We start from the raw sequence: 57,671 nt of genomic DNA, 5'->3' as shown, positions 1-57,671 counted from the left end.
AAGGTGGCATTACAGTAGATAATCTGCAAATTCCCACCTTTTGCAATTTGGTTTTACAAAAGTTTTTGTTTGTCAGCAAAAAGCGATACCTACGGTATCGCTTTTGGTTATATTCTGCTATTAAATTTTGGTGCGATCGGTCAAAATTTCATAACCAGTTTCTGTCACTAAGACTGTATGCTCAAACTGTGCTGATAAGGAATTATCTACAGTTACAGCCGTCCATCTATCTGATAAAGTGCGTGTATGTTTAGAACCTGCGTTTAAAATGGGTTCAATGGCCAAAGTCATACCAGCACGCAGTTTCACATTCGGCATTTCTCTTGTACGGTAGTTAAATACAGACGGTTCTTCATGTAAGTTACGTCCGACACCGTGTCCGGTGAATTCTTCCACCACAGTGTAACCATGTGCTTTCACATGATCTTCAATGGCACCGGCTAAATCTAATAAGTATGCACCTGCTTTGACTTGTTCAATACCTTTATAAAGTGCTTCTTCCGCAACGCGAATTAATCTAGCAGCTTCTGGGGTGACTTCCTCCACAGCGATAGTAATGCAAGAATCACCATGAAATCCTTGATAGTAAGCACCTGTATCTACTTTTAAGACATCCCCAGCCCGAATGACTTTTTTCGGATTAGGGATACCATGCACTACTTCATGATTAATGCTGGCACAGATAGAACCTTTAAAGCCGTGATATCCCTTAAAACTAGGTGTTGCACCCATTTCACGGATACGTTTTTCTGCGTAAGCATCTAAATCGGCTGTAGTCATACCTGGCTTGACTAACTCCGAAATTTCCTTGAGGACAGTAGCAACAATTTTTGCTGATTGCCGCATAATATCAATTTCACGCGGCGATTTAATTTCAATTCCTCGGCGTTGTTTAGGTGTTACGGGTTTAGGTACTTGAGAAAGTAAATTGGTGAGGATGTTCATGGGAAACTAATGATTACTTGCGCCTTAGAGCTAATTTTGCTGTGTTTTACTAAAAGTTTAGTTGAGAAATACTATCTATTTTTAAGTTAGCTTATTTTTTGTGGCGAAATAGTCAATAGTCAATAGTCAATAGTCAATAGTCAATAGTCATTAGTCATTAGTCATTAGTCATTAGTCATTAGTCATTAGTGGTTGACACTCTTTTTCCTTGCCTACCTTGTCTACCTTGTCTCCCAATGCCCAATGCCCCATGCCCCATGCCCCATGCCCCATGCCCACTATCTGTGAGCCAAGATAGGAGGGCCAGCAGTCACTACAACCAGATTATCAGGATGTAGTAATTCACGGGCGGCTTGATTCACTTCTGTCAGGGTAACTTGTTGAATTTTTTGAGTGTAGGTGTGTAATTCTGTTTTGTCTAAACCATACACCTGATTCATCAGGATGTTACTAGTTAATTCTTCTGGATCTGCTAAAGAAACGTGATAACTACCAGTCAGACTACGTTTAGCCATTTCTAATTCTGTGGCTGTAACACCTTGTTGATGGACGTTTTGTAGTAATTTACGGGTGCTAGCGATCGCTTGATTAGCATCTTCTGGACTGGTTTGCATTTCAATCCAAAATGTGCCAAAGTCTTTTTCCGCTTGGAAGTGACTGTAAATTCCGTAGGTGAGTCCTTGGCGATCGCGGATTTCTGCACCCAGGCGACTAGATAATGTATCGCCGCCTAATATTTGATTCAATACTAAAGCACTGTAAAATCTAGGGTCTTGGCGTTTGATTCCTGTATAACCCATGTAGGTGATAGCTTGGGCTTTACCTGGAATTACTGGGTTAACTCGTACTAAATTACTGGGGTTGGATACTTGGGGATATTCGACTTTGGGGGGTGAACCACTAGCACGCCAATCACCAAACTCTTGTTGAATTAGCGATCGCACTTCTTCTGTGTCAAAATCTCCCACCAGTGCTAACACCATACTATCTGGACGATAGTATTTGTTTTGGAAAGCAATCACATCTTTTCTCTTAATACTTTGCAGACTCTCGGCTGTGGGGAACTTATGTAGAGGATGTTTTTTGGGGTAAATCGATTGCAAAAATATTTTGCGCGCCACTGCGGCTGGATCATCTAGTTCTACTTTCAAGTCTGTTAAGGCTTGCTGACGATTTAATTCCAACTCTTTCTGCGGAAATGTACTATTTTTTAGGGCATCTGCTAAGGTTTTAATTAATACTGGTAAGTCTTCCGCCAGACTATTACCCTCTATTTGTACGCCATTCCGATAAGCTTCAAAATCTAAAGTCGCGCCTCTGTCTTCCAAGGCTTTCGCTAGGGTAACAGCATTTTTGGTTTTGGTTCCACTCATCAAGCTATCTGCTACTAGTGCAGCTAATCCTACTTGTTCTCCTGGGTCAAATTCTGTACCTGCTTGGATATGACCACTTAAAGTAATGGTGGGTGTCGAGCGATCGCTTAATAATAATACCTGTAAACCATTAGCTAGGGTAAACTGCTGTGGTACTTGCAATGTCTTATTGTTAACCTGTTCATCATGTTCAATGACTGGTAAGTAGCGCAGCATCTCAGCTGGCAAAGTGGGTAAATTACCAGACAAATTTTCCTTAGTTTGTGGAGGTGGCTGTTTTGAGGCGATTTCTTTATTTTGATTGGTAATTGGTTGAAAAATTCCCACTTTCCGTGCAGATGGGCGCAGATATTTCTTTAATACAGCTTTAACATCTGCGGAGGTAACTTGATGCACAGCCGCTAAATAATGGTCTGTAAAGCGATAATCACCCGTAGTTGTCTCATCATTGCCTAACTGCATGGCTTGATCAGTAATACTACGGTTACTCAAAATAGTCGCAGATTCTAACTGTCTTTTAGCTCTAGCTAACTCGGCGGCGGTGACTCCTGTTTTAGTCAGTTTTGCGATCGCCTGGTTCACCACAGGTGTCAGCTTACTCACATCTTCATCAGGATCAGCCGTGACTAGCAACTCATACCACCCACCTTGCTGTAAACTCACCACTGCACCTGAAATATCAGTGGCTAAACCCGATTCCACCAAAGCTTGATATAGTCGGGAATTTCTACCCTCTGTCAAAATATAATCTGCCACTTCTAGAGCCGGCATATCTGGATGATTTGCAGATGGTAAGGGATACAAAGCCTGCAATAATGAAGCTGAACCCTGTTCTCGTAACAAGATTGGCGACTTAGCACCATTGACTACTGACTGTTGACCATTGACTACTGACTGTTGACCATTGACTACTGACTGTTGACCCTTGGGAATATTACCAAAGATTTCCTTGACTGTAGCTAGAGTTTTTTGAGCTTGGCAATCGCCGACAATGATTAAAACGGCATTTTCAGGATGATAAAACTGACGATAGTATTGGCGGACTTGCTCAATCTGGAATTTTTCGACATCAGCCTTAGTACCACCTACAGGTAAACCGTAACCATTGGGAAATACTGACCGTAAAATAGCACGACTGAGTCGATATTCTGGGCTATTTTCGTAACCTTGTAACTCCGAAATGACTACCCGCTTCTCGCTAGCTAAGTGTTCACTATCCATGAGAGCATTCTGCATTCTATCGGCTTCTAGAACTAGCAATGCTTTGAGCTTGTCTCGTTCGACTGTGCCGTAATATGCTGTTTGGTCATAGCTTGTAAAAGCATTCGAGTCACTACCCAAAGCACTAAACAACCAGCCAAATTGAGTCGGACGGTTGGTTGTACCTTTGAACATCATATGTTCTAGTTGATGGGCAATACCGTTGACTCCTGGTGCTTCTTGGCGTGAACCAAACTTGTACCATACTTGCACACTCACTACAGGAGCTGTATGAACTTCTTTAATGAGAACAGTTAGTCCATTTTCTAAAACAGTTCTGTGGACATTTTCCGTTAATTTTAAATCTTGGGAATTTTTGGTCACTAATGTTAATTGGTTTCTCTCACGATTTAGGGTACTTATATCTTGACTCTTAGCAGGCGCATTGCCAAGAAATAATAAGGTCATTAATGAAACAACAAACAGCAATAGATGAAAACGATATCTATAGGCAGCTGATAATATAGACATTTGCTGTGGTAGATGTATTAAATAAAATCATTCTCTATAGTTATTGCCGAGAATATTCTCATTCTCTTGAATAAATATGTTACCTTGACGATAGCAATAAATGTATATAAAAAGACAAAATAAAAACGAGAAACTAATGTTGTTTGCTTAAAAATCGGATGAACTCTAAAGGTAAGCCATCCGTATCGGCAATAAAGGCTACTTCTAAAATGCGATCGCCTATTTGCTGTTGAGTCGGTTCTAAAAGAATTTTTAAAGGTGGTAATTCTACTGATAATGCTACTCGTTTTTGTAAATTTGTCAACCACCCTGGTAAATCTTCAGTAATTTCCGTTAAATCAAACGATAGGTGATAGTAACCCACATAATGCTCATCACCAAACGCATCCGGTGCGGGTTTGGGTTGGGGTATTTGAATTAATTCAATTCTTCCGCCTAATCCTTCCATCCAGCAAGCGAGGGTGTAGCCTGTGGTGAAGCGTTCACAGACTGTAAAACCTAGAATTTCATAAAAAGCGATCGCGTGATGGATATTCGCAGTCCGAATAGAGGCGTGGTGCATTTTGGAGATTGGGGATTAGGGATTGGGGACTGGGGATTGGGAAGGGGGAATCAGATAATCAATTCGACCCCTACACCCTCACACCCTTACACCCTTATACCCATAAACTTGATGAAATCAAGTTTATTCAAACAATCTGAAATAAGGGTAGCGCACCGGCACACCCGGTTCTTTATCTAAATCGAAATTAATCACTTCCCAGCAAGGATCTTCGGCTGGATCAGGACTAAATTCTACAGGTAAGCCGTATAGCCTTGCAGATGATGCTTCTTGCTGTCCAGAACGCCAAGGTGTACTGCGTTCTAAATAGCCACTCATCAACTCCTGATAACGTCTGGCGATGATCACTCGTGTCGCTCGATAGCCTTGGGTGTATAGTTTGTCTAAGGCTTCGTGGATTTCAAACCGAATGCCATCAGGATGAGTATGCTGTCTATACCACTCATTGTTCCACCGTCGCCAATGTCGCCCAGACTGTAGATGAACTAACTCTCCAGTTTTGGGATTAGCTTCAAACGCGCCATGACGAGGGCATAAATAAGTATCAGTTAGTGTCAGTGCCGGAATAGTTTGCCGACAATGGGGACACTGTATATCAGCTCCGAATATAGGGTACTGCAAGCCTGGATTCATCATGAAGTGCGTACAAACGTATTTTCGTATTCACCAGCACCAGTGGGTTGGATTTTACACTCCGGCTCTATCACCAGGGAGAAATCATTCTCGACTGCACATCAAAAACATGAAGCGAGAACAACTTTTACGGATTGTCTTCCTCCGCGAAGAGGAATGACACTGTGATATTCTGGTTTTGCAACCAGTCTCCAAGGATGGAGCCTCTCCAGTGTTCCTGGGTACCTTATTCCTATTCTATCGTGTCTACCGTTTCTTACTGGCCTTCTCCCGATTTTTCTCAAGCCGCTTTCATTGCAGCCAACGCCGTTGTCATGGGTTCAGTCAACATAGCAGCCGGAGTCAGCATTTGGTATGGTGCAGTTGTGCGAGCAGATGTAGAACGCATTGACATTGGCGAATGCACAAATATTCAAGACGGGGCTATTTTGCATGGTGATCCTGGGTTGCCCACAATTTTAGAAGACCATGTGACAGTAGGACATCGTGCTGTTGTACATTCAGCCCATATTGAGCGCGGCTGTCTAATTGGTATCGGCGCAGTAGTTTTAGATGGAGTCAGAGTAGGAGCAGGTAGCATCATCGGTGCTGGTGCAGTAGTAACCAAGAATATACCCCCCTTATCCCTAGTTGTAGGCATTCCCGGCAAAATTCTTCGCCAAGTTACACAAGAAGAAGCCGCCAACCTCATAGAACACGCCGAACGTTACAAAAAGTTAGCTTTAGTCCACGCCGACAAGGGAACGGATTTGGGGTTTGCTTAGAAATTTGGGCATTGGGAATAGGGCATAGGGCATAGGGCATAGGGCATTAAAATCTACCTTGTCTACCTTGTCCCCCAGTCCCCAATCCCCAGTCCCCAGTCCCCAGTCCCCAGTCCCCAATCCCCAATCCCCAATCCCCAATCCCTAATGACTATCAACCAACTATTTAATGTTTCTTTACAAAACCCCCTAGCAAAATTGCCCACTTCAGCTAAAAATAAAAATGAGAGTAGTTGATAAAACTTTAATTTCTACTTTGATAGAGGGGTACTAGAAATGGATGGTATTGATTTTCGCGTAGCGATCGTTTTAGCTCCCATCGCTGTTGCTGGTGGCTGGGCTTTGTTCAACATCGGTGCTGCGGCTCTCAGACAAGTTCAAAGCTTTTTGAACAGAGAAGCCTAAACTCTAATTTAAGATTACCAAATTGATTACCGGCTGTTATTTTCACTGTAACAGTCGGTTTTGTTAATTTTGGGGACTGGGATTACTCGTTGTACTGAATACTGGATTAGCTGTACCAATTCAGTGATACAATTTAGAAAAATGCCAAAACCTTGCTTATGGTAGCCCAAATCACCACACTAGATATTTGTTGGCAACCATTGCCCGAAGATTTTAAGCTAGGGGATAAACCGGCGGAAAATACTGGTCAGCCAATCCTGGCTGGTGCTTTGTGTGAAAGCTTAGAAATTATTGGGTTCATCCAAGAGCAAATGTTAATCGCCTCGAATTTTGCGATTTGTGCCACTGTGAATGGGCAATTTATCGCTAAAGCACCAGATTGGTTATATATTCCCCGTGTAAATGAAATTGTAGGCGATCGCACCAGCTACACTCCTCACTTAGAAGGAGAAATTCCTGCCATAGTCATGGAATTTTTATCCCAGACAGAAGGGGAAGAGTATTCATCAAAGCGCACCTACCCGCCAGGGAAGTGGTTTTTCTACGAACAAATTTTACAAATCCCCATTTACATCATTTTTGACCCAGATGGTGGATTATTGGAGTTTCATCAACTAGAAAATGGACGCTATGAGTTAAAGCAACCAGATGAAAATGGTCGCCATTGGATAGCGACTATAGGATTATATTTAGGAACTTGGCGCGGGACGAAAGAGGGGAGAACTGGTTATTGGTTGCGATGGTGGGATGAATCGGGTAATTTGTTACCCTGGGCTGTAGAGATGGTGCAACAAGAACGCCAACGGGCTGAACAGGAAAAACAACGCGCTGAACAGGAACGCCAACGGGCTGAACAGGAAAAACAACGCGCTGAACAGGAACGTCAACAAAAAGAACGCCTAATAGCCTACTTACAATCTCAAGGCATTGATCCCAATAGTTTGCTCACAGATGAAACAGAAGGTTAGGCTGTTGTTAACTATGTCAAGGTAGTTTCAGCCAATACCTGATCGTGAATATAGATTCTCTACTCCAATCATTTCAACATTTTGGCGTTAACCTCGGACTTTCACGGATTAACGCACTGTTAGCAAACCTGGGAAACCCCCATCACCAAGTCAGTGTGATTCATGTGGCTGGCACAAACGGCAAAGGTTCGGTTTGTGCTTATTTGTCATCTGTTCTGACTCAAGCAGGCTATCGTACAGGACGTTACACTTCTCCTCATTTGGTGAGTTGGACAGAACGCATTTGTCTGAATGAACAGCCAATTTCTGCTGCGGAACTTTACGAATTATTAACAGAAGTAAAGAATGCTGTTAGCTCTGAGCAGTCCCCTACTCAATTTGAAATTATTACCGCCGCAGCTTGGTTGTATTTTGCTAGGCAGCAAGTTGATGTAGCTGTGGTAGAGGTAGGCTTAGGGGGACGGTTGGATGCTACTAATGTGATATCTCAGCCACTGGTGACGGTAATTACTTCCATTAGCAGGGAACATTGGCAGCAGTTAGGCCCTACTGTGGCTGATATCGCTGGAGAAAAAGCTGGGATTTTAAAGCCTGGGTGTCCGGCTGTGGTGGGAGTATTACCACCGGATGCTCAAGCAGTTGTGCGATCGCGCGCTCAAGAATTACAATGTCCCGTGATCACGCCCCAACCTGGACGAGAAATCCAATCAGGATGGGCAGAATATCAGTCTATTTTCGATGCCAATTTCATTCAATATCCTCTACCTTTACAGGGACAAATACAATTACATAATTCTGCTTTAGCTTTAGCTACTTTAGAAATTCTTCAACAGCAAGGCTGGAATATTTCTGCCACAGCAATTACTAATGGTATGGCTAAAACTAAGTGGCCAGGGCGAATGCAATGGATTAATTGGAAAAATCATCAACTCTTAATTGATGGCGCACATAATCCAGCCGCCGCTAGAGTCCTACGTGATTATGTAGATAGTCTCAACCCTCAAAATATAACTTGGGTCATGGGGATGTTATCTACTAAAGATCATGCTGATATTTTTCAAGTTTTACTAAAACCAAATGACCGATTATATTTAGTCCCAGTACCAGATAACGCTTCAGCTAATCCTACAGAATTAGCCAAGTTAGCCTGTGATATTTGTCCAGATTTGTACTCTTGTCAAACTTATGCTGATGAAATATCGGCGATAGATGCAGCATTGACTCCTGGTGATGGTTTAGTCGTTGTGTGCGGTTCTCTTTATTTAATAGGAAATTTATTCAGTAAAATTTAATTTTTGTCAAAGAAATGGAAGAACAACTTTAATAAAAATTTGTATTGATTTATGTTCATCTACTATCTTTACTGGGAAAACTAAATTTAGTTAATTCTAGTTTAGAGGCATCTTATATTCTCTATCTTCATATCTCAACCCAAAGAGAAAACCGTATTTAATAGATAATATACGGTTGTTTTTATATACATTATAATGAGTTTTTACTAATGGGAGTTTGAATTAGAAAAACTAGCATAATTATGCTGCAAAATTTTAAATTAGCTTTAATTATTGAAATTACTTAAGAGGTAAATATGCTGAAAGTTGTTGTTGGACATAGTGATGATCCTGATAGTCAAGCCGCTATTGAAGAAGTTTTAGCAAAATGCGTCCATGATTTAAGTGATTTAACAGATATTCCACCGCAGGCTGCTATGTTATTTGCAGCTATTGATTTTGATCATGCTTTAATCTTGCAAAAAATCTCCGCAGTATTTCCTGAAATAGACTTGATTGGTTGTACTACGGATGGCGAAATGTCGTCAATTTTAGGGTTTCAACAAGATTCTTTAACACTGATGCTGTTTTGTTCTGATACTGTAGAAATTCATGCGGGTTTGGGATATGGAGTGAAAGCCAATCCTTTAAATGCTGCTCAGGAAGCAGTTCAAAAAGCCAAAGAAAAATCCGATAAACCTGCTCAGTTATGTATACCGCTACCGGCTAGCTATCTAGCAGATGGTTCTACTACTAACGGGGGATTAATTTTAGAGGGTTTAAAGTCGGCTTTGGGTTCTGATATACCCATTGTAGGTGGTGCGGCTGGCGATCAATTTAGATTTCAGACTACCTATCAATTTTTTCAAACCGAAGTATTGACTGACTCCTTACCTATTCTAATTTTTGCTGGAGATATTCTATTTTCCTACGGAACTGCTTGTGGTTGGGAACCGATGGGACGCAGGAGTGTTATAACCAAATCTCAAGGAACAGTTTTGTACGAAATTGATGGAGTATCAGCATTGGAATTTTATCAGCGATATTTAGGCGATCGCACACCAACCGCAGAAAATCCCTTAGCAGTGTATGAGGGAGATAGCGATCGCTATTATATGCGCGTTCCCAATACTTTTGATCCGCAAACTGGTAGCATCAACTTCTTAGGGGATGTTCCAGAACAAGCCATTGTGCAAATGACAGATTTTAATCGGGAAGAAATTCTTTGTTCTGTGAAAAGTTCACTTCAGACTGCGCTTGCACGTTATCCTGGTACAGAACCCGATGCCATTTTACTCTTTTCCTGCTGTTGTCGTCGTTGGCTTTTAGGGACAAAAGCTAAAGAAGAATATCAAATGATCAAAAGCGAACTTGCAAAAGACATACCTATTTGTGGGTTCTACACCTATGGTGAATTTGCTCCCTTAGAATCACAGGGTTCAACTTACTATCATCAAGAAACCTTTGTCACCCTACTGCTAGGTACAAAATGAAGGTTTATGGAATCTATAGACAACGAAAGCAAAATTAAAGAACTCGAAAAAACAGTTCGGATTTTGCAAAAAAAACTACAACGTTCAGAAGCTGATCGTGAACAGCTAGAAAATGCTAGTGAAGTCAGAGAAGCAGTGCTTAAAAATGTGATTCGGGAGTTAGAAACTTCACAAATAGCTCTAGAAAGCCGCACTCAAGAACTAGAAACTACTTTAGTCAATCTCAAAACTCTACAACTGAAACTAGTAGAATCTGAAAAAATGTCAGCTCTCGGAGTTTTAGTTGCAGGTATTGCCCATGAAATTAATAATCCTGTCAGTTTTATTTATGGAAACTTGAATTATGCTAATAATTATATTCAAGATTTACTAGATTTAGTCGAACTTTATCAGCAATTCTATACTGAACCTGTAGCCATAATTAAAAACAAAATTCAAGCAATTGAATTAGAATTTATCAAAACAGATTCAGCTAAATTATTCCAATCAATGATGGTAGGTGCAGAGCGTATCTGTGAGATAGTGAAATCTCTCAGAACATTTTCCCGTCTAGATCAAGCTGATTTTAAAACTGTTGATATTCACGAAGGTATTGATAGCACTTTAGTAATTTTAAACAACCGTATTAAGCCATCACCTCATAATTTACATGGCGTTAAAGTGATCCGTCATTATGGAAAATTACCGTTAATCGAATGTTATCCTGGACAGCTTAATCAAGTATTTATGAATATTATTGCTAATGCTATTGATGCGTTAGAAGAGAAAGTAATTAAAAATATAAAAAGTGATGGGCAGTGTATACAAACTCCTCAAATTGAGGTTTTTACACAAGTCATTGATGATAATTGGGCGGAAATTATTATTGCTGATAATGGAGGAGGAATTGATGAGCAAGTGAAAGCTAAATTATTTGACCCATTCTTCACCACTAAAGATGTCGGTAAAGGTACAGGCTTAGGTTTATCAATTAGCTACAGAATTATTATTGAATTACATGGGGGTAAATTGGAATGTTGCTCTACACCAGGAATAGGGGCAAAATTTATCATTCAAATTCCTATTCGACAATCTAGACAATAAGGTAAAAGGCAAACTGTAAAAGGTAAAAGGTGAAGTTTACTTTATTTACATAGCAGTTATATCTGATTTGTGAGAACTTGCAGTGTCTAGATACCAGACTTCTCGAAGAAGTCCAGTATCTTGGTTTTCACGGTTTTATACCAATTCTCCAAAATTAAGCAACAGATGCAAAGCTTGAAACACAATACAGTTCAGTTAAGAAAACAGTTTGTAGTGTACCCCTCCGGGGAAGCAAGCTACGCGCAGCGTCTCGTAGAGAGGACTTTAGTCCTTAGATGAGGACTGAAGTCCTTACTACGAACTTTTTCTTACTTCACAAACACCAAATGTTAGGTTTAATTGAAGTGTATTGGCTTGAAACCGACTTTCTTAATTGCGTCAGCGTAGCGGGGCGTTAGTCCATTGCGAATTGCGAATTGCGAATTGCGAATTGGTATTACTGCTACCGATTATCCCATTCCTTAGCTGCATCTGCAACTGCTTGATCTACATTTTTTTCTCCTAACATTGCTGCTTGTAGGTTTTCATAAATTGCCTTTTGCAGCTTTTTAATATCTTTTAATGGAGGAGTTAAAACTTCTGCTTGTTGTAGTTGTTGCGCGCTGACAACTCTAGCTTTTTCGACTGTAGAAGCATTAGCAGGAACATCTTTAAAGTAACTATCAGCTAAAGCTTGAGTTGTGGATGGAAGAACATTTGCGGCTTTGGCAAAGGCTAGCTGATTCTCATTATTGGTGACAAATAAAGCAAATTTTACCGCCGCATCAGGTTGTTTTGTTTCACGGGGAATGACGATATTCATCACTGCTACATTTTTCTTACCTGTATCACCGGTCAATTGGGGTGCGATCGCAGAAGCTTGAGCAATTTTTGGCGCATTGGTAGCGATATTTTGGAGAGACTCCGGCCCCGAAGCTAAGAATGCTGTTTCACCAGATTGGTATAAATCAATCGCGTGGCGATGTCCTTGAGTTAGTGCTTCTTTCGGTAATAACCCTTTTCTATACAGGTCTACCCAATACTGAAACGCTGCTTTACCTTGAGGCGTATTAAAAGCGGCTTTACCTTCTGCATCCACTAAAGTCACTCCCATCTGCACCAATGATTGCAGCACCTCTGCGGAATCCTGGGGAACAAAAGTCGCAAAAAAGGCGTATTTACCTGTTTTGTCTTTAATTTGTTGTGCTTGTTGTGCTAGTTGTGCGTAAGTGTTGGGAGGTTGATTAATACCTGCCTGCTTTAAGAGATCAGTGTTATAAATAGTCAGCTTTGTGGTGAGATACCAAGGAAGACCGAAGCTTTTGCCGTTGAGTGTACCAGCTTTCCAAATATTCGGTAGATAGGCGGAACGGTCTGCTGTTGGAACTTTTGTGTCTAAATCTAACCAAGCATTTCGACCCGCTAATTGAGAGGCAAAATCTGGATTGAGGTTAACAACATCAGGTGGCGTTTTTGCGGAGACAGCTGTTAAAATTTTGTTCTCCATCGCTGTCCAAGGCACATCAACCCAGTTTACCTTTATACCAGGATTTTGTGACTCAAAGTTGGCAATTAAGCTTTGGAAGTAGTCTGTAAATTTCGGTTGGAGTTGCATTGTCCAAAACTCAATCTTGGCTGTTCCAGAAGCAGCTGGTTGATTATTGGTATTAACTTTGCCATCGCTGCAACTGACAATCCAACTAGTCAGTAAACCTAACATGATGAAAGCGACTAGCTTTGGGAATTTTCGTAATTGCATCATTTTACCAGTATTTTCACGCTTGATGAAGTTAAAAAGCTTATGCAGAATTGTCGAGATTATAGGCTAAAAAGATTAGGTGTCAAAAGTCCAAATTCAACAGTCAATAGCCTAATTTACTAGTGACTAATGACTGATGACGAAATGACTACTTAAGTAACATTTAAATTTTTAATTTTGCAGTTTGGCGGGCATTACTGTGGTAAAAAGTTTCAGTAGTCTGTTTGGCAAATCTCATAGAGGGGTAGGTGTGGAAATCGCACCAGAACGAGTCAATGTAGTGCAACTACGCAAGCAGCGTCAAGGCTTGAAACTCGAATCTTTAACATCAGTACCAGTTCCAGAAGGGATTGTCACTGATGGTCAAATTACTGATCCCCCAGCTATGGCGCAACTTATTCAGCAAGCTTTAGCTGAAAGTAAAATCAAGACTTCTCGTGTATCCACCGGCGTACCAGGACGAGATTCGGTTGTACGGATTATTCCTGTACCGGCAGAGTTAGACGATAAAGAACTCCGAGATATGGTGTTAAACCATGAAGCAGCCTTGTATTTACCCTATCCTCGTGAGGAAGCTGATGTAGATTATCAAAAACTTGGGTACTTTGTAGATGAAGATGGCATCGAAAAAGTACAAGTGCTGCTAGTTGCTACCCGCAAGGAGGTGACAGATACATATATTAGTACCTTTGAGCAAGCAGGATTGCAAATTAATGTTTTAGAGATTAACAGTTTTGCACTCATTCGGACAATCCGCGATCGCCATTTACGAGAACTCAGCCCCCAAGAAGCAGCTGTCTTAGTTGATATCGAATTTGACAGCACGGAAATAGCCATTATCGTCAACGGTATCCCCCAATTTTCTCGGACTGTACCCATAGGTACCTACCAAATGCAAATGGCTTTAGCTAGAGCCATGAGTCTACCAACATCACGGGATATGGAACTTTTGTATGAAATGGCGATTCCTGTCACACCCGTAGATGCTGATAAAACCGGAGTTACAGAAACTAATCCGGGAATGGCTGGCGTATTGCGAATCTTAGGAGAACTTACAGATGAGCTACGCCGTTCCATAGATTTCTACCTCAATCAAAGTGAAAACATAGAGGTAGCACAAATCTTCTTAGCAGGGCCTGGGGGCGGACTCCAACACATAGATGAATTCTTTACCCAAAGACTCAGCATACCTACTACCCAAGTAGATCCAATTGGCTCTTTGTCCTTACAAGTCGATGAACAAAAATATCCTGCTCAACAGCGTTCGGGTTTAGGAATTGTCCTGGGTTTAGGAATGCGGGAGGTGTAATTGAATGTACAGTTTAGATATTAACTTTCTCAAAGACCGACCAGCCTACCAACCCAAAGCTGATAAAAGTCCGGGAGTAAAATTACCATCAGGGAATCTCACCCCGGTATATCTAGGGGTAACGGTGGGCGTAGGTTTACCAGTATTGGTGGGAATTGGGTTATGGCTCGTGCAAGGTAAAACCAGTGAAATAGAGCAGTCAATTGCTCAACTGGAAGAACAAAGCAAAAAATTAGACGCAGAAATCACCAATATTAACCAAATTAAAACACAAGCAGCTGCCGTCAAAGCAGAAACCCAAAGCTTAGTGACAGTATTTGACCAAATTCGTCCTTGGTCAGCCATGTTAGAAGATGTGCGCGATCGCATTCCTCCAACAGTACAAATTGAAAATATCAAGCAAATTCCACCTCTAGCCCCAGTAGAAGGACAACCACCACCTAACCCCGCCGGAGGCATAGAAATTACCGGAATAGCTCGTTCTTTCGATAATGTCAACGACTTTTTATTAAGTCTGCAACAGTCGCGGTTCTTAAAATCTTCCGAAAGCAGAATTACCACCGCCACTTTAGTAGATGCACCAGTTACAGCCACCACTACTAGAAGTGGTGTAGTCATCAAACCACCCCAAGTAGTTAGATATACAATTCAATCTCGTCTTAGTGATGTTCCTGCTTCAGAATTGATTCGGGAACTAGAGCAGAAAGGCACGGTGGGACTCGTCTCCCGCATTCGTAGTATGCAAAAAACAGGAGTCATTACACGATGACGCTGAGTGAAGATTTAAATTTTGCCGAAAACGCCGCAGATTTAGAATCAGGCGCACCATCCTATCCTGTGGTTTTTGGTATTGCATTTACACCCAAAATCATCGGTATTTTAGTGGCAGTCGTAGGTTTAGCTGGAGCTATCTATATGCTGCTGAATATACTTATGCCTGCTTGGGAAGCCTATCAGCAAAAGCAAGCACAAAGCAACGACCTCCAAGGGCAAATTCAGCAAAAGCAAGCCACTGTCAAACAAATTGGCAAAATCAAAGAAGAGTTAGACCAAGCAAAAAAACAAAAGCAACAGGTTTTAGCTTTATTCTCCGACGAAAAAACCCTGGATACCCTACTATTGGATCTCAATCGTTTAGTAGAATCTGGTAGCTCTGCAAATTCCTTAAATACCGTCAAAGCCAAACTCCAAAAGTTTGTCCCAGCCACAGAAAAACCCGAAATTGTCAAGGATGGCTCATTAGGAGTTGCAGTTGACGGCAAACTCAAACGCAGTAGCGTCAACATCGAAATTATCGGCACATACGAACAAACACAATCAATCATTCGGAATATCGAACGTCTACAACCATTACTAATAGTTAAAGACTATCAATCAGCATTAGCCAATATCCAAGCTACAGATAAATTCGGTAAACCTGTGCGGAGGATAGGGCCTGCACCAATTACGACATCTTTTCAATTACAAGCATTAATGCCCCTAAGTCCAGAAGAACTTACTGCGGAGGCGGCTAAAGCTGCACCTAAGAAGTAATTCCAGGGGAAAAACCTTAACGACTAACAACTAATGACTTTATTAGGTGAGGAATGAACTGTGAAACAGTTTCACGGTAATAATTTTATTTTGGGTGCTGCTACTTTATTATTTCTGGCGGCACAACCAGTATCAGCACAGATTACACAAGTTAATGAAGTCAAATTAGCTCCCGTTAATGGCGGAGTAAGCGTGACTTTAAAAACCTCTGCTGGCTCTCGTCCCCAAGTTTTTACGACGAAAAGAGGTAATACCTTAGTTTCCGATATCATCAACACCCAGTTGCGTTTAAAGCAGGGCAATAATTTTCGCCAAGAAAAACCAGCTCCTGGAATTGCCTCTGTTGAAGTTGTCCAACTTGATGCTAATAGTATTCGGGTAATAGTCACTGGTGATAATGATGCACCTAGTGGTCAACCTGTAGTCAGAAAATCTGACAGTATTACCCTCAGCTACAGCCCATCAACTGGGACTACAGCATCAGTGCCAATTACCCCAACACCACCAGCATCTACACCAACCCCTGGAGCTACGGCGGCTCAACCAGGCGCAGTCCCCAATGTGCTTGTCCCTAACCCGGAAATCACTATTGACGGTAGACCGGCACAACCAGCAGGTGTGGGTCAACCTGTTAGCCAAGCACCACCATTATTACCCAGAGCCGTTCCCCCGCCAGTGGGAGACATTGCTGTTGCCGTTACAGATGCTTCTCCTAGCACTATAGATTTAGGCACACAGGAACGAGTGCCGCGTTTAGTGTTGCGGGATGCGCCAGTGCGTGAAGTTTTATCATTGCTGGCGCGCGCGGCTAATCTCAACTTGGCTTATATCGGTGGTGAAGGTAGTAAAGATGGGCAAGCAATTCAGCAAACCATCTCTCTAGACATAGAAAATGAACCTGTGCAGGATGTATTTAACTACGTCTTGCGCCTGAGTGGTTTAGAAGCTAACCGCAGCAACAGGACAATTTTTGTAGGGCCAAAACTGCCTAACTCCACACGCGACGTAGTTATGCGGAGCTTGCGACTTAATCAAGTCAGTGTGGGAGTGGCTTTAAATTTTCTGGTCGGCTTAGGTGCAGAAACAGCTGTGAGCCGGGAACGTCAAGTTACTAATGTTAGTGCCGTACCTGTAGGAACTGGCGTTGCACCCGTAACCCAAACCCAGACTACTACAGAAACTAGAGTAGAAACTCAACGAATTAACTATACAGATTCGACTCCACTACTGCGGGGTTTACAGGCTTTAGGGGATGAGCGTACCAATGCTTTGACATTAATTGGCCCTCCGAAGTTAGTTGAGATGGCGATGACTCAATTAACTCAACTTGATATTCGCCGTCGTCAGGCGGTCGTTAATGTCAAAATTATCGATGTTAACCTCACAGGCAACCAAGACTACAGCGCGAGTTTTTCCTTTGGTATTGGGAATAACTACTTCTCTGTGGATGGTGGGGCAGCCACCTTTAACTTTGGCGGCTCTCGGCCGGCTACTGGTACAGAAGTTGCCAATAGTGTTACTAGTACACCAACAACCAGTAACCCTCTCAGTAGTGCCAATATTTTCTTAGATCCTAACAATCCCAATACAGGAACACCAAGTGCAGGTGTCAGCAGTAATCCTACACAACCAGGACTAAGTAGCTACACAGAAGGCACAGCCGGTACAGTGACTGCTGTACCAGTAGAATTTGATCCTGTAACTGGTGAACCAACTAGATATGCTAGCCAGATTACTGGTGCTACTCCTAGTACCTATACCTATAGCTTACCCACCATATACCAGTTTCCCAAACGTCTTCTTGCTAGTTTGCAGGCTCAAGTGACAAATGGTAATGCCAAGATTTTGACTGATCCGACTTTAATTGTGCAGGAAGGTCAAACTGCTAATGTCAAACTCACTCAAGAAGTGGTAGGAAACATTAAGAGTGAAACAACTCGCGGTGATGGAACTTCCACCCAAACAGTAACAGCCGAAAAAACTGATGTAGGTTTAACTCTAGCTGTCAAACTTGATAGGATTGATGATAATGGTTTTCTGTCCTTATCAGTTGCTCCAGTTGTCAAAGCACCCCAATCTTCAGCTGTACTCAATGTTTCTGGTAATAGCCAAACAATTTTCTTGGTATCGGAACGTTCTTTGAATTCTGGTTTGATTCGCCTGCGAGATGGTCAAACACTAATTTTGTCAGGTATTATTCAAGACCAAGACCGGACAAGTGTGTCTAAAATCCCTATCTTGGGGGACATTCCTCTGATTGGTTCACTCTTTAGAAGTACAAACAGAACCAATGAACGTCGAGAAGTGATTGTACTTCTCACACCGCAAATTATGGATGATTCGGAAAACTCAGCTTACGGCTATAACTACACACCCAGTCCACAGGTGCGCCAAGTTCTGGAACGTCGGGGTTTAGGTACACCCAAGCGATAATTGAGAAATTGGTTTTCAACTTTAAATGGAATAAATTTAGATAAGCCACAAGCTGTCCAGCTTTGTGGTGTCTTTTTTTGCTCAGGATATTTAGTTGGGTAGAGTGCGTCAGTATAAATAATTTCTGACTATAGTTAGCTTCTCTTGAACTGACGCACCCTACACCCTGAGTCAATTTGAGTGAAAGTCTCAATGGCTGTCGTTCACCAAACCAACTATTGCAAAATATGGCAAACTCTTGGTATCAGCCAATATCCTGGGGAGAAATCAACTATGGTGGCGATAACACACCCAGCAGAAACTAGAAGTTTACTTCACAACATCAGCTGGCAAACTTTTAAAACTATGCTTCTGGAGATGGGTACAGAGCGCAGTTCCCGACTGGCTTACGACAATGGAATATTAGAAATTATGTCTCCACTGATGCCACACGAAAACTCAAACCGTTTAATAGAAGGTTTTGTGTTTGCGCTCTGTGAAGAATTTGGTTTAGAAATTAAACGTTCTGGTTCTTTGACTTTAACGCGGGATGATTTAGAACGGGGAGCAGAGCCAGATAGTAGCTACTATATCCAAAATGAAGCTTTAGTGAGAAATAAAGAAAATATTGACCTAGCCACTGACCCACCGCCTGATTTGGTGCTAGAGGTGGAATATTCTCGCTCTGCAATAGACAAATTGAAGCTGTATGCAGCGATGGGAGTTCCTGAGTTTTGGCGTTATAACGGCACTACATTAAGAATTTATCAACTTACAGACGGACAATATTCAGAAGTGCCAATGAGTATGACTTTTGCACCTGTCCCAGTGAGGGAGATTCCCCAATTTATTTCAGCAGCTAAACAAAATGGGGAAGTTTCTACTACTCGTGCTTTTCGTGCTTGGGTTAAGGAGAAACTTGCATCCCAGTCTTAGTTGGCAGGGTGTTGCATTGCCAATTCTGGGCTTCTCATCTTTAGATACCTAAAGAAAGTTAAGATTCTATTAGGTGATAATAAAAGTTTTTTAAATTTTGTTACGCCGATCGCAGAGAACACACCAAGCAATAATTGCTTTACATTTTGAATTTTTAATTTTGCATTTTGAATTGTTATGTACGATGTCCTCGATTCCCAATCTGTTTTAGAAGTGTTGCGGCCAGTACAAGACCCTGAACTACGTAAGAGTCTTGTAGAACTCAACATGATTCGCAACGTCAAAATTGAAGGTGGTAAAGTCAGCTTTACTTTGGTTTTAACAACTCCCGCTTGTCCCTTAAGGGAATTTATCGTGGAAGACTGTGAAAAAGCTGTGAAAAAGCTACCTGGGGTAACGGATGTCAGTGTCGAGGTCACAGCAGAAACACCACAACAAAAAAGCTTACCTGACCGCAATGGTGTTCCAGGGGTGAAAAATATTATTGCTGTTTCTAGTGGTAAGGGTGGTGTCGGTAAAAGCACGGTGGCGGTGAATGTCGCTGTCGCATTAGCTCAAACAGGGGCGAAAGTCGGCTTATTAGACGCGGATATATACGGGCCAAATGATCCCACCATGTTAGGACTAGCGGACGCTCAAATTGTGGTGCGTTCTACAGACAAAGGTGAAGTTTTAGAACCAGCATTTAATCATGGTGTCAAATTAGTTTCAATGGGTTTTCTCATTGACCGAGATCAGCCAGTCATTTGGCGTGGGCCTATGCTCAATGGTGTGATTCGCCAGTTTCTCTATCAAGTGGAATGGGGACAACTAGACTATTTAATTGTGGATATGCCACCAGGAACTGGTGATGCTCAGTTAACCCTAACTCAGTCTGTACCGATGTCTGGGGCTGTGATTGTCACAACACCACAAACTGTAGCACTGTTAGATTCTCGTAAAGGTTTGCGGATGTTCCAGCAAATGAACGTGCCGGTATTGGGAATGATAGAAAACATGAGCTATTTCATTCCTCCCGATATGCCAGATAAACAATACGATATATTCGGTTCTGGTGGTGGTTCTAAAACCGCAGCCGAATTAGGAGTTCCCTTATTAGGCTGTGTTCCCCTAGAGATTTCCACTAGAATTGGTGGTGATAATGGCGTACCGATAGTTGTCGCTGATCCAGATTCAGCCTCAGCCAAAGCTTTAAAAGCGATCGCCTTAAATATCGCCGGTAAAGTTTCTGTCGCTGCTCTCACATAGTAAATCTTAATTTTTGTCTAATTCCTGAGTGAAAGCTTGGGAATTCAGAGTTATTAATAATCATGGGGCATAGGGTATGGGGCATGGGGCATAGGTCATAGGGCATGGGGCATAGGGCATGGGGCATAGGTAATTAAGTATTAGGATAAAATTTGTCTACCTTGTCTTTCTCGTCCCCAATCCCCAATCCCCAGTCCCCAGCGAAGCACTGAGCTTGTCGAAGTGTCCCCAGTCCCCAATCCCCAATCCCCAATCCCTAATCAACAATCAAAATGTTATTGAAACGTTCGCTTCCTAAAATTCGTTGGCAGTATTGGGTTAAACCTTGGCAGCAGATAGATTGGCTCTTATTTATTCTGCCTGTGGGAGTCAGCTTCTTTGGCGGACTCATGATTCTTAGCACTGAACTGAAGCAACCTGTAACAGATTGGTGGTGGCATTGGTTAGTTGCTGGTATAGGTACTTTAATTGCGTTATTTATTTGTCGCTTTCGTTACGAGAATTTACTGCAATGGCATTGGGTAACATACGCAATTACTAACTTCAGTCTAATTGCGGTGATGATTGCTGGGACTAGTGCTAAAGGCGCACAGCGATGGATTAATATTGCGGGTTTTAACGTCCAACCCTCAGAATTCGCCAAAGTGGGAGTAATCATCACGTTAGCGGCTCTATTACACAAAAATACGGCAGCTACTCTACCTAATTTTTGCCGAGCTTTAGCTTTTACAGCCCTACCTTGGTTATTGGTATTTGTGCAACCTGATTTGGCAACATCTCTAGTGTTTGGATCAATAGTATTAGGAATGTTGTATTGGGCAAATGCTAATCCAGGTTGGTTAATTTTGTTAGTATCTCCCGTGATTGCAGCCATTTTATTTGGTACATCTTGGCCGTTATCAGAACCATTAGTAGTTTTTCATGAAATCGCACTAGGGCCTTTAGGCATTCTTTGGTCGATAGCTATGGGCATTTTGGCTTGGTTCACTCTGCCTTGGCGACGGTTTGGTATGGCTGGAATTGGTGCTGGAGCTATTAATATGATAGGTGGTGAACTAGGAATTTTCGCCTGGAATCATATTTTGAGGGATTATCAAAAAGCCCGACTGACAACCTTTCTACGTCCTGATCAGGATATATTAGGAGCTGGTTATCACCAACATCAATCACGCATTGCTATCGGTGCAGGTGAAATGTGGGGTTGGGGTTTGTTTAAAGGGCCGATGACACAACTGAATTTCGTTCCTGAACAACATACAGACTTTATATTTTCGGCTGTAGGGGAAGAATTTGGTTTCGTTGGATGTTTAGTTGTTTTATTTATTTTCTGTTTGATCTGCTGGCGGTTGCTACACGTTGCTCAAACAGCCAAAGATAATTTTGGTTCGTTATTGGCGATCGGTGTTTTGTCGATGATTGTGTTTCAATTGATTGTTAATGTTGGTATGACTGTAGGTTTAGCACCTGTAGCGGGGATACCGTTACCTTGGATGAGTTACGGACGATCGGCAATGTTGACGAATTTCATGGCACTAGGAATAGTAGAATCGGTAGCCAATTTTCGCCAACGGCAGAAGTATTATTGATTTTGGAGTAATGAGTGCTGAGTAATGAGTGCTGAGTGCTGAGTAATGAGTGCTGAGTGCGGCTTCAGTCAATAGTTACTATTGGGAAAAGTGAAACTATGAACTATGGACTATAGACCAATCAAAGATATTAAGCTATTAGAAGGAATAACTAAGGAAAGAAGTCATGATTCTACCTGGAGCAACTGTTCGTGTTAAGAATCCCGCAGATACTTACTATCGCTATGAAGGACTAGTACAACGCGTCAGTGATGGCAAAGTAGCTGTGTTGTTTGAAGGCGGAAACTGGGATAAAATCATTACCTTTCGCCTATCGGAACTAGAACCTGTAGAAATCGCTACTGGCAAGAAAAAAGGAAAATAAGTCTTAGTCATTAGTCCATAGTCAATAGTCATTAGTAAAAGAATAGTGACTATTGACTTATCACTCATCACCGGCTAAACGCCGCGCTACCGCTAACAGCACTCAGCACTCTCATGCGTCTTCCTCTACCACAGTTTAATACGAGCGATCGCCACCCTAACCACATTGCGGAGGTGATCGAAACTACCTCTACTGAATTTTTGGCACAGTGTCTAGAACCGGAAGATTTAAGCTTTCCATCTATGCCGCCTTTTGGTAGTTGGGTGCTAGCTGTAGATGAGGAATCGGGTAATCAAGTTTTTGCAGTAGTATATTATGCTACTACAATGCCCGTTGATTCTGTACACCGAGCCGTGGCTTTGGGGTTATCATTGCAAGAATTACGCGAGGAACAGCCGCAAATTTTTGCCATGCTCAAAACTGAATTTCGGGCGGCGATCGTCGGTTTTGCCCCACCATTAACAATTACAGGTGCTAACCAAAGAGTTTATCAATATTTACCACCACGTCCCCCCCAAATTCATCAAGCTGTTTATCGGTGTGAACCAGATTTAATAGTTAAATTTACCGAAGAGTTAGATTTTTTGCGGACACTGCTAGCCATTAACGGCGCGCCGGTAGAAGCGTTAACTGCGGCGGCGATTCGGGAAGTTTACCAATTACGCAAAGCTGACAGGGAATGGCTGATTAAGGCTGGACGCACTCTTAGTGTCCTCCTCAAAGACGACTACGATCGCCTACGATTTATTTTGAGCCAGATTCACCCATAAATAGTTAATTCCCAGATAATTGTTAATTTTTAAGAGTGGCTTTCCAGATACTTAGGTGTAAGTTAGAAACACCAGAGGGTGTTCTAAATTGTGAATTCTCCCGAAGGCGATAGACGATTGCAGAAAATTATTAAAAGGAATCATAGAATCATAGCTTCACCATCGCTCCTGCAACTCCTAACCTATGGAACGAATATTACAAGTTCTTGCACTAGAACCAACTACCCAAGTTCTGGGACAAGAACCAATTGTTCCCTTTGCTATTTTGCTGGTAGTTATTTTAGTTGTACCTATTTTATTTGAACGGCTGAAATTACCTGGATTAGTTGGCTTGGTTTTATCTGGATTAGTGCTTGGCCCATCAGGCTGGGATCTATTTCAGAACAAATCAAGCATCATCAACTTGCTAGCAGACATTGGTCTAGTTTATTTAATGTTTGTCGCAGGTTTGGAGGTGGAAATCGCGCAGTGGCGACGACAAAAACAACGTGCTTTAGGTTTTGCCTGCTTGAGTTTTGGTATATCGTTTTTACTAGGAATTTTAGTTGGCAGAATTTTTCATCTCAATTTGCAGCATTCTATATTATTAGGCTCATTATTTGCTTCCCATACTCTTTTAGCTTATCCTTTGCTGAGTCGTTTGGGAGTAGTTAGTAATGAAGCTGTCACAACTACAATTGCAGCTACGGCTTTTACTGATATAGGCGCGCTGATAGTCTTGGTGGGATGCGTGGCGATATCTCAGATCAAGATTTTTAGCTTAACTACACTACTTGCCTTACTGGGGGAATTAATTATTTACTCTGTTGTGATTGTGGTGGGTTTAGACTGGCTAGGCAAAGAATTTTTTCGCCGCTCAGGAGATGATGAAGGGAATAAGTTTTTATTTGTAGTGCTGACTCTATTTTTAGCTGTGATGGGAGCGCAACTAATTGGAGTAGAAAAGATTTTTGGTGCGTTTCTAGCAGGTTTAGCCGTCAATGATGTCGTCGGCGAAGGGCCAGTTAAAGAAAAAATAGTATTTATTGGTAGTGTTTTATTTATCCCCATTTTCTTTGTGAACTTGGGTTTATTGATTGATTTACCAACTTTATTCAACAATCTTTTAATTTTTAGGTTAACTTCTTTAATTTTGATCAGTTTGATTGCCAGTAAATTTATTGCTGCTTGGTTAGCAAAATTCATTTATCGCTATAGCTGGCAAGAAATGCTGACAATGTGGTCACTCTCAATACCGCAAGTCGGTACAACTTTAGCCGCAACTTTTGTAGGCTATCGAGCCGGACTATTATCACCGGAGTTATTGAGTAGCTTTATCATTTTGATGTTAGTTACATCAATTTTGGGGCCATTGATTACTAGCCGCACAGCTGTCACCTTAACTCCGCAAGCAATCACAACTACAGCCACCACCGATTTACCACAGCAACAGTCAGAAGCACCGCGCACACAGACTTTTACGATAGTTGTACCAATTTATAATCCCCACACTCAGCAGCATTTAGTGGAAATGGCGGCTTTATTAGCACGTCAGACAAAGGGTAAGATTATTCCACTAGCGATCGCACCGGCTGCATCTCAGATGGATGCACCACAGTTAGAATTATCGGTACAGAGAAGTGAGCGTTTGTTAACCAAGGCTATTTATCACAGTCAAGCCTTTGGGATAGAAGCAGAGCCATTATTGAGAATAGATGATGCTTTTGCGTCAGGAATTAGCCGAGCCGCCCGTGAGCAAAAAGCTGATTTAATTGTCATGGGTTGGGGTAAACGCACTGGCTTAAGAGCGCGACTATTCGGCAATGTCATTGATGGTGTATTATGGGCAGCTCATTGTCCGGTAGCAGTTACACGCCTAGTAGATTCGCCCCAAAAAATTCAACGGATTTTAGTCCCTTTAGAAAATCTCATCACCCCATCACTACAGCCAGTGCAATTTGCCCAGATGCTAGCAGAAGCGAATCAAGCCCAGGTAACGGTTTTAAATGTATGCGATCGCCGCACCAGTTCTAGTAAAATCGCCGCTAGGCGATCGCACCTTTCCCAGTTGGTAGGGAAATTATCTACAGCCAATCCACCAGAAATTCAAATTCTTGCCCATGAGAATACAGCCCAAGCAATTTTGCAAGCAACAAGATTATATGACTTGGTAGTTTTACCCTTTATTCGTAATCACACTAATCCTGGCGGATTAGCCATTAGCGATTTGACAACTCAACTAGCCAGACAAATCACTTGTTCCATCATTGTGTTTGGAGAACCTCAAAACACTCCGCCAAATATCACTACACAAATATCTAGTTCACAGTACCCATCTCTAGAGGATGCTGGCTGGAAAAAGGGCGTTGGGAGTCGGGAATAGGGGTTGGGGATTGGGGATTGGGCATTGGGCATTGGGCATTGGGCATTGGGCATTGGGCATTGGAGATTGGATTAAAATCTACCTCATCTACCTCGTTAACCTTGTCTACTTCTCCCCGTTCCCTAATGACTAATGACTAATGACTATTAACTAATAACCAAAAAATATGGGATGCAAATAAAGCATCCCCCATCTGTCGCAATATTTATTGATGATACTTAACCGAATCTACCACTGACGTAATCTCTAGTGTCTTCTTGCTTGGGATTGTTGAAAATGACTTCTGTGGCATCATATTCTACTAAGTAGCCGATACGACCTCCGGTTTCTGTGGAACGGACGTTGAAAAAGGCTGTCATGTCGGAGACTCGTGCAGCTTGCTGCATATTGTGAGTCACAATCACAATAGTATATTGCTCTTTCAATTCATGAATCAGTTCTTCTACCCGCAGGGTAGAGATGGGGTCTAACGCTGAACAAGGTTCATCCATCAGGATGATTTCGGGTTGCACTGCTACCGCTCGTGCAATACATAATCTTTGCTGTTGTCCACCAGATAAAGATGAGCCACTTTGTCTGAGTTTATCTTTGACTTCATCCCATAAGGCGGCTTGGCGTAAGCTTCTTTCTACCAACTCATCCATATTACCTTTGTAGCCGTTGATTTTAGCTCCAAAAGCAATGTTGTCATAAATTGATTTGGGGAATGGGTTTGGTCTTTGAAACACCATCCCAATGCGACGACGTACTTCTACGGGGTCGATATCGGGTGCGTATAAGTTTTTGTCATAATAGAAAATCTTCCCTTCTGCGCGGAATGATTCAATTAGGTCATTGAGACGGTTATAGCATCGCAGTAAGGTACTTTTACCGCAACCAGAAGGGCCAATGAAAGCTGTAACTTTATTTTTGGGAATGTCTAACCAAATATTCTGTAAAGCCAGAAATTTACCATAGTAGACATTCAAGTTCTCCGTTTTTAAAACGGTCTCTGTACTATTCACTGTGCTAATGTTAGTAGCCATATATTGTTTTGGTGTGCGTTAAAAAGAAAGCAAAGCAATCTTGCCAAAGCTAGAAAAAATTTGTCTCTAAGCTTTCTGGCGGGTTGCCCAACGAGCGATGATACTAGTGACTAACACCATCAAGACCAAAATCAAAGAAGCAGCCCAAGCTAAGGCTTGCCAGTTCTTATAGGGAGAAATAGCGAAGTTAAACACCAAAACAGCCAGGGATGCTGTCGGTTTAAATAAGCTATCTGGCCAAAATGATGAAAATAAGGCGGTAAACAATAAAGGTGCAGTTTCTCCGGCTGCACGGGCGATCGCTAATGTAGTTCCTGTAACAATGGCTGGTAAGGCCGCAGGTAAGACAACTTGTATGACAGTCTGAAAATTAGTAGCCCCTAAACCTACTGAAGCTTGGCGTAAATCTTGCGATACTAGCTGCAAGGCTTCATCGGTGGTTCTCACAATAATGGGTAGCATCAATATTGAGAGTGCAAACCCCCCACCCAGTGCTGAATATGAGCCGAGATTGAATTTTACTAAGGTTAAAACCACAACCCCATAAGCAAATACCCCCGCAATAATGGAAGGAACTCCGCTTAATACGTTGGTAGCAAAACGTATCCATCTAGCCAGTTTACCAGAACTAAATTCTGTTAAATAGATGGCAGCAATTACACCTACAGGAATACTAATTGATGCACCGATACCTACCATTAATAGCGTTCCCAAAATAGCGTTACCAAAACCACCTTGTCCCCTTAAAGGGGCTGGCGGTAGTTCTGTAAAGATACGGAAATTGAGGCTGCTAAAACCTTGAATTAAGACATAGGACAGTACCGCAAATAAAGGCAATAGTGCCAATAACCCACAAGCAAATGCTACTCCCGTCATCGCGGTGTTAAACATGGTGCGGGGAGATGTGGTAACGCGAGTTAAAGCCCTTTCAGGAAAATGAGCAGTCATAAATATTCATCCACAACAAAGCTATATGCGTTTGACTCGCAGCACGACAAATTCAGCTAAAATATTGACCACAAGGGTCAAAACAAATAACACTAAAGCTGCATACATCAAAGCCGCAACTTGTAAACCATTGGCTTCGGCAAATTGGTTAGCTAGTAGGGATGAAATGGTATTGGCTGGTGCTAACAATGAGATGTTGACATTGTTAGAATTACCAATCAACATAGTCACAGCCATTGTTTCTCCCATTGCTCGACCAAGTGCCAACATCACAGCACTGACAATACCAGAGAATGCTGAGGGAATGAGAACTTGAAGAATTGTTTCCCACCGTGTCGCGCCTAGTCCTAAAGAGGCTTGTCTTAAACTGGGCGGTACGGAAATGAGTGCATCACGAGAAATAGCTGTGATGATCGGTAAGGTCATGATGGCGAGAATCACGCCCGCAGGTAACATTCCTGGCCCAGTAGGGGGGGTGCTGAAAATGGGCAACCAGCCAAAACTGCCATTTAGCCATTTCCCCAAGTTAGTTAAAATTGGTACTAGTACAAAAATTCCCCAGACACCGTACACTACACTGGGAATAGCTGCTAGTAATTCTACCAGAAACACTAAGACGGTGCGTACTTTACCTGGCAGAAAGTCTTCACTTAATAGTACAGCCGTACCTACACCGATAGGTACGGCTAATAGTAACCCAATAAAAGCACTGACGAGGGTTCCATAGATTTGAGGTAGCACCCCGTAGGTTTCATTGACAGGGTTCCAGGTGCTTTGGGCAAGGAAGCCAAGACCAAACTTTTGGATGGCTGGCCAAGCATCAACCATGACCTGGAGGGTAATCCATAATAGAGTACCTGCGATCGCGATCGCAAAAATTCGAGTCAGCCAAATAAAACCTCGGTCTAATGATCGCTCTACATCGGAGCGATTTTTAATAGCTGCCGGCAGATTCTGAGAATTTGTAGCCATGACGACTGACTGTAAAAATTAAATCAGAGATAAATGTGAGAAGCAACCAGATTACTAAGTGATTGTCGCTGCCGTGTTCAAAACCATAAGAACCCAGAATGATTAAGTTTTTATGCGTTCATCAACCCACAACGCGACACATGAAATGAGATTAACTAGTACAACACGGCATCAATCCATTCATGCACAATCAACTCTGTTACCTGTTCGTAATAGTTCCAGACAAATCACTATTTGCTAGCACTTGTACTGCTACCAACAGCAATTTTATAATCTGGGCTGATTTGGTCAGCAGCAGTAGCAACTTTTTGAACGACGTTTTGAGGTAAAGGCACATATCCTAATTCAGCAGCTACTTTTTGTCCTTCAGTTAAGCCATACTCAATCATGGCTTCGATGGCTTTAGCCTTAGCTGCGTCAGGATATTTCTTGTAAACCATAATCCATGAATATGTGACTACAGGATAAGAGTCAGCACCTTCAGGATCAGTAATAAAAGCTCTTAAGTTTTCTGGTAGAGTTACAGACTCTAAGGTTTTAGCGGCTGAATCTTCAGTCGGAACTACGAATTTTCCACCTTTGTTTTCTAAAGCAGCAAACTTTAAGTTATTTTGTTTAGCGTAGCCGTATTCAACATAACCAATCGAACCTTGTGTTTGCTGAATTTGTGCGGTTACACCTTCATTACCTTTAGCACCCACCCCAGTAGGCCAATTAACGGTTTTACCATCGCCTACTTTGCTTTTCCAGTCTGGACTAATAGCACTGAGGTGTTTGGTAAATACACCTGTAGTACCGCTACCATCAGAGCGATAAATTACTGTAATCGGTTGGTCAGGTAACTTGGCTTCTGGGTTGGCAGCTGCTATTTTGGGGTCGTTCCATTTTTTAATGTTACCCAGTAGGATGTCAACATAAACAGCCCGTGGTAATTTGAGTTCGCCAACATCAGGCAAGTTGTAAGCTAAAACAATACTACCTGCTGTCATGGGTAGTAGTATTACACCTTTATCTGCTGGCACTTTTTGGATTTCTTCATCCTTCATTGCCACGTCGCTGGCTCCAAAGTCTACAGTCCCTTTGGTAAATTGCTCGACACCAGCACCGCTACCTACTGACTGGTAGTTGATTTGCAAATTAGGATACTTTTTGTTTACGTCTGTGAACCAACTTTGATATAAAGGTGCAGGAAAAGATGCACCTGCTCCTGTCAAAGAGACATTACCACCTAAATCTAATTTTGCAGGATTAGAAGCTGTAGCATCCTTAGTGGTACCAGAGGAAGCATCATTAGTAGTATTACCATTGTCTGCTGCTTGCTGTCCACCACAAGCAGCTAAACCTGCTGCTAGTGCTAATACGGAGATTAAGACCGGAACACGGTTAATTTTTTTTGTCTGTAGACGTGAAAGCATAGATTGTCAATTGTGAGTGAATTTCCACATAGGCGTTTCTAAACTACCTCCTATGAGTGGTATTTAAAGTTAAGGAAAGGTTAACAAAAAAGAAAGAATATATTTTTTTTAGATTAGGATACTGACTTATTTAGGAAACTAACTAGATAAATTTTATACCCATTAATCATTATTTGTTGTTCACCGAACATTTCACAATCTATAATGTGTATTCACAAAAATCTATTAATTTCTATTCAGAAGCCTTAGTCAATGAAGAAGTTATCACCAGAAAAACCACTCTTGACCACTAGATTTATTTTTACATGAAGCAAAAATAAATCTGTATTTATACTGAAAAATTTTTCATTTTCACTTACAAAATAATTGTAATGCCAAGAGAAGTTAGAAAGCTTAGGTAAGACCTCGTAATTATGGCACGAAATCTAGTTTATAAAACTCTTGGAGATGTGAGCGATCGCCTAGTTAGCACGCATAAACACCAACAATACTGTCAATTATTTTACCACAATATCTAAGGCAATCCCATAAGGCAACAATTAAATCAAAATGCAAAAAAATGAACTGTTACCACAAACTAGAAATGCAAATCTCCACTACTTGAGGGTATCAGCAAGAGTCCCAGTTACATAGATTAATGCCTATACTGGTTGCTGTTAGTTTTCCTTTGGCCTCATAATCAATGTTTGCCGCTTCCAATCAATTGCTCTGGTCTATGATTGGCTTACTCTTGACAATAGGTGGTACTTTTCTCGAAGCCCACAGTATCAGCTTACCCTGGAGTTGGAGTCAACATGGAATTAAAACTGTTTCTTTAGGTGTCTCTTATCAAATTGGTGCGGTGCTATTAATAGGCTGCCTGGGAGGACAAAATGCTGGCGCGCTGTCACAAATTGCTTATTTAGTAATGGGGTTAGCTCTACACCCTGTATTTGTTGATGGCGGCGGTGTTGGCTACGTTAGATTATCTCAATTTGGCTACTTATTAGGATTTATTCCTGGTGCATGGATTTGTGGCTTTGTGGCTTTTCAAACCAGGCCGAAGTTAGAAACGCTAACATTTAGCTGTATTTGCGGCTTGTTAACAATCCATCTGTGTGGAATTATTTATTTAATTGTTAGTCATGCTTTTCAAGGGCAAGGTTTGGATAATCCTCTATTAACACAAACTATTCTCAATTATTCTTGGTTTGCTATACCTAGTCAGCTAGCTATAGTTTGTGCAGTCACCGTAGTAGCATATGTGTTGCGACACTTAATGTTTTATTAGTTGTAGGGTTAGAAGCTAGTATTTTTTAGTACCTGCGCTCCAATTCTTAGTCCTGATCCTCTACCCCCTAGTTTCATGCGTTTCAAAAATCCTCTTTTTCTAAGTCTTGCTTTTGTCATCGTCATTTTAGACCAATTAACAAAATACTGGGTGGTAGAAGTAGTTGCGTCTTGGCCGTTGGAAACTGTCACTAATCCGAAAACCGGCTTGACCTACGATAGACACACCCTACCACTCTTACAAGGTATCTTTCATTTGACCTACGCAGAAAATCCTGGTGCAGCCTTTAGCATACTAAGCGGACAAATAGATTTATTACGCTGGCTATCCTTAGTAGTCAGTTTAGTGTTAATAGCATGGGCTTTGTTTGGGCCAGTTTTAAATCGTTGGGAGCAGATAGGATATGGCTTTATCTTAGGTGGTGCCATAGGTAATGGTATTGATCGATTTGCTTTAGGCTATGTAGTTGATTTTTTTGATTTTCGACTGATTAATTTTGCTATATTTAACGTGGCAGATTCATTTATTAGTATAGGTATTGTTTGTTTATTAATTGCTTCCCTGCAAAAAACACCTAGTTCCAATCGCAGAGTGCATTAACAGAGTTGTCAATTCATGAAAAAAAAGGAACAAGCTGGAAAAACTTGTTCCTTAAAAAGTCTTAATTTCAGATACTTGGTTGTTTCAGGAAGAGAGAGGTGAGAAATCACCTTCTCTACAGAAAATTGATTCCTTAACAGAGTCGCAGCACTTTTACTTTCCAGTAGCAGGAGTTGAAGGTAAATCAGAGCCGGGAAGTTGGTTTGGAGATGCACTTTCCGGTGCGGGAGTGGTGCTTCCAGGAGTAGTAGATTCTGGTGCTGTGATATTTCCTGGTGCGGGAGTGGTGCTTTCAGGAGTGGTAGATTCTGGTGCTGTGATATTTCCTGGTGCGGGAGTGGTGCTTTCAGGAGTAGTAGATTCTGGTGTTGTGATATTTCCTGGTGCGGGAGTGGTGCTTTCAGGAGTAGTAGATTCTGGTGCTGTGGTATTTCCTGGTGCGGGAGTGGTGCTTTCAGGAGTAGTAGATTCTGGTGCTGTTGTGCTTCCAGGAGTAGTAGATTCTGGTGCTGTGGTATTTCCTGGTGCGGGAGTGGTGCTTTCGCTGGGTTGGGTTTCTACTTCAGTGCTACCAGGCGCGCTGGGTGCGGTAGGTGTAGTAGACTGATTACCTGCACAACGAGAGTTGAGTGGAAAACGTTCACACAGAATTTTAAATCCTTCTGGGGACAATTTGATTTCCGTTGGTGAACTTGTAGATGAGCTACTAGATTGAGCAATAGGGGATTTACTAGATTGAGCCAAAGCCATGTTAGCTGTGATTGCCAAAGTCAGGGCTGTACCAATCAGGGTCAGAGATTTTCCCATAATTCTGAACTTAACCTTAACGGAAACGGAACACTCGCACCATTAAAACAGACAATAGATTTTTTGAAAATATTCCTAAATGGGGATGTTTGCTTTTGTTGTAATGTTATGTGGATGTGCAGGGTAATAGAACTTCAAAGATTAGTTTGTGGTTCAAAGTTGTAATAAATACTAAAAAGGGTAAGTAATATATGATGCGATTGGATAACTAAAAATCAGGTTAAATAACCATTTTGCCGGATAATTCAAGATTTTAATTGGTATTAATGAGTAACGAAATAATCAAGTAAATTTACTTGAGATACAATCTCTTGATGTAAGATTGAATCGGCAATAATTCCGTATAGCCAATTAATGTTTTGGCTTATGAGTAAAATGGTGTAAGACCAATCAGAGAAACTGCCATTAACCCGATTCTTCACTCTTCACTGTGATGTAAGTAGCCGATGAACTCTCCCCAACCTCCCCAAAAGCCACAAACGTTACTTGGTCAACTGACTCAAGCAGTACATACGATTCAAGCTAGGGTTGACTTTTCTAAATTGGCACTCAAGCCTAATGCCAAGGTACCAGAACTCTGGGTGCAGGATGCCGGAGCAGATAAGGCAGAGATATATCCATTGTTGGGCGATCGCTATCTTCTAGGGCGCAGTTCCAAATCCTGTGATATAGTCATCCGCAACCCCGTTGTCAGCCAAATTCATCTGTCCTTATCGCGGGATTCTTCACACCGTAAACCCGTGTTTGTGATTAAGGATGAAAACTCGACGAATGGCATTTATCGCGGTAAGCGACGCGTTAATAATTTAGAACTACGTCATGGCGATATTCTCACCCTCGGCCCGCCAGAATTAGCGGCCTCAGTGCGTTTACAATATGTCGATCCGCCACCGTGGTACGTCAAAGCCGCAACTTGGACTGGTTATGGTGTAGCTGGTGTGAGTGCCTTGCTAGGGTTGGTAATTGGGGTGGAATCTTTAAAATTTCGCGTCCGTCCTCTACCCACAGCGACCCGTGCGCCTGTGGTAGTATACGCCCGTGATGGTAGTACCCCTTTACGTGAACCCAGGACAGTGGCTCACGTAGATATGAAGCGGTTAGAAGATTTTGGGCCTTATTTGCCGTCGGCGGTGATTGCTTCGGAAGATAGCCGCTATTATTGGCACATCGGGGTTGACCCCTTGGGTGTTTTACGGGCTGTGTTGATTAATACCCGGAGTGGAGATGTCCAGCAGGGAGCTAGTACCATCACCCAGCAGGTGTCTAGAAGTTTATTTCGGGAATATGTGGGCGCGCAAGACTCCATTGGGCGCAAAGTCAGAGAAGCCATTGTTTCTTTGAAATTAGAAGCCTTTTACAGCAAAGATGAAATTTTGCTGACTTATTTAAATCGGGTATTTTTAGGGGCGGATACCTCTGGATTTGAAGATGCTGCTAAATATTACTTTGATAAATCAGCCAAGGATTTAAATCTAGCAGAAGCCGCGACTTTAGTGGGTATTTTACCAGCTCCCAATGCGTTTAACTTTTGTGGAGATGGGCCAAGGAAACTGGATGCAGCCGACTATCGCAACCGTGTAATTAAACGGATGCTAGAAATGGGCAAAATTAGCCAAGAAGAGGCTAACCGCGCCAGAAGATCCACAGTACAAGTCAGTCCCAAAGTTTGTGAGCAGCAAGCTAAGACCATTGCACCTTATTTTTATGATTATGTATTTGTGGAATTAGAAAACATTCTGGGTGAAGGTGCAGCCAGGGAAGGAAATTACATCATTGAAACTCAGCTAGATCCGAGAATTCAAGCTCAAGCAGAAGCATCTCTGCAAAATTCTGTCAGAACAGCAGGTTCAACCTTTCGCTTTTCTCAAGGGGGAATGGTCACTTTAGATACTAGAACTGGTGGTATTTTGGCTATGGTGGGAGGCACAGACTACCGCCAAAGTCAGTTTAATCGGGCTGTACAAGCGAAACGTCAACCAGGTTCTACATTTAAAATTTTTGCCTATACCCAAGCCCTCGTCCAAGGTATACCAGCATCTAGGACATATTCCTGTTCTCCTTTAACTTGGCAAGGCTTTACTTATCGGCCTTGTCGTTCAGGAGCAGATATAAGTTTAGATATTGCTACTGGCTTGGCACTTTCAGAAAACCCTATTGCTTTGCGAGTGGGTAGGGAAGTGGGTTTAGATAAAGTGGTGTCAATGGCACAGCGTTTAGGGGTAAAGTCATCTCTTGACCCGGTACCGGGTTTGATATTGGGTCAAAGTGTAGTCAATGTTTTAGAAATGACTGGCGCATTTGGTGCCATTGGCAATCAGGGCGTATGGAATCCTCCCCATGCTATTAGTAGGATTTTAGACAGCAGTGATTGCCGCGATCGCAATGATTTTAAAACCTGTCGTGTCATTTACTCCTTCGACCAAGACCGAGAAGCCAACAAAAGAGTTTTACCCACTGCTGTCGCTGACGAGATGACTAATTTAATGCAAGGGGTAGTAACAAGAGGGACTGGACGTAGCGCAGCCCTTGGACTTGGGGAAGCTGGTAAGACTGGTACAACCGATAAAAACGTTGACTTATGGTTTATTGGTTTTATCCCCAGCCGCCGACTAGTTACAGGCGTGTGGTTAGGTAACGACAACAATTCACCCACTAACGGCAGTAGCGCACAAGCTGCTCAGTTATGGGGCAATTATATGCGGAGAATTACAAGGTAAATTGACAATGGGGCATGGGGAATTGGGCATGGGGCATTGGGCATTGGGCATTAAAAATATAGTTTCCCTTATCTACCTTGTCTCCCGATTCCCGATTCCCGATTCCCCATTACCCAATCATTGATACCCCTGCCAAGGAGTAACTTCTAATTGACCACTAGGTTTAAAGATGACTTGAAAGTGTGCTAAAGCTTGTTTATTATCAGGGGCGGTGGAATTAGAGCCGTAGACAGCTTGCATAATTTGGGGTAAAGGTGTTTCCCGAAAATAGTCAAAAGCTACTTGGTTTAGAGGTTCATAATCAGCAATTACGCCGTCTTTACTAATAGCAACACGATACTTCAAATCTTTGTTGAAGGTGGGAGTACCACTCCATTTTTGCCGGACTGTATCGTAAAGTGTTTTATTTAAAGTTTTGATTGTGTTGGAGTCAGTGATTTTTGCCCCTATGACTTCTGGTGTTCTGGCATATCCCCGCCAAGGACTAACCTCTAATATGCCTTTGCTGGTAAAAACAACCTTAAATTGGGCAATGGGTTCATTAGGAATGGGAGGACGTTTCGCCAGACTATAAATGAGGTTGGGTAAGGGAGTTAATTCTATACCTTGGTTGGCTTCTTTGTTGACGGCTTTGTAACCGACGATGGAACCATCCGCCGCGACTCCCACACGATAAACTAAATCCTGTTTAACTTCTGTGCGACTTTTCCAAGAGGGTTCGATTTGATTCCAAACTTGACGATTTAAAGCTTTGAGTTGGGAGGGATCTGTAATTTCATTAACGTTACTCAAAAGTGCTTCTAAATCTTTGATAGCAGGTGGAGTCGTGGCTGCTGTGGGTGCGGGTGTAGAAGTTGCAGCGACAGTTGTGGCTGCTGTGGGTGCGGGCGTTGCAGCGACAGTTGCGGCTGCTGTGGGTGTGGACTCAGCAATAGGTGTGGTTGTAGTGGTAGTGCTGGGAGTCTGAGTAGGAGTATTAGTTGAGGTATTAGAACTTTGTTCCTGTGGTTTAGTTTCTGGTGGACGAACTTCTGGGGCAGGAATTAAACTGAAGGCGATCGCTGCCACTGCTAAACTAGAAACACCAATAGTTGCGGGTACGGCTTGTTTGATAATGGCTTGACTCGCACCACCGTAACGTCTGGTGACTGGTTGCAGTTCTAAAGATAACTCCGGTAAAGTTTGGGTGTCTGCAAAAAATTGATCTACAGCTTCCACCAAATCAAACAACTGCACCGTATTTAAATCAATTTGAATGGGTTGTTGATGACGATTCGCACCAGAATTAAATTCATCTGGCGCGTTTTCAGCATGAACTATCAACCTGTGGCGGTTAGCGTCAATTTTCTGTAATTCCACCAATTCGGAATCTTGGTTATGTGCTTGGGGATTGGGTACATTACTTAAAAATTCTTGAGCATAGCCGCTTACAGCCCTCACCAAGCTTTCAAAAAATTCTCTCCCTCCTACAAGGGGTTGATTGTGATTGGAGATATAGCATTCTGCATTGACTAATATTGACAGTTCTGGACGCAATTCTTGGAACTGCGCGCCGCGTGTAGCATCACTTAATCCCTCTAGAAGCAATGTACAATTAGGTAAACTGTACTTACGTTGAATATTCATTCCACTTCACCGTCAAAAAGACTAATCCAGAAACGCTGCATTCCAGCCGTACCAGTACAAAATAGCAATTGTCCTAGTAGATTTATCGCTAAGTCGTTCAATTTTTCATCGGAATTTACAGCCAACGCACCAAAACGACGAGCATTCATTCTGCTTTTGAAGTGCGCTCTAAATCTTTCCAAATAATTAGATAGGCGCAAATTCTGTTCTAGGGGGATTTGTTTGTCGTTCATCTGCTGACAAATCATCAGCATTTGCCGAATGACAACTGTTAACCGTCGAGCGATGTAACAGGCAATCACTACTAAAGCTTTTGCTTCCATAATGCTTAAAGGGCGGCGGATATGCGCTCTTCTGATGGGGTTAGAACTCCGCATCCGCCACAAATTTACCCTATCTTTGACAATGCCCTTCAAATCCAACTCTTCAGCAAAAGTCAGTATAGCTTCAGAACCACCTAATTCTAAAGCTTCTATCGCCAATAAGATGAGATCAATTTGCAACCTAGTTCTAGCGGGACATCCCTGTCCGGCGATCGCTGGATCTGGTAAAGTGTCCAAAATCATCGGCAATGATGGGGGGGTTGGACTATTGAACGGCGTTAAGCTTGCTGAGACATTCATTCTATAAAATACCTTATGCGGTTCTAATAGACTAGATAAAACTAGTAAAACTAATTTAAGATCAACAGCTAATAATCAAGATTAAACTTGTAGCCATAACAAGTCTAATGGATATATACATTACTTAGTGCTTCTACTCCTGGAGTGACTTTACGTAAATTTAAGTTTTTAAAGCATAATTTTACTCTTTTGTCCTGTGAGTATTAATCTATCTTCAGCTTGGTGTAGATTCGCGATATCGTCAATGGATAACAGCACGGATACTATCATCCCAAGCGTATGACATTATAGTGTACGATTTTTCAGGTAACTGGGGGGAAGAGGCAGGGGGGCAGGGAGCAGGGGGAGCAAAGAAGATTCTACCCCAATCCCCAGTCCCTAATCCCCAGTCCCCAGTCCCAATCCCCAATCCCCAATCCCCAATCCCCAACAACTATGGATCTAAAATCTCTCATTCGCGACATTCCAGATTTTCCTAAGCCCGGCATTATGTTTCGGGATATCACTACTTTACTGCGCGATCGCGAAGGATTGCGCTATACTATTGACTTTTTGACAGAAAAATGCAATGAGTCTGGTTTTGAGGTTGATTATGTTGCGGGTATGGAGTCACGGGGGTTCATTTTTGGTACGCCATTGGCTTATAGATTAGGTGCTGGTTTTATCCCTGTCCGCAAAAAAGGCAAGTTGCCAGCAGCAGTCCATTCAGTGGAATATCAACTAGAGTACGGTACTGACTGTTTAGAAGTGCATCAAGATGCTTTACACCCAGGTAGCAGAGTCCTGATTGTAGATGATTTGATTGCCACTGGAGGAACAGCTAGTGCCACGGCTCAGTTAGTCCAGCAAATAGGCTGTGAATTAGTGGGATTTGGGTTTATTATCGAGCTACGAGATTTACAAGGACGCAAAAATTTACCAGATGTGCCAATCATTTCTTTAGTTGAATATTAGTCATTAGTCGGTAGGGGCGGGTTCTGTGAGAGACTCACGTTAAAACAGATATTTTGGTTAAACCCGCCCGTACATTAGTCCACAGTGTTCTGTTTAACTTATGAACCAAAACTAACTTAGTAGATACTTCTCATGTTGATTGAGGGGAAATTGTTAATTTGAAATTCGGAGCAAGGTAACGTGACTTCTACACGCATTTCTGGTGATACGTTTTGGAACTGGTTGATCAGATTTATTACCAGCGAAACCTTTATTTATGTAGTGAAACGGATATTGCAGTCGCTGTTAACTATTTTGTTAGCGTCGGCGTTGACGTTTTTCATTATGAATTGTCTCCAGGGAATTATGTAGACACGCTGCGGTCAAATCCAAAAATTTCCCCAGAAAGAGTAGCAGAATTAATCAAGCAATTTGGTTTAGATAAGCCTGGACAGAACAATATAGGCTATGGCTGTGGCGCATTATCACTAAGGGTGACTTTGGTACAAGCTTTGTATACCAGCGTTCAGTTGCATCGCTGTTGTGGGAGAGAGTACCAGCTACTTTACTTTTAGCGATCGCTTCTTTAATTTTCACATGGGCGATCGCTATTCCTCTAGGGATTGTGGCTGCTGTCAAACAAAATAAAGCCGCAGACCGGATTTTGCAGGTGATTAGCTACACCGGTCAAGGATTTCCCAGTTTCATTACCGTGCTGTGTCTTTTAATCTTCGCCCAATACACAACACCGTTATTTCCAGTCGGTGGAATGACGAGCATTAACCATACAGATTTATCTTGGTTCGGTAAAATCTTAGATGTAGGCTGGCACATGATTTTACCTACCATAGCCTTGAGTATCACCAGCTTTGCCGGCTTACAACGCATCATGCGCGGTGAATTACTAGACGTACTCCGACAAGACTACATCCAAACAGCACGCGCCAAAGGACTTCCAGAAAATCGCGTGATTTATGTTCACGCATTGCGTAACGCCATTAACCCGTTGATTACTTTGTTAGGTTTTGAGTTAGCTGGTTTATTAGGTGGCGCATTTATCGCGGAACAGTTCTTTAACTGGCCAGGTTTAGGTAGATTAACCTTGCAAGCCGTAATTGCCAAAGACCAATATTTAGTCATGGCGAGTCTAGTCATGAGTGCTGTATTGCTCAATATCGGCAACCTAATGGCAGACTTATTACTCAAAGTAGCAGATCCTCGCATTCGTCTAGATTCATAGTTCTTAGTCATTAGTCACTAGTATTTCTCACCCTGCTACCTTGTCCCCAATCCCCAATCCCCAATCCCCAATCCCCAATCTCCAATCCCCAATCTCCAATCCCCAATCCCCAATCCCCAATCCCCAATCCCCAATCCCCAATCCCCAGTCCCAATCCCCAATCCCCAATCCCCATGCTCTCCGAAGCCTACTATATACTGCGCTCTAAAGCTGATGGACGCTACCTCACGGCTCGTCCTAGTGAAGAAACATCAGGTTATTTATTACTCTTTCGGGAAAATTTTGATGCTTTAAGTTATCTCAACACTCACGCACCAGAAGTTGCAAACCGCTTTGCTGTCGAGTCGCTTCCAGGTACACAGTTGAGTAGTTTGCTCAAACGTTGGGGTTTTATAGGTGTGGGAATTGTCACTGACCCATTGTTGCCGAAAGTAGATTTTTTAAAGCACAGCTAAAATATAGAATTCAAACTACTGGACTGTCTAGACTAAAATAGTGCATTAGATGTTGGATAAAATTAAGAGAAATCAATGCTTTATACCTTTTTCTAATGCAACATTTAAGGCTGGTCACGCCACTACTCTAACCGCCAAATCTTGATAGTCTTGTCATCACTCCCACTGACCAAAGTCTGACCATCGGGGCTGATAGCTAGGGAACTAACCCATTCAGAATGACCAGTGAGGGTAGTTTTAAATTCTCCTGTGGCTAAGTTCCATATTTTGATAGTCCTACCATCAGCCACAACCAAAGTCTGAGCATCTGGGCTGATGACTATAGAATTAGACTCATCATTAGTAGATTTGGTCAGGGTAGATTTCAATTTTCCTGTGTCTAAGTTCCTAATTTGGATAGTGTTGCTAATACTCACAGGGATTAAAGTCTGACCATCGGGGATGATGGCTAGCGACTTAACCGAGTAAGGACCACTCAGGGTAGATTTCAATCGTCCTGTGGCTAAGTTCCAAATTTTGATAGTGGGTTCAATAATGCTCCCATTGATACCCCCACTGACCAAAGTCTGACCATCGGGGCTGATGGCTAGGGAAAGAACTGAGTTAGAATTATCAGTCAGGGTAGTTTTCAATTTTCCTGTGGCTAAGTTCCAAATTTTGATAGTCTTGTCACCACTCCCACTGACCAAAGTTTGACCATCGGGGCTGATGGCTATGGAATGAACACCGAGAGAATGACCAGTCAGAGTAGATTTCAATTCTCCTGTGGCTAAGTTCCAAATTTTGATAGTCTTGTCACCACTCCCACTGACCAAAGTCTGACCATCGGGGCTAATGGCTAGGGAACTAACACCGAGAGAATGACCAGTCAGGGTAGATTTCAATTCTCCTGTGGCTAAGTTCCAAATTTTGATAGTCTTGTCCCAACTCCCACTGACCAAAGTCTGACCATCAGGGCTAATGGCTAGGGAACTAACACCGTCAGAATGACCAGTCAGGGTAGTTTTCAGTAATAATTGAGTACGCAGAAAGGTTATTATAAACAACTGACTAAATTGATTAAATGGATATAGGTGATAAAACAAATTTCCACGCCATTCAGTTCCGATTAATAAAATGAATCCACCTACAATTATGATGGTTTTCAGATTACGCTTAGGAATGAATTTAAGTTTATTTATGAATAAACCTAAAAACTTGAATAGAAATAGTTGAGGTTTGACATGAGGAGGATTATTTGCTGGTGGTGCTGGCTGACCTGGATGAACTACTGTAGATGGGATAGCAGGTGGTTGCGTTGGTGTGACTATCGGTTGTAGATTTTGCTTTGGCGGTGCGGATGGCGTAACTTTTGGTGGGACAACTGTTGATGCTGGCGTGATTATCGGTTGCACATTTTGCTTTGGTGATGCGGGTGGCGGAGGTGCTTGTAAAGCTTGTAAAACTTCCTCGGCTGACTGATAACGATTTTGATATTCTAATTCTAATAATTTGTCTAAAATATTTCCTAACTCTAAACTCACAGATTGTTGTAAATGGTTACGCCATTCTTTTACCCAACTGTAACCTTGTCTATTCCACAAATGCCCAGGATAAACCCTAGTCATTAAATGAAAACAACTTGCACCCAAACTAAATAAATCACTAGCAGGATAAACTTCTCTATCTTCCATTTGTTCCAGAGACGCATAACCAAAAGTACCGATTTTTGTCCCTGGTCGCATTGTTCCCTGCACTTCCTTTGATGCACCAAAATCAATCAAGAATAACTTGCCATCACTCCGGCGACGCATGATATTCTCTGGTTTAATATCTCGGTGAATAATTTTTTGAGTATGAATTACTTTGAGAACTGGTAATAAATCCTGTAATAGTGCGCGGATTTTTTTCTCGTCGAAGATTCCTTGGTTTGCTAATTCTTCTAATAAATTCTCCCCGTCGATAAATTCCTGAATCAAATATAGACAATCATCTTCATCAAAATAAGCCTGTAGTTGTGGAATTTGGGGATGTTTAAGGTCTTTTAGTTGTATAGCTTCTTGTGCAAATAATTCTTTGGCTTTTTTTAAAGCGTAGGTATTTTGAGTTTGCGGCGCAAATTGTTTAATAACGCACTTTTCATTTAATTTATCAATATCTTCGGCTAAATACGTTTTCCCAAAACCTCCACCACCCAATGATTTCACAGGACGATAGCGGTTTCTGAGAATCACCAAAGGAACACCACAGTTAGGACAAAATTTTGTGGTGTCTGTGACAGGTGGATTATGACAGTCAGGGTTTAGACAACATATCTGAAACATGGGTGTATTTTGGTAGATACGTTGAGAGTTTTAGTATATAGTGTCACTTTTACTCCCATGATACCCGCCGTGAAGTTTAATTCCCAGATATTTGAGGACTAAAGTCCTCTCTACGAGACGCTGCGCGAACACTACGAACACATTAAAAAAGTAAGCTAGGTTTTCCCAGCTTACTTTTTTAGTCTCCAGTTCCTAGTTTTTAAACTACGACTTTCTCCAAAATCAATTTAGAACGCTTCACCTGTTCAGGAATCGCTACGGGGTAATCTCCAGTAAAGCAAGCAGAACAAAAATTATTGGTGTCTTCCCCTGTAGCTTCTAACATTCCTGACCAACTCAGGTAAGCGAGGCTATCTACTTCTAACTGTTGCGCGATTTCTTCTACAGATTTGGTAGCTGCAATCAATTGATCCTGGGTATCGGTGTCAATACCGTAGAAGCAAGGATGAGTGACTGGAGGGGAGGAGATCCGCATATGTACTTCTGCTGCACCGGCTTCGCGCAAGGCTTTGACTAGTTTGCGGCTGGTTGTACCCCGCACAATGGAGTCATCCACAATAATTACTCTTTTACCTGCCAATACATCTTTAAGCGGGTTGAGCTTCATTTTGATTCCCGATTCCCGCATGGTTTGGGTAGGCTGAATAAATGTGCGTCCGACATAACGGTTTTTGATCAATCCTTCACCGTAGGCGACACCAGAGGCTTGGGAAAAGCCAATGGCTGCTGGAATCCCAGAATCGGGAACTCCAAATACAATATCTGCGTCCACATAGGATTCTTTTGCCAATTGTCGTCCTAAACGCATCCGATAGCTATACAAGCTTTCATTGTGCATTTGGCTATCGGGACGGGCAAAGTAAATCATTTCAAAAATACATAGTTTGGGTTGGGGTTTTTGACTCCAGTGGTAGGAAGCTAAACCTTCGTCGGTAATCCAAACTACTTCTCCTGGTTCGACATCCCGCAGATATTCTGCACCGATAATATCTAAACCGCAGGTTTCAGAAGACAAAACATAACGGACTGGATTTTCTGGTAAAGTCCCGATAACTAAAGGACGAATGCCATTAGGGTCACGCACACCCATCACACCCACGGGTGTACCTACGACTAAACTAAACGCACCGTGACAACGATGAAACGCCTGAATCGCTCCTTCTAACCAGTCTGCACCTGCATTAACTGCTTCTGCGATCGCAAAGGCAATCATCTCTGAATCAGTGGTTGTCACTAAGTTAAAATTGCTCTTGACTAACTCTTCCCGCAACTGTACAGTATTGACTAAATTACCGTTATGTGCTAAAGCTAGTGAACCTAAGCGGGTTTCCACTACAGCAGGTTGAGCGTTGACTTTGCGACTAGAGCCGGTGGTGGAATAGCGAGTGTGACCAACCCCAATACCGCCAGGTAATTCTTCTAAAATCGACTCATTAAAGACTTGAGACACCAAACCCATATCTTTGTGCAGGTGTACGGTTGTCCCATCAAAGGTGGCAATGCCAGCTGATTCTTGACCCCGATGTTGTAGGGCATACAATCCAAAATAAGTTAGTTTGGCAACATTTTCTCCTGGTGCGTAGATGCCGAAAACTCCGCAAGCTTCTTCAGGCTTGTCAGGACGATTTCCCAGATCATTAATTGAGTCGTCGGTATGCTGGGCGTATTCATCCAAAGTGACGGAATCGATGGGAATCATGCTAGCTTTGCTCCTGGTTGGGGTGTCAAGTCACTGGGATTATTTCTTATGAACTGGATAGCGATGCTACTCTTAATAAATCTTTAACCATCCATTAAAACACTACCTTAAATGTGTCCAAAGATGCTATTGATTTGATGAAATTGGGCATTGGGCATTGGGCATTGGGCATTGGGAATTGGGCATGGCAATAGGTCAAAGATCATTTTTACCTTTTGCCTTTTGCCTTTTACCTTTTGCCTTACTTATTCTCTGACGTAAACTAAACGTCTAGCGATCGCATTTTGATAAAGATCATTCATCTCTTCGATACTAACTTGAATTAAGGTTTGGTTATCAGTGGTTAAAACACTTAAACCTGTATCGGCATTACCGACTGTACCGAGTTTTTGCCATGCCTGAGTCAGATTTGTCTGTAGATATGATTCCCAATTTTCTTGTTGTGCTGGCGACACGGACACAATAATTCTTGCCCCACCTTCACCAAAAAGTAATTCATCGAGACGTTGTGACTGACTAGCTTCTAAATCAATTTGCGCGCCTAATTTACCACCAAGACAGCATTCTGCTAAAGCGATAACCAAACCACCCTCAGCACAATCATGGGCTGAATTTATCCAACCTGTACGGATACCTTCACGACAGGTGGCTTGCACACGGCGTTCTAAGTCAAAATCTACCTTAGCTGGTCTACCTGCAACGGTGTTGTGAATTGCGGCTAAATATTCCGACGCGCCTAAATTATGGGGAGATGAACCAAGGAGATAAATTACATCACCTGGATTTTGCCAACCTTGACCACAAATCTTAGTTAAATCAGGAATCAGTCCCACCATCCCCACAACCGGAGTCGGGTAAATGGGTTGGGGATTACCTTGAGAATCAAGGGTTTCATTGTACAGAGAAACATTCCCACCAGTCACCGGGGTAGATAATTCTCGACAACCTTCCGCCAAACCCCGACAAGCTTCAGCTAATTGCCAATAACCAATCGGTTTTTCGGGACTGCCAAAATTGAGGTTATCCGTCACCGCCAAAGGTTCTGCACCCACACAGCTAAGATTCCGCGCCGCTTCTGCGACTACTGCCTTAGCTCCCTCATAGGGGTCAAGGTAAACATAACGGGGATTACAATCTACCGTAGCAGCAACACCGCTTGGGGCATTAATACTTCCCCCCTGCTCCCCTGCTACCCTGCTCCCCTGCTTCCGTTCCAAAGGTCGTAAACGTACTACTGCCGCATCTGCACCACCAGGGAAAATAACGGTATTATTCTGGACTTGATGGTCATATTGACGATACACCCAATTTTTAGAGGCGATGGTAGGTGTATCTAGCAAAGTCAACAAAATATCACGCCAAGTTTTGAGATTACCTTGAATTTCTATGCCCGCAGTTGTGCAAGCTGGTAAACTATCAACTGACCATTCCCAAGCTTTTTGGGCGTATTCTGGGGCTTCTGCTAATAACTCACGCTCATACAGTGGGGTATTTTCTGCCAAAGCATCAGCCGGAATTTCGGCGGCGACTCCACCCTGAAAGAGAATCCTAACAAGAGGTTCGGCAATTACTGTACCTGCAACAACCGCCTGTAGTCCCCAACGATGGAAAATATCAATTAATTCTTGCTCTCGTCCTTTATGCGCGACAAACAGCATCCGTTCTTGGGACTCAGAAAGTAAATATTCATAGGGAACCATCCCTAATTCCCGCACCGGAATCTTATCTAAATCTAATTCAATCCCGACACCACCTTTGGCTGCCATCTCGGAAGTAGAACAGGTAATACCCGCAGCACCCATATCTTGAGCCGCCACTACTGCACCTGTTTTAAATGCTTCCAGACAAGCTTCTATGAGTGACTTTTCTAAAAAGGGGTCGCCTACTTGCACCGCCGGACGGTCATCAATTGATTCATCACTTAATTCTGCACTAGCAAAACTAGCTCCTCCCATACCATCGCGTCCGGTGGTCGAACCGACGTATAACACAGGATTTCCCAGACCAGATGCTCCAGATTTGACGATTTCCGGCGTTTCCATCAAGCCTAGAGCCATGACGTTCACTAAAGGATTACCAGAGTAAGCAGGGTCAAAGTAAACTTCGCCGCCAACAGTGGGAACACCAACACAGTTACCATAGTGGGAAATACCAGCAACTACGCCAGAGAATAGCCTTTGAGTTCTGGGGTCATCTAGAGAACCGAAACGCAGGGAGTTTAACAAAGCAATGGGACGCGCACCCATTGTAAAAATATCTCTGAGAATCCCACCAACTCCAGTAGCAGCACCTTGAAATGGTTCAACTGCTGAGGGGTGGTTATGAGACTCAATTTTAAAAGCTAGTTGCAGTCCCTCACCCAAATCTACAACCCCAGCATTTTCCCCAGGCCCAACCAAGATGCGGGGGCCAGTGGTGGGAAACTGTTTGAGTAAAGGACGGGAATTTTTATAGCAACAATGCTCAGACCACATTACCCCAAACATTCCCAATTCGGCTTTGTTGGGATGACGACCTAAGCGGCGGACAATTTCTGTATATTCTTCTGGTTTAATACCTTCAGCAGCGATTTCTTGGGGAGAGAAGGGAGCAGGAGATGTGGCAGTCATGGAAATAATGCACCAAGGAGTACAGAGCATTATTGTATCGACTTACCTGTGCTGTATGTGCAGTTCTGGGAGGGTAAATAGTGATTTTTGTTGGGTAGTCTGATTTGGCTACCAAGTATTAGCTATGGAAAATAGCTTTTTGATGAATATGATAGCCCCTTCTATGAAGAAGTGACTGATTCAATTAATGTTGACAAATCAGTTATTTACATCAATACCTTTGCTAAAATAAGAGCCTAAAAAAATTTTGGCAAAGACTGGCAAAATTACCCATACATCAACCTTCAGCTTACAAAGTAGCTTGGACTCTCAGAACCCTTATGCTCTGGAAAATACGCTGAAAAACACCTTGCGGGAAACCTGAAAGGTATTTTTAGAACTGATTATTTTTGCCTAGCTTCAGAGAAATAAGAGTTTGGATATCAGATCACCCTCGTAAATTGGCGAAGGTACTATTACATACTTGATCAAAATTGTACATAAATAAAGTATCAACACTTAAAAACTTAGCGTAGTGCTGGATATCTATTTCTAAAAGTCGTATTGCTCTTTCTAACTCAGGATGAATATAGTTACTTTTTTGCAATTCTTGTCTAAATTTATTTGCGATTTTTGTTAATTGATAAGCTTCATTAGTTCTTAAATATGTAAGTTGATCTCGTATATTTGAACTAAGACTGTTATCTTTACTAGCCACATCAAGAACATTTTCTAGTCTTTGAATCACCCATTTTCTTGCATGATATGTATTCATAATTTCTTCCCTTAAATAACCCCATCATAGTAGCTATTTTTTAAATATTTATTAACTCTAAGAATTTTTTCAGTAATTAAGTAGTCATAAATCAAACTATGTTAAGTAATGTAAAATTATGGAAATTGAGTTCGTAGCAAGCGGCTTTAGCCATTTTTTTAGTACCAACATCCTTACTATAAACATTTCGTTATTTATGCCATTTTACTTGCTGTATTCACTTTTACTCTGTACTTTTTCTAATTACCATAAAAATAGCTGCTTCTCTGAAAGAAGCAGCTATTTTTTAAACTTATGTGACTATAGAATATTAGTAATCGAAGTCACCGCCGCCAGCACCAGCAGCCGCAGGCGCGCCATCTTTAGGTTCTGGTTTGTCAACAACGATGCACTCGGTTGTTAGCACCATACCAGCGATAGACGCAGCGTTTTGCAGGGCAGAACGGGTTACTTTCGCTGGGTCAACGATACCAGCTGCGAGCATATCTACGAATTCGTTGGTAGCAGCGTTGAAACCAACGTTGAATTCTTTCTCTTTGACGCGTTCAGCAATTACAGCACCGTTTTGACCTGCGTTTTCAGCAATTCTCTTCAGAGGTGCGGGTAATGCACGAGCAACAATCAAAGCACCAGTTAATTCTTCTTCTTTGAGGTTGCTGTTAGCCCAAGCTTCGAGTTCGGGGGTGAGGTGAGCGAGGGTTGTACCACCACCAGGAACGATACCTTCTTCAACAGCCGCTTTAGTAGCGTTGATAGCATCTTCTAGGCGGAGTTTCTTGTCTTTCATTTCGGTTTCGGTAGCTGCGCCAACTTTCACTACAGCTACACCACCAGACAATTTAGCCAAACGCTCTTGAAGTTTTTCTTTGTCGTAGGAAGATTCGGTTTCTTCCATTTGACGGCGAATTTGTTCTACACGCGCTTTAACTGCAACGTCATTACCTTCAGCAACAATTGTGGTGCTGTCTTTGGTAATGGTGATGCGGCGGGCTTTACCTAAGCTATCCAGCTTGGTGTTGTCGAGCTTCAGACCAGCATCTTCGGTGATGAGTTGACCGCCGGTGAGGATAGCGATATCTTCCAGCATAGCTTTGCGGCGATCGCCAAATCCAGGAGCTTTAACAGCAGCAACGTTGAGTACACCGCGTAAACGGTTAACGACTAAGGTTGCTAAAGCTTCTTTTTCAATATCTTCAGCGATAATCACCAAAGGACGACCAGCGCGAGCTACTTGCTCAAGAACAGGTACTAAATCTTGTACCAGCGCAATTTTCTTATCTGTTAACAACAGGTAAGGCTCATCGAAAATTGCTTCCATCCGTTCTGGGTCGGTGGCGAAGTAGGGGGAGATATAGCCTTTGTCGAAGCGCATACCTTCGGTAACTTCCAATTCGGTAGTTACAGACTTACCTTCTTCTAAGGAGATAACGCCTTCTTTACCTACTTTGTCCATTGCTTCCGCAATCATCTGACCGACTTCATCGTCGTTACCAGCAGAGATTGCGCCTACTTGAGCGATCGCCTTAGAATCTTCTACAGGACGAGCGTGTTCTTTAATTTTTTCAACCAAGAAGTTGGTTGCTTTATCAATACCGCGCTTTAAGAGAATAGCGTTTGCGCCTGCGGCTACGTTCCGCAAACCTTCTTTGACAATGGCGTGAGCCAAAACGGTAGCTGTGGTTGTACCGTCGCCTGCTGCATCGTTGGTTTTAGAAGCAGCTTGACGAATCAAAGATACGCCAGTGTTTTCAATATGATCTTCTAATTCGATTTCTTTAGCGATGGTTACGCCGTCGTTAACGATTTGGGGCGCACCAAATTTCTTTTCTAATACTACGTTGCGACCTTTGGGGCCAAGGGTAACAGCTACAGCCTCAGCTAGAATGTCGATACCACGCTCTAGGGCGCGACGAGCGTTTTCGTTGTAAATAATGCGCTTTGCCATAGGTGTCTTAATCTCAGGTAGTGTGAGTCAATTTGGTTTGGAAAATTAATTTGGGCATGGGGCATTGGGCATTGGGCATTGGGTATGGTTTATGCTTATGCTTTGTGTGCCGTAACCCGCACCACTCATTTAGCCAACGACTGCTAGAATGTCTTTTTCAGAGAGCAGTACGTATTCTTCTGTGCCGAGCTTGATATCTGTGCCAGCGTACTTGGAGTACAGCACTTTATCGCCAACTTTAACTTCCAATTCTTGACGGCTACCGTCGTCATTACGTCTGCCAGGGCCAAGGGCGACTACTTCACCTACTTGGGGCTTTTCTTTCGCGGTGTCGGGCAAGTAAAGACCACCGGCGGTCTTTTCTTCAGATGCGCTTACTTTCACGAAAACGCGATCGCCTAAAGGTTTAACTGTAGATACGCTTAGAGATACAGCTGCCATAATTTTAATTTCTCCAGAGTTAGCACTCTCAACTCCTGAGTGCTAATTTATCGGAGAATTACCTCCAATGGCAATGATTCAGTGGGTACGGGTTTCCGAACTATGGTTGGGGATTGGGCGGCATTGGGGACTGGGGACTGGGGACTGGGGATTGGGGACTGGGGACTGGGCATGGGGCATTGGGAGAAGGAGACAAGGTAGGAGAGGAAAAACTAATGACTAATGACTATTGACTAATAACTAAATAACTAATTTTTATACCCCTTTAGTTAGTTGCGTAAGTATAAATTCTTAATTATTAGTATTTTTCTGGTTCTTTTCCATAAGTTACGAATATTTTTATATGGTCAACTTTATTTGCAAAGTGGGGAAATTAGTATAGAACAGTAATCAGAGAGCCGCTCAATGAGTAACAATACAGTGATCTGGTGCAACAAAATACGAGTTTATTACTTGCGAGTTTGTTGTTCTAGATAGATAATAGTTGTCTACCCGGATAGTGTCTGGTTTCGCCAAGCAAACCCGGAGGTTATTGAGCGGATCGTCCGAGAACACTTGATAGGCATAATGGTGGTGAAAGAATATGCGTTTTTAACCCATCCTTTGCCAACAACTCCCTTACTTGCTCGTAAACATCTTAAGATTAAGGCTGAACATCGGCAGGGTATTGTAGAGTAGTCAGCCTATGAAAGTGCAGGTGGTTTGACAGCTAGGGTCATCATAGGCCAACACTTACTGAGTGAACTACTGTGAACTAGAAAGATTATTATTTAATCAGTGTTTTTTCACCCACCACTTTCAAAGGGATATATAATAGCGCATTATAATTACTACTGCTCTACGTATCCTTACTAGAATATTGCCAATGAGCTAACAGTCTTACAGAAAGTGGAAACTACTTGTGAGACTTCAAGTCAAGCAAGGGTAAGTTAAGTGGGAAAAATGACAACATCTCAACAATCCACCATATAAGGATAACTATATCAAGACCTTGATGGATCGAAGCGCGACAAGTGCCACTGCTATGAAAGAGCCCAGCATGAAAGATCACAAACGACTTCTACTGATTGATGATGACCCTAACCTCATCTTGCTGGTGAAGGACTATCTGGAATTCCGAGGATATGAAGTCATCACCGCAGAAAACGGACGGGAAGCTTTAGAGATTCTCGAACATGAGGTTCCCGACATGATTATCTGTGACGTGATGATGCCGGAAATGGACGGATACACATTTGTAGAACAAGTCCGGCAAAATGAACGCACAAGTTGGATTCCTGTCCTTTTCCTGTCAGCCAAAGGACAAAGTGCAGACCGAGTTAAAGGTCTCAATAAAGGTGCTGATGTCTATATGGTCAAACCTTTTGAGCCAGAAGAACTAGTAGCACAGGTAGAATCTTCCCTGAAGCAAACTATCCGTTGGAAAGACCACCAAACCAAAGGAGGCGAAAATGGTTCTCGCATCCAAGTTCCGTTTGATGTGCAATTGACTCCGACTGAACTGAAAGTAGTACAGTTTGTGGCTAGGGGTTTAGCTAACCGCGAAATCGCTGAAGAATTAAACGTTAGTCAGCGCACGGTTGAAAGCCATGTTTCCAATATGTTGGGTAAAACCAATCTCCACAACCGTACTGAGTTGGCGCGGTGGGCGATTGAAAATCAAATGGCCTAACTAGCTATCAGCGTTCAGCCGTCAGCTTTACAATAATTAACTGACTGCTGACAGCTGATAGCTTAATTATTGCGAAAAGGAATAAGGGTGTAGGGGTGTGACGGAACTTTCTGGAATTTCCTAAAAACAAGAAATTTTACTCTTCATTTCATGGGTAATACCAACTCTCCAAAATTAAGCAACAGATGCAAAGCTTAAAACCAAGACGTATCTGACTTTCTTAATTGCGTAAAGTCTAAGGCATAGCTGCCCTTAGAGCGTAGCGGGACGTACCCCTTTGCTACGCAACGTTACCGCGAACGGGGAAGCAAGCTACGCGCAGCGTCTCGTAGAGAAGTCCATTGCGAATTGCGAATTGCGAATTGCGAATTGCGAATTGCGAATTGGTATAATCGCTAAGGTGTTATCTGTTGGACGCTTTTCAGGAAACCAACAGTTTACAACAATTCCTCATTTGCTTTTTCTGTGTTGTAACGGGGATTTAGAAAGAGCCACAACACTGGAGGCTCGATGAAAACTGAGGACTTAAACCCCCACATTTTGTTAAAATGATAGAGACACACTTCAGTTCAGGAAGTATTGCTAGGCAAGGTTTTAGGGTAAAAATTTAGATGTACCTTTAACTCAATTCCTTACTGGACACTTGATAATGATTATTCTGCTGATGGGTGTTTCTGGGTCTGGGAAGACCACTATAGGGCAAATGCTAGCAGCATCCTTAAGCTGGGAGTTTATTGACGCAGATGATTTCCACTCGCCAGCAAACGTTGAGAAAATGCGCCGTGGTATTCCTTTGAGTGATGTGGATAGGATACCCTGGTTACAAGATTTACAAACGGCAATTAAGCAATGGTTGCAAGAAAATAGAAACGTTGTGCTGGCGTGTTCTGCACTCAAAGCAAGTTATCGTCAATTTTTAGTCATAGATAAGGACGATGCTCCGCCCACCGTAGGCGATCGCGTCAAACTAGTTTACCTCAAAGGGTCTTACAATGTGATTCAGCAACGACTGCAAGCCCGTCAAAATCACTATATGAACCCCACACTCTTGACGAGTCAATTTACGACTCTAGAAGAACCTATAGACGCTGTATGTATAGATGTTACAGCCCAGCCTCAAGTCATAGTTAAAGATATTAGAACAGCTTTGCAAATTTAATTTAAGTAGAACGACTGGGAAAAACTAAACTGAGTGAAGAATAATACAATATCAAAGAACCCTCTTCCCTTCTGTCTCGTCTTCAAGATCAATCTTCACTTCGTCCTAGCTTAACTGCGATCGCAGTAGGAGAAAACTTATGTTTCTCAGATTAGCGCAACAACATCAAGAATTCATTCACGACTTGGTAATTAACTTACAAGCCCTGGCGATCGCGCTGGAGAATAAAGGGTACACTACATCTTTCTATACTTGTGGCGACCAAATGAGAAGTGCTTCCTTCATGGTGAGTTTAGAAGAAAAACACTTAATTCGGTTTTTAGTCTCTGACTATGGGATCACTTGGATGGAAATGTGGGATGACCGCGAGTTAATGAAATGTGAGGGTGCAGAAGCCATCACCCAATTAGACGAGTTAGCTAATTTAGTGAAGTATCCTAACGGCAAAATTCCTAAATTACATTTATTCAGTAAAGTTTGATGGGTGTTAGATGTGCTAACACCCATCAAACTTTACATTTATTTAAATTACATCATCTTAATTTATTTAAATTATGTATGACAATATTTGTAAATTTATTGCTGAAAATTTCAAAGACGACTTAGCCACCTGGTTACTAGGTTCACCGATTAAACTCACAGAGTTAAGTCCTACGGAACTATCCAACGAACCTATCCGCGCTGATTCGTTAATCTTATTACAGTCGGATAACCTAGTTCTACATACTGAATTTCAAACCGATGCAGACGAAGATATGCCCTTTCGGATGTTAGATTATCGCATCAGGGTGTATCGTCGTTTTCCTGAAAAACAAATGCGTCAAGTAGTTATCTACTTGCGAAAAACCGCTTCTCCATTGGTCAATAAAAACGACTTTCGGTTAGAAAAAACTTACCATGAGTTTGAGGTCATACGCCTATGGGAAGAACCAACAGAAAGGTTTATGACTGTTCCTGGCTTATTACCCTTCGCTGCCTTAAGTCAGACTAAAGATCCTACAATGGTATTAAATGAAGTAGCAAAGGCGGTGGAAGCAATTACAGATCAACAGCTACAAAGAAACATAGCAGCAGCCAGCGCAATTCTAGCAGGTATCGTCTTACAAAAAGATGTAATTAGTAGAATTTTCAGGAGTGAGATTATGCGCGAATCAGTCATTTATCAGGAAATTCTCCAAGAAGGTCGAGCAGAAGGTCGAGTTGAAGCAACACGAAAGTTAGCTTTAAATTTACTGCAAATAGGTATGGATTTAGAGCAAATTGCTCAAGTAACTGAATTATCTCTTGAACAAGTTCAGACTTTACAAAAACAGATGCAAAACTCTTAAAATCTCAAAAAAAACCCGCAAACGCGGGTTTTTTTCGTCTCATTGATAGTGATATTAAAACTCAGCGTTTTGTGGTGTACGGGGGAAAGGAATCACATCACGAATATTACCCATACCTGTGATGAACTGCACCAGTCTTTCAAAACCCAAACCAAACCCAGCATGAGGAACTGTACCGTAACGACGTAAATCGAGATACCACCATAAATCTTCAGGTTTCATTCCTTGGGCTAACACACGACGTTCTAAGACATCTAAACGTTCTTCCCGTTGTGAACCGCCGATGATTTCCCCAATTTTCGGTGCAAGGATATCCATTGCACGGACGGTTTTTTCGTCATCATTCAAGCGCATATAGAAGGCTTTAATTTGTGCGGGATAATCTGTGACGATGACTGGTTTTTTGAAAAGTTGTTCTGCTAAATAACGCTCATGTTCTGATTGCAAATCTAAGCCCCAACTTACAGGATAATCAAATTTCACATCAGCTTTTTCTAATAGTTTGATAGCATCTGTGTAAGTCAAACGCTCAAATTGATTGTTAATGATATTTTCGGCTGTAGCTAAGACTGTATTATCGATGCGTTGGTTGAAAAATTCCATGTCTTCTGGACATTTTGCTAACACATAATTAAAAATGTGTTTGAGAAACGCCTCAGCTAAATCCATATCACCTTCTAGGTCACAAAACGCCATTTCTGGTTCAACCATCCAGAATTCTGCGAGGTGACGGGAGGTGTTGGAATTTTCTGCACGGAAGGTAGGGCCGAAGGTGTAGACGTTGCTAAAAGCCATCGCCATGACTTCGGCTTCTAGTTGTCCACTGACGGTTAAGTAGGTGGGTTTAGCAAAGAAATCTTGACTGTAATCGATGGCTTGATTTTCTGTGCGGGGTACATTCTTTAAATCTAAACTGGTGACACTGAATAGTTCCCCTGCACCTTCGCAGTCACTAGCGGTGATAATGGGGGTGTGTACCCACAAAAAGCCTCTTTCTTGGAAGAATTGGTGAATGGCTGTGGAACAAGCGTTTCTGACGCGGAAAACTGCACCAAAAGAGTTGGTACGCGATCGCAAATGTCCAATGGTGCGTAAAAATTCAAAAGAGTGGCGTTTCTTTTGCAATGGATAAGTTTCGGGATCAGCATCACCGTAGACTTTCACCGCATCGGCTGTTAACTCAATGCGCTGTCCCTTCCCTTGGGAAGCCACCAGCACGCCTTTAACTTCCACTGACGCGCCTGTGTTGATTTGTTTTAAGATGGCTTCGTAGTCTGGTAAATCCTGATTGATGACGACTTGCAAATTACCTAGTGATGAGCCGTCATTAACTTCAATAAACGCAAATCCCTTGAGTTCACGCTTCGTTCTCACCCAGCCTTGAACCACTAGAGACTCATCAGGTTGACCACTCCGCAATATTTCTGCAATCCGTTGACTTACCATATTCTGTTATCGATAGGGTTTGAATATAAGGCGTACTATTTAAAGAATGCTAACAGCTAATTCTATTCAAAATCCAATATTGAGGCTACGCAACCAAGGACTTTAATATCCAGCCTATAATAACGCCTATACCGCCAAAGCGAACAGCTTGCCAGAAAGGTTTTTTCAGGCTACGCCAAGAAAATAACTGGCTTTCTAAGTTCAGTTCTAGCAATTCTAGTTGCTGTTTAATTTGCCGTAACTCTGCTTTGATTTCTGGTGTCTGATGCTGATTGTGCTGCAATTCTTGGCGACGTTGTTGCCATTGTGCCTTTTCGGTGCGATCGCGCTGCACTTGATCATACCGTTGTTTAAACGCCGATAGCGATCGCTCTAATTCTGCTAGTTCTTGTTCCACATCAAATTCTTGATTTTCCCCTGACTGCTGGGATGATTTTTTTGGCGGCTTCATTTACAGGTAGTACAGTAATAAGTAAATGTAACTGTTGCCAATGGTTATTTATGTCTCAACCTAGCCAGGTTTCACAAACCAATCAACTCAATGAATTTAGCGACTTAGAACTAGCCCAAGCCCTGATGGAAAGGCTGAGTATTTCACCTAACGATTGGCATCGCCTCAAGTCTAACCGCAATTCCCGCGCTAGTGAACAAATCGCAGCCGCTATGATATTTCTGCTCAAAAACCAACCCCAAGAAGCTCTTGCTAGACTAGAACAAGCTGTTGGTTGGTTAAATCGTTCTATTTCCGCCCTCCCTGTCCAACGCATGGAAATAAGGGAATGGGGACTGGGGACTAGGGACTGGGAAAGAATTTCCTCATACCCAGTACCCGATCCCCAATCCCCAATCCCCAATTTACCGCCTCAAAGACAGACGGGGGCGGTTTTCCATTTGCTTACACAGTCTTAGTTCTGTTCCTTTGCGATTCCACTCTACTTGATCAAAAATTTGGTGTAGCAGACACATACCTCTGCCACTTTCTGATTCATCAGGTGGTAAATAATCGGTTGGGTCTTCATTTTCACTAGTTGTAGGACTAAAGCCAGAACCCTGGTCTGATATCACCCACCAATATTGATTGTCTATTAGGGAAAAGCGGACTACAACTTTTTTACTCGGATCAAGATTATTACCATGTTTAGCTGCATTAACTAGGGCTTCTTGGAGTCCTAGCCGCAGTTCTGCTTGTAATTTGGCTGGAATTTCCGCCAAAAGTAAGTCTAAAATAGGACAGAGATAAAGCGTTGAGGCGAAACTAAGTGTGCCCCAATAACGTCCGACTGGACGAAGGGAAATGGTAATCACGAGAGAAACCCCATAGCTTTCATTTAGCTAGACATCAGTTAGTTTTGACGGACAGCCTGATATTATTTGAGGTAGTCATACTGCCTGCAAACTTACGTCTTGATTAATAGATATTGAAAATGCTGGGGAGCATTGACTCTGTTGATTTTGTGTGATTGTTGATACATAAAACGACTTGAATTCATTCATGCTAGTACATTTAGCAAGTTGAGAAATCATAGGAATTACAGAGTTAATAAAGTTCTCTTGAAGTCGTCGATTTGTAATTTCAACAATCTTTTTATTAGTGAATAGAGCCTATGCAACTTTAGTTGTATGAGCAAAATTATTGATGTTTTGATGTTAATCCGATTTTAGCATTTTTACTATGCAATAGACTACAAATTTGCAATTTGAGTTTTTTGTAAAGGACTAAGTATCCTTGCCAAAATGTGATAACACAAGAAAGACGGCGGCTTCAACATGAGATGTTTGGGGGAAAAAATCGGCGGGTTGGATGCGTTCAATAGTGTACAAGTCATGTTCACAAAGTAATTTCAAATCACGAGCTAGGGTAGCTACTTTGCAGCTGACGTAAACGATGCGCTCTGGTTTCGACAATAATAAAGATTCGATGACAGCGCGATCGCATCCCTTACGTGGCGGGTCTAGTATGACTACACTCGGTATTATTCCCATGTTTGGCAGTAATTTCTCAGCCGCACCCACTTTAAATGTTACGTTATGTATACTGTTGCGCTCGGCATTAGCGATCGCTTGTTGAACTGATTGAGCTTGTAATTCTATTCCTATAGCTTGCCGTACCTGCTTTGCTAGGGGTAAAGTTAGCGTACCAATGCCGCAATAAGCATCAACTAAGACTTCATCACCCTGCAATTGTAGTTGTGACTGAA

Annotated in this window: 52 protein-coding genes and 2 pseudogenes (1 of these 54 only partly in view); 30 read left to right on the top strand and 24 right to left on the bottom strand. The window is 42.2% G+C overall.

Features of this window, described 5'->3' with window-relative positions:
- Window positions 1-120: 120 nt before the first annotated feature.
- From map to CV014_RS03455, 3 genes are all read right to left on the bottom strand, one after another.
- Window positions 121-945 (bottom strand): type I methionyl aminopeptidase, encoded by an 825-nt coding sequence (map, locus tag CV014_RS03465; protein WP_236140745.1) that lies wholly within the window; start codon window positions 943-945, stop codon window positions 121-123.
- A 278-nt stretch (window positions 946-1,223) separates the two neighbouring features.
- Entirely contained in the window at window positions 1,224-4,049 is a 2,826-nt protein-coding gene (locus CV014_RS03460) for a M16 family metallopeptidase (RefSeq protein WP_236140744.1), read from the bottom strand.
- Between the two features lie 133 nt (window positions 4,050-4,182).
- Window positions 4,183-4,611 (bottom strand): VOC family protein, encoded by a 429-nt coding sequence (locus tag CV014_RS03455; protein ID WP_236140743.1) that lies wholly within the window; start codon window positions 4,609-4,611, stop codon window positions 4,183-4,185.
- Window positions 4,612-4,619: 8 nt separating this feature from the next.
- Between CV014_RS03455 and CV014_RS29845 the strand changes: the two genes are divergently transcribed.
- A complete protein-coding gene (locus CV014_RS29845) occupies window positions 4,620-4,751 on the top strand; it encodes a hypothetical protein (protein WP_268964472.1) in 132 nt (43 codons plus the stop codon).
- Here the strand turns inward: CV014_RS29845 and CV014_RS03450 are convergent.
- Entirely contained in the window at window positions 4,735-5,247 is a 513-nt protein-coding gene (locus CV014_RS03450; protein WP_103139318.1) for a TIGR02652 family protein, read from the bottom strand. The two genes, CV014_RS29845 and CV014_RS03450, sit on opposite strands and share 17 nt — an antisense overlap.
- Here CV014_RS03450 and CV014_RS03445 point away from each other — a divergent pair.
- Window positions 5,246-5,404, top strand: a complete 159-nt coding sequence (locus tag CV014_RS03445; protein ID WP_236140742.1) for a hypothetical protein — start codon at window positions 5,246-5,248, stop codon at window positions 5,402-5,404. The two genes, CV014_RS03450 and CV014_RS03445, sit on opposite strands and share 2 nt — an antisense overlap.
- Window positions 5,405-5,486: 82 nt before the next feature.
- Window positions 5,487-6,008, top strand: a complete 522-nt coding sequence (locus tag CV014_RS03440; RefSeq protein WP_103140834.1) for a gamma carbonic anhydrase family protein — start codon at window positions 5,487-5,489, stop codon at window positions 6,006-6,008.
- Here the strand turns inward: CV014_RS03440 and CV014_RS03435 are convergent.
- The gene (locus CV014_RS03435; RefSeq protein WP_236140741.1) at window positions 5,967-6,149 is read right to left on the bottom strand and encodes a hypothetical protein; all 183 of its coding nucleotides are present in this window, start codon (window positions 6,147-6,149) and stop codon (window positions 5,967-5,969) included. The two genes, CV014_RS03440 and CV014_RS03435, sit on opposite strands and share 42 nt — an antisense overlap.
- A gap of 135 nt (window positions 6,150-6,284) precedes the next feature.
- Between CV014_RS03435 and CV014_RS03430 the strand changes: the two genes are divergently transcribed.
- From CV014_RS03430 to CV014_RS03410, 5 genes are all read left to right on the top strand, one after another.
- Complete coding sequence (locus tag CV014_RS03430) at window positions 6,285-6,413, top strand: photosystem II protein Y (protein ID WP_103139319.1); 129 nt, start codon at window positions 6,285-6,287, stop codon at window positions 6,411-6,413.
- A gap of 158 nt (window positions 6,414-6,571) precedes the next feature.
- Window positions 6,572-7,381, top strand: coding sequence for a Uma2 family endonuclease (locus CV014_RS03425; protein ID WP_236140740.1), 810 nt, complete (start codon window positions 6,572-6,574; stop codon window positions 7,379-7,381).
- A gap of 44 nt (window positions 7,382-7,425) precedes the next feature.
- Window positions 7,426-8,673, top strand: a complete 1,248-nt coding sequence (locus CV014_RS03420; protein WP_236140739.1) for a bifunctional folylpolyglutamate synthase/dihydrofolate synthase — start codon at window positions 7,426-7,428, stop codon at window positions 8,671-8,673.
- Between the two features lie 296 nt (window positions 8,674-8,969).
- Window positions 8,970-10,145 (top strand): FIST signal transduction protein, encoded by a 1,176-nt coding sequence (locus CV014_RS03415; protein ID WP_236140738.1) that lies wholly within the window; start codon window positions 8,970-8,972, stop codon window positions 10,143-10,145.
- A gap of 6 nt (window positions 10,146-10,151) precedes the next feature.
- Window positions 10,152-11,228: a sensor histidine kinase gene (locus tag CV014_RS03410; protein WP_236140737.1), complete on the top strand. Its 1,077-nt coding sequence runs from the start codon at window positions 10,152-10,154 to the stop codon at window positions 11,226-11,228.
- Between the two features lie 442 nt (window positions 11,229-11,670).
- Here the strand turns inward: CV014_RS03410 and CV014_RS03405 are convergent, their stop codons facing one another.
- Window positions 11,671-12,969, bottom strand: a complete 1,299-nt coding sequence (locus CV014_RS03405) for an ABC transporter substrate-binding protein (RefSeq protein ID WP_236140736.1) — start codon at window positions 12,967-12,969, stop codon at window positions 11,671-11,673.
- A gap of 196 nt (window positions 12,970-13,165) precedes the next feature.
- On the opposite strand from CV014_RS03405, the gene pilM reads away from it, so the two are divergent.
- The 10 genes from pilM (at window position 13,166) to CV014_RS03355 (ending at window position 25,486) form a co-directional block, all read left to right on the top strand.
- Window positions 13,166-14,275: a type IV pilus assembly protein PilM gene (gene pilM / locus CV014_RS03400; protein WP_236140735.1), complete on the top strand. Its 1,110-nt coding sequence runs from the start codon at window positions 13,166-13,168 to the stop codon at window positions 14,273-14,275.
- Between the two features lie 4 nt (window positions 14,276-14,279).
- Window positions 14,280-15,044 (top strand): PilN domain-containing protein, encoded by a 765-nt coding sequence (locus CV014_RS03395; RefSeq protein ID WP_236140734.1) that lies wholly within the window; start codon window positions 14,280-14,282, stop codon window positions 15,042-15,044.
- On the top strand, window positions 15,041-15,808 hold the full coding sequence (locus tag CV014_RS03390) for a pilus assembly protein PilO (RefSeq protein WP_236140733.1): 768 nt from the start codon (window positions 15,041-15,043) through the stop codon (window positions 15,806-15,808). Before CV014_RS03395 ends, CV014_RS03390 begins: the two co-directional genes overlap by 4 nt.
- 60 nt (window positions 15,809-15,868) lie before the next feature.
- Window positions 15,869-18,241: a type IV pilus secretin family protein gene (locus tag CV014_RS03385; RefSeq protein ID WP_236140732.1), complete on the top strand. Its 2,373-nt coding sequence runs from the start codon at window positions 15,869-15,871 to the stop codon at window positions 18,239-18,241.
- A 273-nt stretch (window positions 18,242-18,514) separates the two neighbouring features.
- Window positions 18,515-19,156: a Uma2 family endonuclease gene (locus CV014_RS03380; protein ID WP_236140731.1), complete on the top strand. Its 642-nt coding sequence runs from the start codon at window positions 18,515-18,517 to the stop codon at window positions 19,154-19,156.
- 177 nt (window positions 19,157-19,333) lie between these two features.
- The gene (locus CV014_RS03375; protein ID WP_236140730.1) at window positions 19,334-20,404 is read left to right on the top strand and encodes an Mrp/NBP35 family ATP-binding protein; all 1,071 of its coding nucleotides are present in this window, start codon (window positions 19,334-19,336) and stop codon (window positions 20,402-20,404) included.
- Between the two features lie 272 nt (window positions 20,405-20,676).
- Window positions 20,677-21,990 carry a rod shape-determining protein RodA gene (gene rodA / locus CV014_RS03370; protein WP_236140729.1) on the top strand — a complete coding sequence of 438 codons (1,314 nt, stop codon included), beginning with the start codon at window positions 20,677-20,679 and terminating at the stop codon, window positions 21,988-21,990.
- Between the two features lie 166 nt (window positions 21,991-22,156).
- A complete protein-coding gene (locus CV014_RS03365) occupies window positions 22,157-22,354 on the top strand; it encodes an NAD(P)H dehydrogenase subunit NdhS (protein ID WP_103139333.1) in 198 nt (65 codons plus the stop codon).
- Between the two features lie 113 nt (window positions 22,355-22,467).
- Window positions 22,468-23,124 (top strand): HAS-barrel domain-containing protein, encoded by a 657-nt coding sequence (locus CV014_RS03360; RefSeq protein ID WP_236140728.1) that lies wholly within the window; start codon window positions 22,468-22,470, stop codon window positions 23,122-23,124.
- Between the two features lie 184 nt (window positions 23,125-23,308).
- Window positions 23,309-25,486 carry a cation:proton antiporter domain-containing protein gene (locus tag CV014_RS03355; protein WP_236140727.1) on the top strand — a complete coding sequence of 726 codons (2,178 nt, stop codon included), beginning with the start codon at window positions 23,309-23,311 and terminating at the stop codon, window positions 25,484-25,486.
- Window positions 25,487-25,704: 218 nt separating this feature from the next.
- On the opposite strand, the gene pstB is transcribed toward CV014_RS03355, so the two are convergent.
- The 4 genes from pstB to pstS all read right to left on the bottom strand — a co-directional run bounded on the left by pstB (window position 25,705) and on the right by pstS (window position 29,846).
- Complete coding sequence (gene pstB, locus CV014_RS03350) at window positions 25,705-26,511, bottom strand: phosphate ABC transporter ATP-binding protein PstB (protein ID WP_103140162.1); 807 nt, start codon at window positions 26,509-26,511, stop codon at window positions 25,705-25,707.
- A gap of 66 nt (window positions 26,512-26,577) precedes the next feature.
- Window positions 26,578-27,459, bottom strand: a complete 882-nt coding sequence (gene pstA, locus CV014_RS03345; RefSeq protein ID WP_236140726.1) for a phosphate ABC transporter permease PstA — start codon at window positions 27,457-27,459, stop codon at window positions 26,578-26,580.
- A gap of 21 nt (window positions 27,460-27,480) precedes the next feature.
- A complete protein-coding gene (gene pstC, locus CV014_RS03340; RefSeq protein WP_236140725.1) occupies window positions 27,481-28,431 on the bottom strand; it encodes a phosphate ABC transporter permease subunit PstC in 951 nt (316 codons plus the stop codon).
- Window positions 28,432-28,661: 230 nt separating this feature from the next.
- On the bottom strand, window positions 28,662-29,846 hold the full coding sequence (pstS, locus tag CV014_RS03335; RefSeq protein ID WP_236140724.1) for a phosphate ABC transporter substrate-binding protein PstS: 1,185 nt from the start codon (window positions 29,844-29,846) through the stop codon (window positions 28,662-28,664).
- A 682-nt stretch (window positions 29,847-30,528) separates the two neighbouring features.
- On the opposite strand from pstS, the gene CV014_RS03330 reads away from it, so the two are divergent.
- On the top strand, window positions 30,529-31,116 hold the full coding sequence (locus CV014_RS03330; protein WP_236140723.1) for a biotin transporter BioY: 588 nt from the start codon (window positions 30,529-30,531) through the stop codon (window positions 31,114-31,116).
- A 75-nt stretch (window positions 31,117-31,191) separates the two neighbouring features.
- A complete protein-coding gene (lspA, locus tag CV014_RS03325; RefSeq protein ID WP_236140722.1) occupies window positions 31,192-31,716 on the top strand; it encodes a signal peptidase II in 525 nt (174 codons plus the stop codon).
- 153 nt (window positions 31,717-31,869) lie between these two features.
- Here the strand turns inward: lspA and CV014_RS03320 are convergent, their stop codons facing one another.
- Window positions 31,870-32,523: a hypothetical protein gene (locus CV014_RS03320; protein ID WP_268964469.1), complete on the bottom strand. Its 654-nt coding sequence runs from the start codon at window positions 32,521-32,523 to the stop codon at window positions 31,870-31,872.
- Window positions 32,524-32,969: 446 nt separating this feature from the next.
- Here CV014_RS03320 and CV014_RS03315 point away from each other — a divergent pair, with 446 nt between their 5' ends.
- The gene (locus CV014_RS03315) at window positions 32,970-35,240 is read left to right on the top strand and encodes a transglycosylase domain-containing protein (protein WP_236140721.1); all 2,271 of its coding nucleotides are present in this window, start codon (window positions 32,970-32,972) and stop codon (window positions 35,238-35,240) included.
- Window positions 35,241-35,357: 117 nt separating this feature from the next.
- Here the strand turns inward: CV014_RS03315 and CV014_RS03310 are convergent, their stop codons facing one another.
- Together CV014_RS03310 and CV014_RS03305 are read right to left on the bottom strand one after the other, a co-directional pair.
- Complete coding sequence (locus CV014_RS03310; RefSeq protein WP_236140720.1) at window positions 35,358-36,866, bottom strand: DUF4335 domain-containing protein; 1,509 nt, start codon at window positions 36,864-36,866, stop codon at window positions 35,358-35,360.
- A complete protein-coding gene (locus CV014_RS03305; protein ID WP_236140719.1) occupies window positions 36,863-37,489 on the bottom strand; it encodes a DUF3038 domain-containing protein in 627 nt (208 codons plus the stop codon). Before CV014_RS03305 ends, CV014_RS03310 begins: the two co-directional genes overlap by 4 nt.
- A gap of 435 nt (window positions 37,490-37,924) precedes the next feature.
- Here CV014_RS03305 and CV014_RS03300 point away from each other — a divergent pair, with 435 nt between their 5' ends.
- Window positions 37,925-38,443 carry an adenine phosphoribosyltransferase gene (locus CV014_RS03300; RefSeq protein ID WP_236140718.1) on the top strand — a complete coding sequence of 173 codons (519 nt, stop codon included), beginning with the start codon at window positions 37,925-37,927 and terminating at the stop codon, window positions 38,441-38,443.
- Window positions 38,444-38,623: 180 nt separating this feature from the next.
- A pseudogene (locus CV014_RS03295) lies at window positions 38,624-39,662 on the top strand (ABC transporter permease).
- Between the two features lie 10 nt (window positions 39,663-39,672).
- Here the strand turns inward: CV014_RS03295 and CV014_RS03290 are convergent.
- Window positions 39,673-39,837, bottom strand: a complete 165-nt coding sequence (locus CV014_RS03290; protein ID WP_236140717.1) for a hypothetical protein — start codon at window positions 39,835-39,837, stop codon at window positions 39,673-39,675.
- Here CV014_RS03290 and CV014_RS03285 point away from each other — a divergent pair.
- Entirely contained in the window at window positions 39,836-40,117 is a 282-nt protein-coding gene (locus CV014_RS03285) for a hypothetical protein (RefSeq protein WP_236140716.1), read from the top strand. The genes CV014_RS03290 and CV014_RS03285 overlap by 2 nt on opposite strands.
- Before the next feature lie 122 nt (window positions 40,118-40,239).
- Here CV014_RS03285 and CV014_RS03280 read toward each other — a convergent pair whose 3' ends face one another.
- The 6 genes from CV014_RS03280 to groES all read right to left on the bottom strand — a co-directional run bounded on the left by CV014_RS03280 (window position 40,240) and on the right by groES (window position 49,868).
- Window positions 40,240-42,420 carry a serine/threonine-protein kinase gene (locus tag CV014_RS03280; protein ID WP_236140715.1) on the bottom strand — a complete coding sequence of 727 codons (2,181 nt, stop codon included), beginning with the start codon at window positions 42,418-42,420 and terminating at the stop codon, window positions 40,240-40,242.
- A gap of 199 nt (window positions 42,421-42,619) precedes the next feature.
- Entirely contained in the window at window positions 42,620-44,119 is a 1,500-nt protein-coding gene (gene purF, locus CV014_RS03275; RefSeq protein ID WP_236140714.1) for an amidophosphoribosyltransferase, read from the bottom strand.
- A 245-nt stretch (window positions 44,120-44,364) separates the two neighbouring features.
- Window positions 44,365-46,728 carry a phosphoribosylformylglycinamidine synthase subunit PurL gene (gene purL, locus CV014_RS03270; protein ID WP_236140713.1) on the bottom strand — a complete coding sequence of 788 codons (2,364 nt, stop codon included), beginning with the start codon at window positions 46,726-46,728 and terminating at the stop codon, window positions 44,365-44,367.
- A gap of 427 nt (window positions 46,729-47,155) precedes the next feature.
- Window positions 47,156-47,482 carry a hypothetical protein gene (locus tag CV014_RS03265; RefSeq protein WP_236140712.1) on the bottom strand — a complete coding sequence of 109 codons (327 nt, stop codon included), beginning with the start codon at window positions 47,480-47,482 and terminating at the stop codon, window positions 47,156-47,158.
- A 310-nt stretch (window positions 47,483-47,792) separates the two neighbouring features.
- Window positions 47,793-49,427 (bottom strand): chaperonin GroEL, encoded by a 1,635-nt coding sequence (gene groL / locus CV014_RS03260; protein WP_103140185.1) that lies wholly within the window; start codon window positions 49,425-49,427, stop codon window positions 47,793-47,795.
- Window positions 49,428-49,556: 129 nt separating this feature from the next.
- Window positions 49,557-49,868 carry a co-chaperone GroES gene (gene groES / locus CV014_RS03255; RefSeq protein WP_066375868.1) on the bottom strand — a complete coding sequence of 104 codons (312 nt, stop codon included), beginning with the start codon at window positions 49,866-49,868 and terminating at the stop codon, window positions 49,557-49,559.
- Window positions 49,869-49,935: 67 nt separating this feature from the next.
- Here groES and CV014_RS03250 point away from each other — a divergent pair, with 67 nt between their 5' ends.
- The 5 genes from CV014_RS03250 (at window position 49,936) to CV014_RS03230 (ending at window position 54,027) form a co-directional block, all read left to right on the top strand.
- Entirely contained in the window at window positions 49,936-50,091 is a 156-nt protein-coding gene (locus tag CV014_RS03250) for a hypothetical protein (RefSeq protein WP_236140711.1), read from the top strand.
- A gap of 771 nt (window positions 50,092-50,862) precedes the next feature.
- Complete coding sequence (locus CV014_RS03245) at window positions 50,863-51,540, top strand: response regulator transcription factor (protein ID WP_236140710.1); 678 nt, start codon at window positions 50,863-50,865, stop codon at window positions 51,538-51,540.
- A 649-nt stretch (window positions 51,541-52,189) separates the two neighbouring features.
- Entirely contained in the window at window positions 52,190-52,699 is a 510-nt protein-coding gene (locus CV014_RS03240; protein WP_236140709.1) for a gluconokinase, read from the top strand.
- Window positions 52,700-52,838: 139 nt separating this feature from the next.
- The gene (locus tag CV014_RS03235; RefSeq protein ID WP_236140708.1) at window positions 52,839-53,180 is read left to right on the top strand and encodes a DUF1815 family protein; all 342 of its coding nucleotides are present in this window, start codon (window positions 52,839-52,841) and stop codon (window positions 53,178-53,180) included.
- A gap of 73 nt (window positions 53,181-53,253) precedes the next feature.
- A complete protein-coding gene (locus tag CV014_RS03230; protein ID WP_236140707.1) occupies window positions 53,254-54,027 on the top strand; it encodes an Rpn family recombination-promoting nuclease/putative transposase in 774 nt (257 codons plus the stop codon).
- Window positions 54,028-54,081: 54 nt separating this feature from the next.
- Here the strand turns inward: CV014_RS03230 and asnS are convergent, their stop codons facing one another.
- Window positions 54,082-55,473: an asparagine--tRNA ligase gene (gene asnS / locus CV014_RS03225; RefSeq protein ID WP_236140706.1), complete on the bottom strand. Its 1,392-nt coding sequence runs from the start codon at window positions 55,471-55,473 to the stop codon at window positions 54,082-54,084.
- Window positions 55,474-55,558: 85 nt separating this feature from the next.
- Entirely contained in the window at window positions 55,559-55,924 is a 366-nt protein-coding gene (locus CV014_RS03220; protein ID WP_236140705.1) for a hypothetical protein, read from the bottom strand.
- A 50-nt stretch (window positions 55,925-55,974) separates the two neighbouring features.
- Between CV014_RS03220 and CV014_RS03215 the strand changes: the two are divergent.
- A pseudogene (locus CV014_RS03215) lies at window positions 55,975-56,270 on the top strand (DUF6439 family protein).
- Window positions 56,271-56,328: 58 nt separating this feature from the next.
- Here CV014_RS03215 and CV014_RS03210 read toward each other — a convergent pair.
- Both CV014_RS03210 and rlmD read right to left on the bottom strand, forming a co-directional pair.
- Window positions 56,329-56,778 carry an ATP-binding protein gene (locus CV014_RS03210; protein WP_236140704.1) on the bottom strand — a complete coding sequence of 150 codons (450 nt, stop codon included), beginning with the start codon at window positions 56,776-56,778 and terminating at the stop codon, window positions 56,329-56,331.
- A gap of 411 nt (window positions 56,779-57,189) precedes the next feature.
- Window positions 57,190-57,671: the final stretch of a 23S rRNA (uracil(1939)-C(5))-methyltransferase RlmD gene (rlmD, locus tag CV014_RS03205; protein ID WP_236140703.1), read on the bottom strand. Its footprint extends 901 nt past the window's final position; only the last 482 of its 1,383 coding nucleotides appear in the window; its start codon lies off the right edge, out of view; it ends in the stop codon at window positions 57,190-57,192.

The organism is Nostoc sp. CMAA1605, from assembly GCF_021596505.1.
Classification (GTDB): domain Bacteria; phylum Cyanobacteriota; class Cyanobacteriia; order Cyanobacteriales; family Nostocaceae; genus Trichormus.
The sequence above is the reverse complement of the archived record's forward strand: the minus strand, read 5'-3'. Positions and strand labels throughout refer to the sequence as shown.

Bases quoted from the DNA above. Each gene is read 5' to 3' on its own strand.
- map (WP_236140745.1), bottom strand. From the start codon at position 945: ATGAACATCCTCACCAATTTACTTTCTCAAGTACCTAAACCCGTAACA.
- CV014_RS03460 (WP_236140744.1), bottom strand. From the start codon at position 4,049: ATGTCTATATTATCAGCTGCCTATAGATATCGTTTTCATCTATTGCTG.
- CV014_RS03455 (WP_236140743.1), bottom strand. From the start codon at position 4,611: ATGCACCACGCCTCTATTCGGACTGCGAATATCCATCACGCGATCGCT.
- CV014_RS03445 (WP_236140742.1), top strand. From the start codon at position 5,246: ATGAAGTGCGTACAAACGTATTTTCGTATTCACCAGCACCAGTGGGTT.
- CV014_RS03450 (WP_103139318.1), bottom strand. From the start codon at position 5,247: ATGATGAATCCAGGCTTGCAGTACCCTATATTCGGAGCTGATATACAG.
- CV014_RS03430 (WP_103139319.1), top strand. From the start codon at position 6,285: ATGGATGGTATTGATTTTCGCGTAGCGATCGTTTTAGCTCCCATCGCT.
- CV014_RS03425 (WP_236140740.1), top strand. From the start codon at position 6,572: ATGGTAGCCCAAATCACCACACTAGATATTTGTTGGCAACCATTGCCC.
- CV014_RS03415 (WP_236140738.1), top strand. From the start codon at position 8,970: ATGCTGAAAGTTGTTGTTGGACATAGTGATGATCCTGATAGTCAAGCC.
- CV014_RS03410 (WP_236140737.1), top strand. From the start codon at position 10,152: ATGGAATCTATAGACAACGAAAGCAAAATTAAAGAACTCGAAAAAACA.
- CV014_RS03405 (WP_236140736.1), bottom strand. From the start codon at position 12,969: ATGATGCAATTACGAAAATTCCCAAAGCTAGTCGCTTTCATCATGTTA.
- CV014_RS03395 (WP_236140734.1), top strand. From the start codon at position 14,280: ATGTACAGTTTAGATATTAACTTTCTCAAAGACCGACCAGCCTACCAA.
- CV014_RS03390 (WP_236140733.1), top strand. From the start codon at position 15,041: ATGACGCTGAGTGAAGATTTAAATTTTGCCGAAAACGCCGCAGATTTA.
- CV014_RS03380 (WP_236140731.1), top strand. From the start codon at position 18,515: ATGGTGGCGATAACACACCCAGCAGAAACTAGAAGTTTACTTCACAAC.
- CV014_RS03375 (WP_236140730.1), top strand. From the start codon at position 19,334: ATGTACGATGTCCTCGATTCCCAATCTGTTTTAGAAGTGTTGCGGCCA.
- rodA (WP_236140729.1), top strand. From the start codon at position 20,677: ATGTTATTGAAACGTTCGCTTCCTAAAATTCGTTGGCAGTATTGGGTT.
- CV014_RS03365 (WP_103139333.1), top strand. From the start codon at position 22,157: ATGATTCTACCTGGAGCAACTGTTCGTGTTAAGAATCCCGCAGATACT.
- CV014_RS03360 (WP_236140728.1), top strand. From the start codon at position 22,468: ATGCGTCTTCCTCTACCACAGTTTAATACGAGCGATCGCCACCCTAAC.
- CV014_RS03355 (WP_236140727.1), top strand. From the start codon at position 23,309: ATGGAACGAATATTACAAGTTCTTGCACTAGAACCAACTACCCAAGTT.
- pstB (WP_103140162.1), bottom strand. From the start codon at position 26,511: ATGGCTACTAACATTAGCACAGTGAATAGTACAGAGACCGTTTTAAAA.
- pstA (WP_236140726.1), bottom strand. From the start codon at position 27,459: ATGACTGCTCATTTTCCTGAAAGGGCTTTAACTCGCGTTACCACATCT.
- pstC (WP_236140725.1), bottom strand. From the start codon at position 28,431: ATGGCTACAAATTCTCAGAATCTGCCGGCAGCTATTAAAAATCGCTCC.
- pstS (WP_236140724.1), bottom strand. From the start codon at position 29,846: ATGCTTTCACGTCTACAGACAAAAAAAATTAACCGTGTTCCGGTCTTA.
- CV014_RS03330 (WP_236140723.1), top strand. From the start codon at position 30,529: ATGTTTGCCGCTTCCAATCAATTGCTCTGGTCTATGATTGGCTTACTC.
- lspA (WP_236140722.1), top strand. From the start codon at position 31,192: ATGCGTTTCAAAAATCCTCTTTTTCTAAGTCTTGCTTTTGTCATCGTC.
- CV014_RS03320 (WP_268964469.1), bottom strand. From the start codon at position 32,523: ATGGGAAAATCTCTGACCCTGATTGGTACAGCCCTGACTTTGGCAATC.
- CV014_RS03315 (WP_236140721.1), top strand. From the start codon at position 32,970: ATGAACTCTCCCCAACCTCCCCAAAAGCCACAAACGTTACTTGGTCAA.
- CV014_RS03310 (WP_236140720.1), bottom strand. From the start codon at position 36,866: ATGAATATTCAACGTAAGTACAGTTTACCTAATTGTACATTGCTTCTA.
- CV014_RS03305 (WP_236140719.1), bottom strand. From the start codon at position 37,489: ATGAATGTCTCAGCAAGCTTAACGCCGTTCAATAGTCCAACCCCCCCA.
- CV014_RS03300 (WP_236140718.1), top strand. From the start codon at position 37,925: ATGGATCTAAAATCTCTCATTCGCGACATTCCAGATTTTCCTAAGCCC.
- CV014_RS03285 (WP_236140716.1), top strand. From the start codon at position 39,836: ATGCTCTCCGAAGCCTACTATATACTGCGCTCTAAAGCTGATGGACGC.
- CV014_RS03290 (WP_236140717.1), bottom strand. From the start codon at position 39,837: ATGGGGATTGGGGATTGGGGATTGGGACTGGGGATTGGGGATTGGGGA.
- CV014_RS03280 (WP_236140715.1), bottom strand. From the start codon at position 42,420: ATGTTTCAGATATGTTGTCTAAACCCTGACTGTCATAATCCACCTGTC.
- purF (WP_236140714.1), bottom strand. From the start codon at position 44,119: ATGATTCCCATCGATTCCGTCACTTTGGATGAATACGCCCAGCATACC.
- purL (WP_236140713.1), bottom strand. From the start codon at position 46,728: ATGACTGCCACATCTCCTGCTCCCTTCTCTCCCCAAGAAATCGCTGCT.
- CV014_RS03265 (WP_236140712.1), bottom strand. From the start codon at position 47,482: ATGAATACATATCATGCAAGAAAATGGGTGATTCAAAGACTAGAAAAT.
- groL (WP_103140185.1), bottom strand. From the start codon at position 49,427: ATGGCAAAGCGCATTATTTACAACGAAAACGCTCGTCGCGCCCTAGAG.
- groES (WP_066375868.1), bottom strand. From the start codon at position 49,868: ATGGCAGCTGTATCTCTAAGCGTATCTACAGTTAAACCTTTAGGCGAT.
- CV014_RS03250 (WP_236140711.1), top strand. From the start codon at position 49,936: ATGGCAATGATTCAGTGGGTACGGGTTTCCGAACTATGGTTGGGGATT.
- CV014_RS03245 (WP_236140710.1), top strand. From the start codon at position 50,863: ATGGATCGAAGCGCGACAAGTGCCACTGCTATGAAAGAGCCCAGCATG.
- CV014_RS03240 (WP_236140709.1), top strand. From the start codon at position 52,190: ATGATTATTCTGCTGATGGGTGTTTCTGGGTCTGGGAAGACCACTATA.
- CV014_RS03235 (WP_236140708.1), top strand. From the start codon at position 52,839: ATGTTTCTCAGATTAGCGCAACAACATCAAGAATTCATTCACGACTTG.
- CV014_RS03230 (WP_236140707.1), top strand. From the start codon at position 53,254: ATGTATGACAATATTTGTAAATTTATTGCTGAAAATTTCAAAGACGAC.
- asnS (WP_236140706.1), bottom strand. From the start codon at position 55,473: ATGGTAAGTCAACGGATTGCAGAAATATTGCGGAGTGGTCAACCTGAT.
- CV014_RS03220 (WP_236140705.1), bottom strand. From the start codon at position 55,924: ATGAAGCCGCCAAAAAAATCATCCCAGCAGTCAGGGGAAAATCAAGAA.